The following is a 57478-nucleotide window of genomic DNA, read 5'->3' on the forward strand; positions in this document are numbered from 1 at the left end:
TCCGCGTTGAGCTGTCCGTAGGTGATCCGCCGGTCGCCGTCGATCAGCGCGACGGCCTCCGGTGCGCGTGCGGTCTGCGCCTCGAACCGTTCGACGAGCGATACGTCGTCCACGGCGGCCACTGACCCGGCCCACGGCCCCAGCAGCAGTTCCCGCTCGCCCGCCGACAGCACGTCGAAGTCCGCGAGGCGTACGTCCGGGGCGGTCACCGCCTGGCTCAGTACCTCACCCAGGACGGCCACCATGCGCTGGACGGTGGCGTGGTCGAACAGGTCCTCGGCGAAGACGACCACGCCGTGCAGGCCTCGGCTGTCGTCGGAGCGGAGCAGGAACTCCAGGTCGAACTTGGCCGATCCGTTGGTCAGACCCACCACCTCGGCGTACCGGTCACCGCCCAGGCCGAAGGACGGGGCCTCTCCCGCCTCCAGGGTGAGGCAGATCTGGAAGAGGGGGTGCCGGGAAAGGGTGCGGGTGGGGTTGAGGGTGTCGAGGACGAGGTCGAAGGGGGCGTCCTGGTGGGCGAAGGCGTCGAGGTCGGTGGTGCGGACGTGTTCGAGGAGCTCGCGGAAGGTCGGGTTGCCGTTCGTGCGAGTGCGTAGGACGAGGGTGTTGACGAAGAAGCCGACCAGGTCGCGCAGGGCTTCGTCGGTGCGGCCGGCGACGGGGGTTCCGATGGTGAGGTCCGTACCGGCCCCGAGCCGGGTCATCGTGGCGGCGAGAGCCGTGTGCACGACCATGAAGGGGGTGCATCCCTCGGCCCGGGCCAGTGCGCCGATGCGCTCGAACAGGTCACCGCCCAGAGCGATTTCCACCTGCCCGCCACGGTGCGACGCCTGTGCGGGGCGGGGGCGGTCGAGGTTGAGCACGTGTTCCTCGGGCAGCCCTTCCAGGGCCTCCCGCCAGAACGCGAGCTCCTGCGACAGCACGCTTCCCGCGTCGTCGGCGGAGCCCAACACCCGCTGCTGCCACGCCGCGTAGTCGGCGTACCGGACCCGGAGCGGCTCCAGCACCTGGCTCTCGGTGCCGGCGACACGCGCCTGATAGGCCCGGGACAGGTCGTCGAAGAGCACTCCGGCGGACCGGCCGTCCGTCGCGATGTGGTGCACCAGGAGGTGGAGGACCGCGCGTCCGTCGCCCAGACCGAGGAGGGTGGCCCGCACGGGGATGTCCGTCCTGAGATCGAACCGGTGCCGGACCGCTGCGGCCAGATCGTCGTCCAGCGTCTCCGGCGTGGACGCTCCACGCTCGATGCGTACGCGGGCCTGTGCGGCGGAGAGGACGTGCTGTCGCGGTTCGCCGTCGACCGTGGTGAAGACGGTACGCAGGGGCGCGTGTCTTTCGATCACGTCGTTGAGGGCGGTTTCGAGGGCCTCGGCGTCGAGTGGGCCTTCGAGGTGGATCGCCATGGGGACGTTGTAGGCGGTGCTGTCGCCGTCGAGTTCGGCCAGCAGCCAGAGTCGGCGCTGGGCGAAGGACAGAGGGGTGTCGTTGCCGTCGGTCGACGCGTCGGCGGTCAGCGGCGGGAGTGCCGGGCGGCCCTTGAGGGTGCTGATGTGTGCGGCCAGCCGGGCGGGTGTGGGGTGCTGGAAGACGTCACGGACGGTCAGCCGGACACCGAGCTCGTCGGCGATGTGGTTGGTGAGACGGGCGGCGAGCAAAGAGTGGCCGCCGTGGTGGAAGAAGCTGTCGTCGACCCCGACCGGTCGGGCGGTGTCCAGTACTCGGCTGAAGAGGGTGAGGGCGATCTCTTCGAGCTGGGTCTGCGGCGCGCGCGTCGAGGCCATGAGGGCTGTCGGCTCGGGGAGGGCGCGTTTGTCGATTTTGCCGTTGGGGGTGAGGGGGAGTTTGTCGAGGGTGGTGAGGTGAGCGGGGACGAGGTGTTCGGGAAGCCGTGCGGTGAGGTGCCGGCGGATGTCGTCCGGGGCTGTCGGGATGCTGGTGACGATGTAGGCGGCGAGCTGCTTGTGGTGCGTGGTGACGGTGGCTTGGGTGATGTGGGGGTGGGTGAGGAGGGCGGTTTCGATTTCGGCGGGTTCGATGCGGAAGCCGCGGATCTTGATTTGGTTGTCGGCTCGGCCTTGGTAGTGGAGGTGGCCGTGGTGGTCGAAGTGGGCGAGGTCGCCGGTGCGGTAGAGGCGGGTGCCGGGGGGTCCGTAGGGGTTGGGGATGAAGTGGGTGGCGGTGAGTTCGGGGCGGTTGAGGTAGCCGTGGGCGAGGCCGTCCCCGGCTACGTAGAGTTCGCCGGTCGTGCCGGGGGCGCAGAGGCGCAGGGCGGTGTCGAGGATGTAGAGGGGTTTGTTGGTGAGGGGGGTGCCGATGGGGATGGTGGTGTGGGGCTTGTCGGTGGCCTCGATGGTGTGGGTGGTTGCGTAGATCATGGCTTCGGCGGGGCCGTAGCCGTTGATGACGCGGATGCCGGGGTGTGACTGCTGCAGTGTGTGTACGTGTGCGGGGGAGGCGGCTTCTCCGACGGTGTAGGCGGTGGTGACCGAGGTGAAGGTCTCGGGGTGTTCGTCGGTGAGGTAGTTGAAGAGGCTGGCCGAGAGCAGCAGAGTCGTCACGCGGTGCCGATGCGTGAGTTCCGCGATCAGAGTCGGCTCCGGCTTCTGGCCGGGCTGGATGACGACGCGGGCGCCGTGGAGGAGGGGTCCCCAGAATTCGAGGCTGAAGGCGTCCCAGGAGATGGGTGAGGACTGGAGGAAGACTTCGTCGGGGCTGGTGGGGAGGTAGGTCTGTCCGACGAGGGTGGAGACGAGGTTGCGGTGGGAGGAGAGGATGCCCTTGGGGCGTCCGGTGGAGCCGGAGGTGAACATCACGCAGGCGAGGTCGTCGCCCTGGATGGGCAGGCCGGGGTTCTCCGGGGAGTTGTCGAGGACGTCGTCCGGTCCTTCGACGGTGGTGGTCCATGGGCCGTGGAGGCGGTCGGTGAGTCCGGTGCGGGTGACGAGGTGGGTGATGTCGGCTTCGGCGGCGGCGGTGTGGAGTCGTTCGTCGGGGAAGTCGGGGTCGAGGAGGACGTGGCCGGCGCCGGTCTTGAGGACGGCTATCACCGCTGTGGCGAAGGTGGCGTCGCGCTCCAGGAGGATGCCGGCGAGGTCGCCGCGGCCGAGTCCTCGCGAACGCAGGTGGTGGGCCCAGCGGTTGGCGGATGCGTTCAGTTCTCCGTAGGTGATCTGCCGGTCGCCGTCGATCAGCGCGACGGCCTCCGGTGCGCGGTTGACCTGTGCTTCGAACCGTTCCACGAGCGAGACGTCGTCCCGGTCGGCCACGGGCCCGGCCCACGAGCCGAGCAGCAGCTCCCGCTCGGCCCCCGACAGCACCTCCAGCTCGGCGAGGCGGGTCTCCGGGTTGGCCACCGCCTGGCGCAGCACCTCACCCAGCACGGTCACCATGCGCCGGACGGTGGAGTGGTCGAACAGATCCTCCGCGAAGACGACCATGCCGCACAATCCCCGACCGTCGTCCGAGCGGAGCAGGAACTCCAGGTCGAACTTGGCGGACCCGTTGGCGAAGGTCTGGACGTGCCTCGGCCGGATGCCCGGCAGATCGAGCACGGGGGCGCCGGTTTCCAGGGTGAGGCAGATCTGGAAGAGGGGGTGTCGGGAGAGGGTGCGGGTGGGGTTGAGGGTGTCGAGGACGAGGTCGAAGGGGGCGTCCTGGTGGGCGAAGGCGTCGAGGTCGGTGGTGCGGACGTGTTCGAGGAGCTCGCTGAAGGTGGGGTTGTCGCTGGTACGGGTGCGTAGGACGAGGGTGTTGACGAAGAAGCCGACCAGGTCGCGCAGGGCTTCGTCGGTGCGGCCGGCGACGGGGGTTCCGATGGCGAGGTCCGTACCGGCACCGAGCCGGGTCATCGTGGCGGCGAGGGCCGCGTGCACCACCATGAAGGGGGTGCACCCCTCGGCCCGGGCCAGTGCGCCGATGTGCTCGAACAGGTCCTCCCCCAGGGCCACTTCGACCGCTCCGCCACGGTGCGAGGCCTGCGCGGGGCGGGGACGGTCGAGGTTGAGCGCGTGCTCCTCGGGCAGTCCCTCCAGAGCCTCCCGCCAGAACGCGAGCTCCTGCGACAGCACACTTCCGGCGTCCTCGGCGGATCCCAGCGCGTTCTGCTGCCAGACCGCGTAATCCGTGTAACGCACCGGAAGCGGCTCCAGAACCCGGTCGCTCTCGGCACCTGCGATCCGTGCCGTGTAGGCGTGGGCGAGGTCCGCGAAGTACACGTTGCCGGACTCGCCGTCCGTGGCGATGTGGTGCATCACGATCACCAGCTGGTGCGTCACCTCGTCGAGACGGAAGAGTGTGACGGCGAGCGGGAGTTCGGTGCGGAGGTCGAAGACGTGACGGCCGGCCTCGGCCACGGCCCGGTCCAGTGCGTCCGGGGTCACCTCCTGGTGCCGGACCGTCGTCCGGGCCTGTGCGGCGGGAAGGACGCGCTGTCGCGGCTCGCCGTCGACCGTCTCGAACAGGGTCCGCAGGGGTGCGTGTCTTTCGATCACGTCGTTGAGGGCCGCGTCGAGTGCGTCTGCGTTCAGCGCGCCCTCCAGACGAACCGCCATCGGCACGTTGTACGCGGTGCTGCCGCCCTCCAGGTCCGCCAGCAGCCACAGCCGCCGCTGGGCGAACGACATCGGCGCCGGCCCCTCGTCGGGCCCCCCGGCCGCGGACAGCGGAGGCAGTGCCGGGAGCCCCTTCTTCGCCCCGACCTTCTCCGCGAGCCGCACCACCGTCGGGTTCTCGAAGACGTCCCGGATGGTCAGCCGGACGCCCAGCGCCTGGGCGATCCGGTTGGTGAGGCGGGCCGCGAGGATGGAATGCCCACCGTGCTGGAAGAAGTCGTCGTCGATCGACAGGTCGGTCCGCGCGTCGAGCGTGCTGGTGAAGAGGCCGGTCAGCGTCTCTTCCAGCAGGGTGCGCGGGGTACGACCGCCCGAGGCGACCGCGACCGGTTCGGGGAGGGCGCGTTTGTCGATTTTGCCGTTGGGGGTGAGGGGGAGTTTGTCGAGGGTGGTGAGGTATGCGGGTATCAGATGTTCGGGGAGTCGTGCGGTGAGGTGGCGGCGGATGTCGTTGAGGTCGGTGGTGGTGGTGTTGGTGACGATGTAGGCGGCGAGTTGTTTGTGGTGGGTGGTGACGGTGGCTTGGGTGATGTGGGGGTGGGTGAGGAGGGCGGTTTCGATTTCGGCGGGTTCGATGCGGAAGCCGCGGATCTTGATTTGGTTGTCGGCTCGGCCTTGGTAGTGGAGGTGGCCGTGGTGGTCGAAGTGGGCGAGGTCTCCGGTGCGGTAGAGGCGGGTGCCGGGGGGTCCGTAGGGGTTGGGGATGAAGTGGGTGGCGGTGAGTTCGGGGCGGTTGAGGTAGCCGTGGGCGAGGCCGTCGCCGGCTACGTAGAGTTCGCCGGTCGTGCCGGGGGCGCAGAGGCGCAGGGCGGTGTCGAGGATGTAGAGGGGTTTGTTGGTGAGGGGGGTGCCGATGGGGATGAGAGTGTGGGGTTGGTCGGCGGGTTCGATGGTGTGGGTGGTTGCGTAGATCATGGCTTCGGCGGGGCCGTAGCCGTTGATCACGTGGATGCCGGGGTGTGTCTGCTGGAGCTTGTGTACGTGTGCGGGGGAGGCGGCTTCTCCGACGGTGTAGGCGGTGGTGACGGTGGCGAATGTGTCGGGGTGTTCGTCGGTGAGGTAGTTGAAGAGGCTGGCCGAGAGCAGCAGGGTGCTGACCTTGTGCTGTTGCGCGAGTTGGGCGATGAGGGCGGGTTCGGGTTTCTGGCCGGGTTGGAGGACGGCGGTTCCGCCGTGGAGGAGGGGTCCCCAGAATTCGAGGCTGAAGGCGTCCCAGGAGACGGGGGAGGACTGGAGGAAGATTTCGTCGGGGCTGGTGGGGAGGTAGGTCTGTCCGACGAGGGTGGAGACGAGGTTGCGGTGGGAGGAGAGGATGCCCTTGGGGCGTCCGGTGGAGCCGGAGGTGAACATCACGCAGGCGAGGTCGTCGCCCTGGATGGGCAGGTTCAGGTTCTGCGGTGAGTGGTTTCGGAGGTCCTCGGGGCCTTCGGCGGTGGTGGTCCAGGTGCCTTGGAGTCGGTCGGCGAGGCCGGGGTGGGTGATGAGGTGGGTGATGTCGGCTTCGGTGGCGGCGGTGTGGAGTCGTTCGTCGGGGAAGTCGGGGTCGAGGAGTACGTGGCCGGCGCCGGTCTTGAGGGCGGCGATCAGTGCGGTGGCGAAGGTGGCGCCGCGTTCCAGGAGGATGCCGGCGAGGTCGCCGCGGCCGAGTCCTTGTGAACGCAGTTGGTGGGACCAGCGGTTGGCGGATGCGTTCAGTTCTCCGTAGGTGATGTGCCGGTCGCCGTCGATCAGCGCGACCTTCTCCGGGAACCGGGCCACCTGTTCCTCGAACCGCTCGACGAGGGACACGTCGTCCCGGTCGGTCACGGCCCCGGCCCAGGCACCGAGCAGCAACTCCCGCTCGTCCCCCGACAACACCTCCAGCTCGGCGACCCTGCGATCGGCCGGCTCCCCAGGCTCTCCGGACCCCTCGGCCGGGGCGAGGGCGGTCGTGAGGAAGGTGACGAAGCGGTCCTGGTGGGCGGCGATGGCGTCCGGGGCGACCCCGTCGGCCGGGGTGTCGAAGTCGATCCGCAGGCCGCCCGACGCGCCCAGGTCGTACACCGCGACGCTGAGGTCGTCCACCGGCCCGTTGCTCACGTTGTGGTTGACCGTGGGGTGGCCGCACACCGTCATGTCGGCGTTGAATCCCATGATGTTGAGCACCGGCCCGGTCCCCCTGCGGGTTCCGGTGAGGGCCCGCGCATCTCGCCGGAGGTCCTCGTACCGCGTCAGCTGGTGGCGCAGACCGTGCTTGACCTCGGCGGACACGTTCCGCACCAGCGTCCCGAGGGTCTCGTCGGCGCCCACCCGCAGCCGCAGCGGTACGACGTTCGAGGTCATGCCGGGCGTGCTGCGGGCCGTCTTCGTGGTCCGGCCCGTCACCGGCAGTGCGAGCATCAGCTCGTCCCTCGCCGTGACGCGGTGCAGATACACCGTGAACAGGGCGATCACCAGGACGGGCCAGGAGACCCGCTCGGCACGTGCGACGGTGCGCAGCCGGTCCGCGTCCGCCGCGGGTACCAGGACCGTGCGCCGGGCGAAGGGCAGCGCGCCGCGGGCCGGAACCGCCCGGCCGGTGCCCCGGACCAGGCTGTCCGGGGTCTCCCGCACCCCGGCCAAGTGCTCCCGCCAGGCCGCTCGTTCGGCGGCTGCCTCCTCCGAGCCACGCCAAGCGGTGTCCTCGGCGTGGAGGTCGGCCAGCCGGCCGAACGGCGAATCGTCCCACGGCTCGCCGGCGACCGCCTTCTCGTACAGCTCGACCAGCCGCTTCAGCAGCATCGAGACGCTCACGCCGTCGACCAGCAGGTGGTGGAAACCGTAGAAGTAGAAGTACCGGTCCTCCGCCAGCTTGATCAGTGCGCAGCGGACCGGCGACTCGCGGGTCAGGTCGAAGGTGGTGCCGATCGCCGCGTCCACCAGGCTCCAGGCCGCGCGCTCCGGATCGTCCGCCGCGCTCACGTCGGTGAACGGGAGGGCGCGGGCGCCCGGTTCGGCGTCGATCAGCTGCCACACCGTCTCGCCGTCGTCCTCGAAGCGGCGGGTGCGCATGACGTCCGCTTCCTCCACGAGGCGACGCCAGGCTGCCCCCATCAGCGCCGGGTCGACCGGACCGAGGATGTCCCGGCACTCGCCGACGTTGTACTTCAGGCCGGTGGGGTCCAGTGCGTGCGCCGTCCAGATGTCACGCTGGGCTTCCGAAAGGGGCAGCCGGAGGACGGCCGGAGCGGGTGCGACGGTCGCGTCGGACGGCATGGGATCTCCTGTGTGGGTCGCGGCGGGGAAGGGCGGGTCCTGGGTGTGCGGAGCCGGGAGTGCGGGCGGTGCGCGGTACGACGGGACGTAGGTGCCGGGAGTGCGGGCGGTGCGCGGTACGACGGGACGTAGGTGCCCGGAGGGAGGCGCTGGACCGGCCGCCCTCGGCCTGTCCGTGCCGGCAGAGCCATACAACTGCCGGGGCCGGGTGAGGAGCGGCAGTTGCCCCGGCGGTAGGGCAAGCAGTTCGGAGGGATGCGGCAGTCAGACGGCAGCCGTGGCCCCGGCCGACGCACGGACCACGCCCAGGACGCGGAAGGCCGGTCGCCCGCTGTCCGCACTGGACCGGATCACTCCGCTGATCAGCAGCTCACGGATCAGCCGGCCGCACTCGGGCAGCGTGCGCCCGGTGAGCCCTACGACGTCCTGGAGCACGAACTCCCCGTCGGCCATGCGGCAGAGCTCGCCGACGAGCGCCCGGTACGGGTCCGCCAGCGCGGCGAGGGTGCGCCCCACCCGCTCCTGGAGGTGTGAGCCGTGCGGGTCCCCGGCGAGGTGGTCGAAGAGGGGGGCGGGGTCCGAGTCGACGAGGTCGCGCAGGGTGGGTAGATCACAGACGGCGAGCCAGGAGGCGGCGGCGCCGAGCGCGGCCGGGTGGCCGTCGAGACGGTGGCAGATCCAGGCGACGTCGGCGAGCACCCGCGCGTCCGGCACGATGTCGGGGCGTACCCGGCGGAGCTGGCTGAGGAAGAACCGGACGGCCGCCGCGTCCGTGCACCCGGCGGCGGGCGCGGGCGCCTCCAACGGGGAAAGCAGGAACAGGCGTTCACCGGGTACGTTCCACGGCCGCTCTCCGGTGACCAGCAGCCGCAGGCCGGAGAACTCCCGCAGCAGCCGGCGCAACCGGTCGAAGTCGAGGCCGCCGGTGTCGACGCCGTCGAGGACGAGCACGATGCCCTGTCCGCCGATGGCCTCGACGACGTCCGTCAGTCCGGGCAGCAGATCCCGGGCCTCTCCGTCGCCGCGCAGGAAACGTGCGCACCCGTCGGCCAGTCGGGGGAGCGGGTCGTCGTCGGCCCTGAGGCAGTCGGCAGTGGCCTCGTCACCGGAGTGCCACAGCACCGGCAGGCCGGCATCGTGCAGGCGGGCAGCCGCCTCCAGAGCGAGCCGGGTCTTGCCGACGCCGCTCAGCCCGACCACGGTCACCAGCCGCTCGGTGCCCGACCCCAGTTCCTCCACGACAACGCCTGTCTCCGCGTCCCGGCCCACCTGCGGGTACAGGGGTACGGGCGGCGCCGCCCGTACCACCGACAGGCGCCGGACGTCACCGGCCGCCCGCGAGCCGCCCCTGGCCGCCGCCTCCAGCTCCGCACGGGACCGGGGGCCGAGTCTCAGCGCGTCGGCGATCAGACGCACCGTCTCCGTTCTCGGCCGCTGGGCCTTCGCCTTCTCCAGGTCCCGGATGGCCCGCACGCTGATGGTGGAGAGGTCCGCCAGCTCTCGCTGCGTCAGACCGATACGGAGGCGGTGACCGTGTATCAGAGAACCGAGCGGTGCGGTGGTCACCGGGCTGTCCTGAGGGGGAAGGCTGAGCGTCATGAAAAGGACTCCTGCTCGTCGGGGAGAGCCAACCCCGGAAGCCGCTGCGGGCCGGGGCGCTGTGCGGGACGGCTGTCGTGCCTTGCTTCTGCCGGAATCCTCCACACGGGGCCTATCCGGGGGGCATCGCGGCACCAACGCGGTCCGCGGCCGACCGGGCCCGTTCCGCGATAGCGGCGGGGCGCGCGGGAGAGGCGGCCATGCCCTGCCGGGACCGGTGGGGCGCCGCAGGTGATAGGGGCGGCGGACCGTGATAGCGGGGCGACGGATCGTGATAACGGGGCGATAGGACCACGACCGGTGCGGTGAATCCGGCCGTTCCTAAGTTGGTGTCCAGAAGGAAACGGAACACCGACGAGAGGTCAGTCCGATGTCGAAGAACACCACCGCCCGCAACGCCTTCCGCGCCGCCTTCGCCACCGTCGCGGTCGTCATCGTGACCGGAATCGGTGTCCAGGTGGGCTGGGCCGACGACACGTCGGGGACCGGCACCCGGTCGACCGAGACGTCCACCGCCGCCACTCCCACCCCCACCCCCAGCAGCTCCACGGACAACAACCCGTGGGACTGACGAACCCGGTACCTGCCCTCGGGTTCCGGGCCCGGAGCACGCTCCGTGCCTGCTCCACTCCTCAGCCTCGGCCTCAGCGCCGGCGGACACCGGCCTCCGTGCGGCTCGGGCTCAGCGCCTGATGCCCCCTCGGCATTCCCGCCGCTCCGGCGCGGTGCCGGACGACTGGCCTCCGCGCCCGCCACCCTCGGCCCTCCGCGCCGACGGACCTCGGCCCGTCCCCCCGCGCGGAATCTCAAGCCGTCGTCGAACCTGCCGGGCCCGCGAAGCCTTCCCGCCCGTTCGCCTCAGCCGGCGCCGAGCAACTGCCGCGTCTCCGCCAGTTCTCGCGTCATTCCCCGGCTTCTGAACACCTCCAGCGCAGGAGTCAGCAGCTCCCGGCAACGCCCCGGTTCGTCCTCCAGCAGTCGTGCCAGATCCAGGCGGGCCAGTGCGCCACCGTTGACATCCATGATCTGCTCCCGGGCCGCGACGGCCCGGTCGAAGAAGTACCTGGCCCGGTCGGGCCGCCCCATCAGTACGAAGGCCTGGCCCAGATCGCGCAGCAGATGTCCCTCGCCGATCACATCACCTGAGTCCCGGCACAGCTCCAGGACCTCCGTGAACGTCAGTACCGCGAGATCGAACTCACCCCGCTCCAGCAGCAACTGCCCCACCCTGCGCAGGGTCCGTGCCCTGCCGCCCTGATAGCCGACCCCGTCGTAGATCTCCAGTGCCTCGTCCAACTGGGCCTGCGCGGCGTCCCCGTCACCCCGGCGCATCCGTATGTGGGCGCTTTGCGTGAGCACGATCGCCCGGCCCACCACGTCACCGGCACGGTCGAAGTCGGCGAGGGCCCGCTCGTACAGGTCGAGGGCGGTGTCGTCGTCCCCGTTCGTCCGCGCGATGAGGGCCATGTCGCGGCGGCACAGCGCCTCGCCCTTCGGCTCGTCCAACGCCTGGAAGACGTCGAGCGCCGACCCCAGCGCCTGGCGTGCCATGCCGAACTCGTTGCGGCTCATGTACAACGAGCCGAGCGAGGCGCGTACGGCGGCGGTGCCCCGCAGATTGCCGGCCTTGCGCACGGCGGCCAGTGCCCGCACATGGGTCTGTTCCCACAGGTCGTAATGGCCTCGCACCTCGAACAGCGTGACCAGGGTCGTCGCCAGGTTCCAGCTGACGTCGTGCAGGCCCTCGTCGGCGGCGTGCTCCACCATGTGGCAGAGGGCCGCCTGCTCCGCGTCGAACCAGGCCAACGGGTCGGCGAGCAGGTCCTCGGTGCAGGACGCGGGCGGTACCCAGCGCGGGGCGTCGCCGTGCAGCACCGTGAAGTCACCGCCGTAGACCTTGCGATGGGCCTCCTGGGCGAGATGCATCCAGCCGCCCGCCATCCGGGTGAGTGCGGCGCGCTGGGTCTCCGGGGCTTCGTGCAGGGCCAGTTGCTCGCGTGCGTAGACCCGGATGATCTCGTGGAACTGGTACCGGTAGCCGCCGGTGCGCTCCACGCCGACGACGTCCAGCATCTGCATGTCCACCAGCGGTTCCATCAGATCCGACGGTACGGGGCGGTCGTCGTCCAGCAGGGCGCCCGCCATCCAACTGGGCAGCGTCGGTGTCCGGGACATGCTCAGCATCCGCAGCAGCCCGCGATCCTGTGGTGCCAGACCGTTGTACGTGAGTGAGAGGCTGGCCCGCATCGTCATCTCGCCGTGGGCCAGCTCGTCCAGGCGGTGCCGTTCGTCGGCCAGTCTGAGCACCATCGACGCGAGCGTCCAGTGCGGGCGGGCGGCAAGCCGGGCCGCCGCGATCCGCAGGGCCAGCGGCAGCCGTCCGACCGTACGGACCAGAGCCTTGGCGGACGCCGCCTCGCCCTCGACCCTCTCCCGCCCGATGATGCCGGCCAGCAGCGTCAGCGCCCGGTCCTCGTCCAGGACGTCCAGCTCCACGCGGTGCGCGCCCGGCAGCGCGGTCAGCCTGGCCCGGCTGGTGACGAGGACGGCGCAGTCACGGCTGCCGGGCAGCAGCGGCAGCACCTGGCTCTCGGTGGCGGCGTCGTCCAGGACCACCAGAAGGCGGCGCGAGGCGAGCCGGGTCCGGTACATCTCCGCCCGCTCGTCCAGCGAGTCCGGGATCAGTTGACCGGGGATGCCCAGCGCCCGCAGGAAGCGGCCCAGCACCTCCAGGGCGGTGGCCGGTGTGCCGGTGCCGCGCAGGTCGCAGTAGAGCTGACCGTCGGGGAACCCCGTTTCGGCGAGCCGGTGCGCGACGTTCACGGCGAGTGTGGACTTACCGGTGCCCGGCTTGCCGGTGATGACGGCGAGTCCTACCGCCTTGCGGTCCCGTCCGCTGGTCAACGCCCCTTCCAGAGCGGCGACCTGTCTCTCGTCGGCGACGAAGTCCGACGTGGAGGACGGGAGTTGCTGGGGTCGGGCCTCGTGCGGCTGCGGTTCCGTCCGATCGGGGGAGCCGTCCTGGGCGGCGGAGGAGAGCGGTTCTCGGGGCGGCTCGCCGGTGGGGCTCCGGTCCGTGGTGTGCTCGCCGTCGGCGTGCGGCCCGTGGCCGCCGGACGGTACCTGGCTCGCGCCCTCCGCGGGCCCGGCCGGCGCGGCAGGTGCCGGGTCCGGGCGGGTCCCGTTCCTCTCCTCGCGGGACCGGATCGCCATCACCGGCGGGGGAAGTTCACCTGCGAGGATCGCCGCCTCCAGCCGCCGCAGCTCCCTGCCCGGTGCCAGTCCCAGTTCCTGGTCGAGGATCCTGCGCCCCGTGCGGTACGCCTCCAGGGCCTCCGCCTGGCGCCCCGACCAGTACAGGGCGCACATCAACTGCTCGCGCAGGCGCTCGCGCAACGGGTTTTCGTGGACGAGGAGTTGGAGTTCGCCGACGAGCCGGTCATGCCGTCCCAGCTCCAGTTCGATCTGCAACCGCAGCTCGACGGCGCTCAGCCGCTCCTCGTCGAGCTTGCGCGCCTTGTTGGCGAGCGGTCCGCTCGCCAGCCCGGTCAGCGAATCACCCTGCCCCAGGGCCACCGCCGACTTCAGCAGCGTGACCGCCTTCTCCGGCTCGCCTTCGTCCCGATGCCGTCGTGCCATCGCGACCAGGCCGGTGAACAGCAGCGAGTCGACGTCACCGGTGTCGACGTGGAGGACGTACCCCGGTGGCCGGGTCGAGATGGAGACCGTGCTGTCCGCTCCGGCCAGCAGCTTCCGCAGCCGGGAGACACATATCTGTACCTGCGTGCGCGCGGTCTCCGGCGGGTTGTCCTCCCAGATGAGGTCCACCAGATAGCTCGTGCCGACGACCCGGTTCGCCTCCAGCAACAACGCGGCCAGGATGACCTCCTGCCGCCCCGGTGGCACCCGCAGCGGCCCGTTCTTGCCCCGCACCTGGAGCGGACCCAGCAACTGGAAGGGCGGCCGCGACGCGCCGGGGACATGCTCGACCGTACGCGGCGTGCCCTCGGCCACCGAGCCTCCGACCTTGTGAGCGACTTGAGCTCGGGATCAACTTTCCCAAAGGTTCCACAACCCTCACGATCTGTCCATCCTGCTGCGGGCCGGGCGTGACCACCCAGCGAATAGCGCCGTGATAGGGGGAGGTTGGCGCGTTGCGGGAGAGTGCGGGGAGAAGGAGAAAGGAGGCGTCCCATGCACGCCGACGTCTGGACGAACACAGCCCCCGACACGGTGGTCGACCTGGTCACCGCCGCCGGAACCGACCACGTCCGCCTCGTGTACGACTACCTCGACGCCGGCGACCTCGACGCGTGCGGATCCCTGCTGCACGACCGCGTCGAGCTGGAACTGCCCGGCGTCCCCACCGCCCGAGGGCGGACCGCGGTCCTTCACGCCCACCGCGACCACAACGGATCCCACACCCGCCACGAGATCGACCGCGTCGTGGCCCGGGACCGGAGCATCGTCGCCGCGGGCCGCCGCATCACCTCCGGCAAGGAGGACCTCAGCCTGCGCTTCGTGGACTTCTTCCGTATCGCCGGGGACGGCATGGTCGAGTCCTGCACGCGCTACTACCACGCCGAACCGGGAGGGCCCGGAGGCAGATCGTGGCGCACGGCCGGGTTCCCGCCGCCGTCCTGTTGACGGTGGGGCAGTGGGGCGGTGGGCGCGCGGGATGCGTCAGACCGCGGCGGCGACATCGGCGCCGATGGTTCCGGGCGGCATTTTCCGCGACTTGCGCAGACCTGCGTCCTTCCGATGACGCACCACGTGGAGTGCGTGGCGATGTTGGTCGCGACGTCGTGGAGTCGCCGTCCCCGCGGATCAGATGTCGTGGAAGAGGCCTGTCGACGGACACGACGAAGCAAAGCGGCCGGGCCCCTCGGATGTGAGGGACCCGGCCGGAGAGCCAGGAGCGGGAGGGTACGGATCGCGGCCGGGGGCTGAAAGGCCCTGCGGTCTCCGTCCCTCGGTCGCCTCTCCCGGGCGTCGCGGCCACCGGATGATGGCCGGTGGCCTGTCCTCGCGTCGGCGGATCGCGCCCGACGCGGGGACGGTGCCTCCCGGGCCGGAGGTGGTACGTCCGGCCCGGCAAGTCTTCTGGTGGCGCTCGCCCCACGTCCCTCGCCCCACGTTCAGACCGACGGCTGGAAGTTCCTCCTGTGCCACAGGAGAGGGGATGTGGTCTCCCCCCGGCCGCGCAGTCCGGTGAGTTCACCGATCAGCAGGGTGTGGTCGCCGACCGCTATCCGCTGGGCAGCGGTGCACCGGAACGCGACGCCCACGTCCGCGAGATAGGGCACCTGGGAATCCGGCCAGTCCTCCAGACGCACACCGGCGAACCGGTCCGCACCGCTGGTGGCGAACGTCCGGGCCAGCGTCCGGTGATCGCTCCCCAGGACGTTGACGGTGAATTCCGCGGCTGTGGACAGGGCGGGATAGCAGCTGGAAGTGTGCGCCATGCCCACCAGCACGAGGGGCGGATCCAAGGAGACCGAGGTCACCGAGCTGGCGGTGAAACCCCAGGGCCGGCCGACCGTGTCCCGAGCCGTGACGATCGTCAGCGGAGCCGCGAGCAACGACATGGCCTCGCGGAAGTCGTCACCGGTCAGTGCCCGCGTAGTGCTCGCGGACTGCGCGCTCACCATGCCCACCTCTCCCCGCCGCCTATCGACCGGCCGGGGACTGCCGGGCGGCCTCCCCGGCCTGGGCGGCGAAGTCCTTCCGGCGTTCGGAGACCCACCGCTGCGACCGGCGGCGGCTCTCCAGAGCCCCGGTGAAGTGCGGGGCCACATAGCGGGCGAGGAGTTCGTAGCTGCGCTTGGTCTGCTCGCGGGTCGCCCAGTCCTGGGTGTTGACCAGGAGGGTGCCGAAGCCACCGCTCTCGTCGACCATGCGCTGGATCTCCTCGATCGCGTCGTCGACCGATCCGATGATGGCCGTATGCGTCTCCACCGCCACCTCCGCCTCGCGGCCCTCCGGCAGGTTCGCGGGGGCACCGACCGTGTCCTGGACGTACTCCCGGAACCAGCGGGCCATTCCGTCCCTGACCTGGCTCAGGGCCTCCTCGCGGGTTTCCGCGATGTGCACGCACTTGGCGACGCGCCACTTCGACCGGTCGACGGTCTTCCCGTTCTTGGCCGCCTCGTCCTCCGCCGCCGCCCACAGCCGGGCCAGCGGAGGCTCTTCCATGCCGGGCCGTCCCGCGAAGGTGAGGGAGGCCAGTCCGTACCGGCCCGCCAGACGCATTCCCCGCTCGGATCCCGCACTGGCCACCGCCATGTCGAAACACGGCTTGGTGTACGGCTCCAGGTGCGGCCGGGCGTCGCGCAGCTCGAACCAGTCCGTCTTCATGCTGACCGGCTCCCGCTCGGTCAGCAACTGCACCAGCGCGTCGAGGGACTCGGCCATCATGCGCCGCTGGTCTCCGACCGCTATGCCCATCATGTGGGCGTCCGCGGGAGAGACGCCGGCGCCCATCCCGAACATGGCACGTCCGCCGCTCTGGTGGTCGAGCTGCACGATGCGGTTGGCGGTGGTGAGCGGGTGGTGGTACGGCAGGCTGACAACCCCGGTGCCCAGCTTGATCCGGCGGGTCCGTTCCGCGGCGGCGGCGAGGAACACCTCCGGAGAGCTGACGGTGGACCAGCCGCCGGAGTGGTGTTCGCCCACCCACGCCTCATCGAGCCCGAGCTGGTCCAGCCAGTCGATCAGTTCCAGGTCCCGCCAGAACGCGGTCGTGGGGTCCTCGTCGAGCGAGTGGAACGGCGGGATGAAGGCGCCGAAGCGGAGGGTCATCAGATGTTTCCTTTGTCGTGTCGTGAACGCGTAGGAGATGTTTCGAGCCAGCGGTCCAGTTCGTCCGCGAGAAGCCGCAGGTGCGGCTGCCGCATGACGGTGTAGTGATCGCCCGGCACTTCGACGACGTGGCAGTCGCCCGTGAACAGTTCCTGCCAGGAGGCGGCGACCTCTTCGGTGGCACCGTCCCTGGCACGGAAGAAGCGGACGGGGAAGTCGTAGGTCTCCGGGCGATGGCGGAGCAGTGCACGGAAGTTGCGCGCGAACCGCTCGTAGAGGGCGGTCAGGGTCTCCAGGCCGATGTCGGCCGGCAGCAGGTCCATCCGCAGGGCTTCGGCATGAAGGAGACGCAGAGCTTCGGCGTCCCCGCCCGGCTTCCGGAAGAATTCCGCGCCCGGTGTCCATGCCCTGTCGTTGAGACCCGCGAGGTCGCGGGCGAACCAGGAGAGCAGGAGTGCGTCGTCGACGTTCTCGTCGTCCGTCGGCCCCGGTGCCTCCATGAGGTCGATGACGGCCACCTTCTCCACCCTCGGCCCCGCGGAGCGGTTGAGCAGCCGGGCTGTCTCAAGTGCCACCACGCCGCCCATGGACCAGCCGCCCAAGTGGTAAGGGCCCTCCGGGGCGACCGTGTTGATCGCCTCGGCGTAATGGGCGGCCAGTTCGGCCACCGTGGTCAACTCCGGCTCGTCCGGCACCTGGAGGGCGTAGAACGGCTGGTCCTCCCCGAGGAGCGAGGCGAGTCCGGCGTAGCAGAGAACGTCTCCGCCCACCGGATGCACGAAGAACAGCGGAGGTCTGCTCCCTCCGGTCCTGACCGGAACGAGGGCCGTACGCCGCAGTCCGGTTCCCGCGTCGCGGACCGCCTGCGCGAGCAGCGCGATCGTCGGGCGGGCGAACAGGGCGGAGAGCGGAAGGGAGCACCGCAGCCGGCTGTGGATGCGAGCCGTGAGACGCACGGCGAGCAGCGAGTTACCGCCGAGGGCGAAGAAGTCGGCGTGCACCCCGATGGGCGAGTCGGGAAAGAACTCCGTCCAGATCGAAGCGAGTTCCGATTCGACGTCGTCCCGCGGCGCGACCGCCGCGCCGTTGTCGGTGCGCGTCCCCGGCACGGGCAGCGCCGCCCGGTCGACCTTGCCGTTCGCGGTGAGCGGCAGCCGGTCGAGCACCAGGATGTGCTGGGGCACCATGTAGGCGGGAAGCACCTTGCCCAGCGCCTCGCGCAGGTCGTCGGCCGCGTCACGCTGATCGTGCCCGTCCTCCAGCACCGCGTACGCGACAAGTTGCTTGGCGCCCTGGCGCTCGCCCGTGGCGGACACGGCGGCGGCCCGTACTCCGCCGCATTGCAGCAGCGCCGCCTCGACTTCGCCGAGCTCGATCCGGTAACCCTGGATCTTCACCTGGAAGTCCTCCCGGCCCAGGAACTCGATGGTTCCGTCCGGCGTGTAGCGCCCGAGGTCGCCGGTCCGGTAGAGCCGTTCGCCGGTCGTGGGGTGCCGCAGAAACGCGGTGCGGGTCTTGGCCTGGTCGCCGAGGTAGCCGCGGGCGAGGCCGGCACCGCCGATGTACAGGTGGCCCGGCACCCACACGGGACACGGCTGCATCGCATCGTTGAGTACGTGGAACTGCTGACTGCGCATCGGCTTGCCGTACGGAACGCTCGTCCATGCGGGATCGAGCTCGCCGACGGGATGGAGGATCGACCAGATCGACGCTTCCGTCGCCCCGCCCAGGCTCCACACTTCCGTCTCCGGAGCCAGGGTGCGGATGCGGTCGGGAAGGGTGACGGGAATCCAGTCTCCGCTCATCATCACCGTGCGCAGCGCGAACGTGTCGCCCAAGCCCTCACTCAAGGCGTATTCGGTGAACATGTCCATGAGGGAGGGGACGCTGTTCCACAGGGTGACCCGGTGGTCGGCGACGAGCCGCGCCCAGCGCCCGGGTTCGCGGTGGGCCTCCGGCTCCGGCAGGACCACGGCGCCGCCGGCGGCCAGGATGCCGAACACGTCGTACACCGAGAGGTCGAAGTTGAGCGCGGACAGGGCGAGCACCCTGTCCTCCTCCGTCACGCCGAAGCGGTCGTTGACGTCGAGCACCGTGTTCAGTGCGCCGGTGTGCTCGATCATGACGCCCTTCGGCGTGCCGGTCGAGCCCGACGTGAAGATCACGTACGCCAGATCCTCCGGGCAGGCGCCCGACGGTCCCTGGGGTCGCGCGTCCAGCGCTTCCGCCTCCGGCCCGTCGACGTTCAGCCGCACGGTGTGGTCCGGCCACTCGACCCGCTCGGCCACGCCGCTCTGGGTGAGGACGAGTGTGATGCCCGCCGTCTCCATCAGCAGTCGCAGCCGCTCCGCCGGGACCGCCGCGTCGATCGGCACGTAGGCCGCTCCGGACTTGAGCGCGCCTATCACCGCGGCGACCTGCTCCCAGCCCTTCTCCATCACGATGCCGACGAGCGAGCCCGGGCCCGCTCCCTGTCCGCGCAGCCAGTTGCCCAGCCGCTCGGTGTGCGTATCGAGTTCCCCGTAGGTGAGCGTGCGGTTCACCGCGATCACCGCCGTGCGCTCCGGATGAAGGGCGGCGTGGCGGAGAAACGGCTCGTGCAACAGGCCGGTGGGCAGCGGGGCCCCGGTGGCGTTGACCTCCCGGCGCGTGGCGAGATCGGCGTCGGGGACGAGGACCGGTGCGGGGCCCTGCCACGCCCGCTCGTCGTGGCACAGTCCGTGCAGGACCTCGACGTAGGCGGCGAACATGGCGTCGACCATGCCGTCGGGGAAGAGCTCCTCGATGACGTCCCAGTTCACGATGAGCGCGCCCGCGTCCTCGACGACCTGGTGGTCGAGCCACACCTGGGGCGTGCGGATGGAGCTGGATACCTCCCGGCCACCGCTCCCGAGCGAGACCAGGTGCTGGGCGAGTCCGGTGGCCGCCGCGGAGTCTTCCTTGGCCGCGAAGTTGACGGTGCTCGCGAAGACCACGGGCATGGCTGCCCGGCCGGCGCCTCCGCGTACCCGCTGAAGTTCGCGGAGCACCTCGACTCCACTCACATGGCTGTGTTCGAGGTCGTTCCACAGTTGCCGCTGCACCCGTTCGGCGCGGGTGGAGAAGCCGTCCGTCGCGGCGCTGTCGATCTCCAGCAACGTGGTGGCGCTGAAGTTCCCCACCACGTTGCCCACGTCCGGGTGCAGGGGAAGCCGGTTGAAGAACAGGACGTTGAGGGTGAACCGGCTCGATTTGCTCCACGCCGCGAGTACCTGCGCGTACGCGGTACACAGCGCCGCCGAGGGGGTGACGCCGGCCGCCGAAGCGAACTTCTTGAACCGCGCCCAGCTGTCCGCCGCGATGCGGTCCGAGCGGTGGGCGAACGTCGGCCGGTCGAGGGACGCGGGGTCCTTGACCAGGGGCAGTTCGGGGGCGGGTGGCAGCGATGCGACGCGCTCGCGCCAGTACCGCAGAGACTCCTCGTGCAGCGCGGTGCCCTCGATGGAGCGCGCGGTCACCACGTAGTCCCGGTATGTCAGGGGGACTTCGGGCAGAGCGGTTGCTCCGTCGCGGTAGGCGTCCGCCCACTCGCGGAAGAGGAGCGACGTGCTCCAAGCATCGATGATCAGCGCGTCGAGGCCGATGTGCAGGCGGGTGACGCGTTCGTCGACCAGCGTGGCCCGGACGTCGAAGAGCGGCCAGCGCGCGGTGTCGAACACCTGGTCCCTGACGTCCTCGTGGATCTGTCGCAGCCGATGGTCCCGCTCCTCCTCTCCGCACGGACGGAGGTCGGTGGTGGGCATCAGGTAGTCCGGCACCTCGGGGAGCACCCTCTGGTGCCCGTCCTCCGTCATGACGGCGCGCAGCATGTCGTGGCGGGCGATCATCGTCCGGAACGACTCGGTGAGACGCTCCAGATCCACCCCTTCCACGTCCACCTCGATGAAGAAGTACGTCGAGACGTTGCCGAGCTCGAACGCGCTCGACCGGCCGACCAGGTACGCCTGCTGCAGGTCGGTCAGCGGGAACGGCTCGTAGCGGCTGGACTCGTCCGGGACCAGCGTGGGAAGTCCGCCGTCCTCCGGGGCGGGCGAGACGGCCCCTTCGCCGCCCCCGGTCTCCTCGGCCAGCAGTCCGAGGATTTCGTCACCGAGCGTATGCACGCTGCGGCCGTCGAGGAAGATCACGAGGGGGAGCGAGACCCCCAGCCCGGCGGAGAGGGCCTCCTTCACTTCGAGGGCCATGAGCGAGTCCAGGCCGAGATTCTGCAAGGGTTCGTGAGCGTCCAGACCGGCCTCGTCGGCCCCCAGGGCGCGGGCCACCGTGTGGACCAGGAGCTTCCGTACCGCCTCAGGGCCCGAGGGCCGTGCCTGCGCGATCGCGGGCACGGCGGCGGTCCTCCGGTCGCCGGCACGCTGCTCCGGGGGCGCCGCCCGCTCCAGTTGATCGCGGTCCGCGCGCCGGAGACAGACGCCGTCCGCCTCGGCCAGCACTCGACCCTGGTCGTCGTAGAGCCGGACTTCGGCCAGCAGCATCGCGGAGGGGTCGGACGAGGGCAGCAGCCTGACCCAGCAGTGCGTCACGCCGTCGCCGGGACCGCGGTGCAGCAGGAAACGGTCGATGCCGACCAGCATGTACGTGGCGTCTTCCGGGCTGTCCGGGGGCAGACACGCGAAGAGGGTCTGGAAGAGCGCGTCCGTCAGACCGGGATGCAGCCGGTAGGCGTCTTCTCCCGGGCGCGGGGCTCTCATCCGGGCCACCGCCTCGCCCGGGCCCCGGTGGATGTGCTCCACCCACTGCGCGGAGGGGCCCAGATAGAGCTTGCGCCGCCACATGCGGTGGTAGAAGTCGCCGCCGGTGATCTCCTCGGTGAGCCGGCCACGCAAGGCGCTCAGGTCGGCGTCGGCGGTTCGCGAGCCCTGCCCCGGTGTCATCCTGCCTTGGGCGTGCAGGACCCACCGCGCGTCGTCGCCCTGGCCGTCGGCGGCGAAGTAGCGGTAGGACACGCGCTCCTCCTGGGCGTCGTCCCGCTCCACCACCAGGTTGACGTCGGCCTGGGCACCCGGCTGCAGGATCAGGCTCTGCAGGACCAGGCAGTCCTCGACCAGCACCGGCCCCGAGCCGAACAGTTCCCTGCCCGCCTCGAACGCCGTCTCCAGGTAGACCCCGATGTTGACCACCGGCAGCCCGTCCATCACACAGTCGCCCACACACGGGTGAGCCTCGGTTCCGAGCCGCGAGGAGAACTGTGCTGCCGCCAGAGGGGACGGCACTCGTTCACCGAGCAGCGTCGCGGACGGAGCCGGGGACGGGACCTCTGCGGCGGCGGTTCTGCGCCGGCTCGCGCGGTACCAGTGGCGGTCGCGCTGGAAGGCGTACGTGGGCAGTTCCACCAGGCGGCGGCCGCGCCGCGCGTCGTAGCGCTCCCAGTCGACGACGGCGCCTCTGGTGAAGAGGGCGCCCAGGCTGTCCAGGGCCACACGCCAGTCGTCGTGGCGGGGGCGGACCGACGGCAGGAACATCGCTTCCTCCCGCTGCCCGTCGCCGGTAGCGCTCTTCAGGAAGCGCATGGCCAGACCGGTCAGCGTGGGGGCGGGGCCGATCTCCAGGAAGGTCCGGTAGCCCTGTCGGTGCAGCGAGTTCATCCCGTCGTGGAACCGGACCGCCCCGCGCGCGTGCTCGCGGAGATAGCGGGCGGAGAAGGCGTGCTCTCCTTCCAGGACGTCCCCGGTGACGTTGGAGATGAGCGGGATCCGAGGGGCGCGGAACACCACGCCCTCCGCCGCCCGTTCGAAGGCGTCGAGCGCGGGGTCCATGAGCGGTGAGTGAAAAGCGCGGTTGACCGTCATGCGTTTCGCCCGCACGCCTTGGCCCGCCAGTTCCCCGAGCAAGGTCTCGACCGCCTGGACGCTGCCCGAGACCACCACGCTCTCCGGTCCGTTCACCGCCGCGAGCGCCAGCTCGTCCTCGAAGGGCCGCAGCGCCTGAGCCACCAGCTCTTCCGGGGCGAACACGGTGGCCATGGCTCCCTCGCCGGCCAGCTCGTGCATGAGCCGGCCCCGGTGCGCGGCCAGCCGGAGCGCGTCGTCGAGATCCAGGACGCCCGCGACGCAGGCCGCGACCAGTTCGCCGATGCTGTGGCCGAGGACGGCGGAGGGCTCCACGCCCCAGGAACGCCACATCTCGGCCAGGGCGTACTCGACGGTGAAGAGCGCGGGTTGCGTCCAAGAGGTGTCGTGGATGAGGCCGGCGTCTTCCGGTGCCGGGTAGAGCACGGACAGCAGAGGGCGGTCCAGCAGCGGGTCGAGTACATCAGCACAGTGATCGACCACCCGGCGGAAGACGGGCTCCGTGTCGTAGAGAGTGCTTGCCATGCCCGCGTACTGCGAGCCCTGTCCGGTGAAGAGGAAGGCGACGCGCGGCCGGTCACCCGCGCGGACGAGCCCTTGACGGCTTCCGGCGGGCTGCTCCCCGGCCGCGAACTGGGCCAGCCGCTGCCCCATCTCCTTCGCGGAGGAGGCCGTGACCGCCAGCCGGTGCGGGAAGGCCGACCGGCCGGTGGCGGCGGTGAAGGCGATGTCTCCGAGTTCGGCGTCGGTGGCGTTCGCGAGCCGGTCGCCGTACCGGTCCGCCAGGGCGGTGAGCGCCGCCGGGGACTTCGCGGAGAGGGTGAGCACCTGCGCCGAGCGCTCGGGTACCGCGTCGTCGGCCGGCAGGGCCTCGTCCGCGGGTGCCTCTTCGATGATCAGGTGGGCGTTCGTCCCGCTCGCACCGAAGGAGCTCAGTCCGGCGAGGCGGGGTCTGTTCCCCCGGGGCCAGGGCACGCCATCGGTGGGAATCTCGACGGGAAGTTCCTCGATGCCTATCTCGGGGTTGATCTCGGACAGGTGCAGGTGGGGGGGAATGCGCTCGTGCCGCAGGGATTGCACGACCTTGATGAGCCCCGCGACACCCGCGGCCGGCTCCAGGTGCCCGACGTTGGTCTTGACGGAACCGACCATGAGCGGAGCCGAGTCGCCCCGGTCTCCGAGGACGGCGCCCAAGGCGCGGAGTTCCAAAGGGTCACCGAGGGGGGTCCCTGTGCCGTGCGCCTCGACGTAGTCGATCTGGGCCGGCTCGACGGAGGCGGCCCGCAGGGCCTGGCGGACGACCGCCTGCTGGGCCGAGGCGTTCGGCACGGTGACGCCGCTGCTGCGGCCGTCCTGGTTGACGGCTGAACCGCGGATGACGGCAAGGATCCGGTCGCCCTGGGCGCGGGCGTCGGAGAGCCTTTTCAGCACGACGACCCCGCAGCCCTCGCCGCGGACGTAACCGTCGGCGCCGGCGTCGAACGTCTTGCACCGGCCGTCCGGCGCCAGCATGTGGGCCTTGGAGGCGACGACGAACCACTCGGGCGAGAGCAGCACGTTGACGCCGCCCGCCAGGGCCAGGTCGACTTCGCCGGATCGCAGGCTCTGGCAGGCCAGGTGCACTCCGACCAGGGAGGAGGAACAGGCCGTGTCGACCGAGAGACTCGGGCCGTTCAGACCGAGCCAGTACGACAGCCGGCCGGCCGCGAACGTGGACGCGTTGCCGGTGAGGCTGTACGCCTCCAGGTCCGCGGGGTCGACCTGCTGCATCATCGACTGCGTGTAGTCGTACGTCGTGATCCCGAAGTACACGCCGGTGTCCGAGCCCATGAGCCCTGCCGGAGCCTGCCCGGCGTGTTCCAGGGCCTCCCAGCCGACCTCCAGCAGCAGGCGCTGCTGCGGGTCGAGGGCGGCGGCCTCCCGGGGCGAGATGCCGAAGAACGCCGGGTCGAACCGGTCGATTCCGTCGAGGAACCCGCCGCGTCGCGTGGACATCTTCCCCGCCGCGTCGGGATCGGGGTCGTAGAACTGACCGGCGTCCCACCGGGAAGCCGGAATGTCACCGATGCCGTCTCCGCCGCGGTTCAGGAACTCCCAGAACTCCTCGGGATTCTCGGCCCCGCCCGGCATGCGGCATCCCATGCCGACGATGGCGACGGGCTCCGTCATGGTTGCCTTCGACGCGTCCAGTTCCGCGCGCAGCCTGCGGATCTCCCGCAGGCTCTGGGCAAGGACATTCTGCTTTTCGAGGCCGTTCTCGGTCATCGGGAACCTCCTGCGGTACGGGTCGAGGCGCGGACTTCGTCGGCCAGGAGCGCCAGGAGCTCTTCTTCGGTCAGGTCGTCCATGGAGTTCGGGGCGGCCGGGGCGGACGTCGCGGCTCGGGGGGGCGACGGCAGCACAGGATCGGAGCCCGGTGCGACGGACGTCTGACGCCGGGACGGCTCGACGAGCCCCCACAGGTGCGCGGAGAGCGCCCCTACCGACGGGTGCTCGAACATGACGGGGGCCGGCAGTTTGCGTCCGAATCCGGCTTCGAGCCTGTTGCGCACGCGGGCGGCGAGCAGCGAGTCCATACCCATCTGGAAGAAGCCCGCATCGAGGTCGACGCGGTCCGGGGGCATCGACAGCACATCGCACACGGCATCCCGTACGAAGCGGGTGACCGCTTCGGGGCGCTCGGCCTCCGCCATGGCCGTCAGACGGTCGAGCAGTTCCGCGGTCGGCCCCGTTTCCGGCCGGTCCGGCTGCTGGGGGGCCGGAGCGACCGACTGGGGCGAGGCGGTCGGCGCGGGCCGCTCCCCGGCCTCCCGGAACCAGAACCGTTCGTGTTGCCAGGCGTACCCAGGAAGCGGGACCGGGCGGGAACGCGGCGGCCGTACCCGTTCCTCGGCGGGCACCGGGATGCCCTGTGTGCGCAGCGCGCCGAGTATTTCGAGCATGCCGTGGCTCTCGGGCTCGTCCCTCCGCATGGCGGGCAGCGCCAGCCCCTCGCGCCCGGCGGACTCGAAGCCCTGCTCGACCGCGGACAGGAGAGTGGGGTGCGGACTCATCTCCATGAACACGCCGTGTCCCTCGCCGATGAGGGTCCCCAGGGCGTCCCAGAACAGCACGGGCTCGCGGAGGTTGCGGAGCCAGTAACCGGCGTCGAAGTCCGAACCGTCGGACCACATTCCGGTGACGGTCGAGAGGATGGGGACGCGGGATCGACGCGGCGTCAGCCCCGCCAGGTCGGCGAGGAGCTCGTCCCGCAGAATGTCGACCTGGGGGCTGTGCGAGGCGACGTCCACCTTCACGGGCCGGCAGAACACATTGCGCTCGCGGAGTTCCTCCGCGAGCTCGACCAGGGTCGACGGGTCACCCGACAGCACCGTGGACGTCGGACTGTTGCTGACGGCCACGGACACCTTGTCGTGGAGTCCTTCGACGAGCCGCCCCGCGTCCTCCCGGGGCAGGGCTACCACCAGCATGGCGCCTTGGCAGCTGATGCGGCGCAACAGGGCGCTGCGTCGGCAGATCACGCGGGCGGCGTCCTCCAGGGTGAGCGCTCCGGCCACGTGGGCGGCAGCGACCTCCCCCATGCTGTGACCGACCACCGCGTCAGGTTCCAACCCGAAGGAACGACATCGCGCGGCGAGTCCGACCGCGACAGCGAAGAGGGCGGGCTGGATCATGTCGATGCGGTCGAGCCGGGCATTGCCGTCGAGCCGCAGCACCTCGTCGATGATCGAGCGGCCACCCAGCCACTCGCGCATCACGTGGTCGCATTCGGTCACGGCCTCACGGAAGGCCGGACAGGTACGCAGCAGTTCACGGCCCATGCCGGCGCGCTGGGATCCTTGCCCCGGAAAGACGAAAACGGTCCGGTCCGCGATGGAGTTCGACGCCCGTCCGGTGACGACTCCGGCCGGCTCCTCCCCGTCGAGCCACCGCGTCAGCCGGTCTGCCGCCTCGACGTGCGAGCCGGCCACGACCGCGAGCCGGTGCTCGTGCAGGGACCTGCGCACGGTCGCGGTGTGCACGGTTTCCGCGAAGGAGTGGCGCTGCCCCTCGGCCGACAGCAGATGGTCGCGGTAGGCCCGGGCCATGGGCACGAGTGCGTTGGCGGTGGCCGTGGACACCGGCAGGAGCCAGGGGCCCTCTTCGGCCGCGGAATCGCTGTCCGGGGCTCCGGTGTCCGCCGGGGCGGGGCCGAGAACGACATGCGCGTTGGTGCCGCCCGCCCCGAACGAGCTGATCGCCGCGTGGCGCTGGTCGTCGGGTACGTCCCAGGACCGCAGGGACGTCGGTATGGACAGCCGGGTGCCGTCGAGATCGATGTGTGGGTTGAGGGTGGAGAGGTGCAGGTGCGGTGCGATCGCGCGGTGATGGATGCTCAGGGCCGCCCGGATCAGGCCGGCCATGCCGGCCCCCGCCTCCAGGTGGCCGATGTTCGTCTTCACCGAGCCGAGCGAGCACGGCGCCGCACCGGCGCTCGTGTCCCCGTAGACCGCGCTCAGGGCCTCGACCTCGATCGGGTCGCCCAGCACCGTTCCGGTGCCGTGGGCCTCCAGCAGGGTCACCTGGGAGGGTTCGATCCGCGCGTTGCGCAGCGCCTGTGTGATCACGGCACGCTGGGCTCGCCCGTTGGGGGCGGTCAGACCGTTCGTCAGGCCGTCCTGATTGACCGCGGACCCGCGGATCACCGCCCAGATCCGGTCCCCGTCCGCCTCCGCGTCGGAGAGCCGTTTGAGGACCAGTACGCCGACCCCCTCGCCTCGGGCGTAACCGTTGGCCGTGGCGTCGAAGGTCTTGCACCGGCCGTCCGGTGCGAGGGGCAGTCCCTTGGCGTGCGCCAGGGCCAGACGGGGCGACAGGATGAGGTTGATCCCGCCGACCACGGCGGTGTCGCAGTCCTGGCCGCGCAGGCTCTGGCAGGCGAGATGCACCGCCACGAGCGAGGAGGAGCAGGCGGTGTCGACCGTGAGGCTGGGGCCGCGCAGATCGAAGAGGTAGGAGAGACGGTTGGAGATGATGCAGTTCGTCCCGCCGACCACGGTGTACGTGTCGATCCCGGCGGCGTCCTCCAACTGGAGTTGGAGGTAGTCGGAGGCGTTGGCGCCCACGAAGACGCCGGTCTGACTCTCCCTGAGCGCCTCCCGGGTGAGCCCCGCCGACTCCATCGCCTCCCAGGCCACTTCGAGGAAGTGCCGCTGTTGCGGATCCATCCGGGCCGCCTCGCGCGGCGAGATGCCGAAGAAGTACGGGTCGAATCCGTCGACCTCGTCGATGAAGCCCCCGTACGCCGGCGCCACGTCTTCGGCGCGCTGCGTCCGGCGCAGGTCCCAGCGGTCCCGGGGCACCTCCCCAATGGTGTCGACGCCCTCCGACACCACCTTCCACAGGTCGGCGGGCGATGCCACGCCTCCGGGCAGCCGGCAACTCATGCCGACGATCGCGATGGCTTCCCGCTTCTGGCGCTCCAGCACGTCGATCTTCCCGCGCAGTTGCCGAACGGCCGCGAGGGCCTTGGCGACGGGGGTTTCGGGGGCAGCCGTGGACCCGCTCGGGGTCGCACGAGAGGTGCCGCTCATCAGATGGTCTCCATACGCTCGTTGAGCTCAGCGAGTTCGTTTTCGAGGAGTTCTTCGGGGGTCGCGGCGGAAGGCTGCGCCGGTTCGTCGCCGCCACGTCTCCGTGCGGGCGGGACCGGAGGCGGGGGGCCGGCGACGGCCTCGTCCTGGAGGCCCAGCTTCTCGGCGAGGAACGGAACGATGTCGCGGACCGTCGGGTAGTTCCAGATCAACGTGGCCGACAGAGGGACCCCGAAGGCCCTTTCGAGACGGTTGCGCAGTTCCTGGGACATGAGGGAGTCGATCCCGAGGGCCTTCAGTGGTCGGGCCGGGTCGATCCGGCGCACGGGGAGCTTCACCACGTGGGCGATGTTCTCCCGGACGGAGGATTCGATCGCCGCTCGGCGTTCCGGGCCCGGGGGAAGTGACGCGAGGAGAGTCCGCAGCTCATCGGCCGGGGCCGTCGGGGTGCCCGCCGCCCCTTCGTCCGTGCCGGTGGAGCGCGGTGCGGCCATGACCGGTACGGATGCCAACCGTACGATCCGCAGCCCGGCGACCTCCGCGAGCGGAGTGCCGTCGGGGGCGTACACCCGGACGTCGACTTCTCGTCGGGCGTCACCGTCGCCACGGCTGACGGCGTGCGCCCACACCTCTCCCCGGATCGTGCCGAACACCGTCACCCGGCCGATCCCTTCGCTGAGGAATCCGCCTTCCATGCGCCACTCGGTCCCGAGCAGCGGTGCGACGGCCGCTTGCAGCGCGGAGTCCAGGAGGGTGGGGGACACGAGGTAACCGGCGACGTGTCGCTGGGCCTGGGTGTCGGCCCCGATCCTCGCCAGACTCTCGGTGGCGGAGCGAGCCACGTGGCTGATTCCCCTGTACGCGGGCCCGTAGCCCAGGCCACAGTCGGCCAGGTACCGGTAGTAGGCGGAGCCGTCGGCGGATTCGGGCATCCGCTCGGACAGGCCGCCGATGTCGACGCGTTTCGGAGGTCTGTTCCGCGCCGGGGCCGACACCGACGCCTGACCCACACAGACCGGACCGTTCTCGGTCAGGTGGAAGAAGCGGATGCGCGCCCCCTCCGGCCGTGTGCCTTCCAGCACCACTTGGATCGGACGGGGGGCGTCCTCGGTGAGGATCACCGGCTGCTGGAAGAGGACGTCGGACAGGTCGTGCCCGTGGTCGCCGAACACCTGGCGCACCGCCGCGAGTCCCATCTCGACGAAGGCCGCGCCCGGCACGAGAGCGGCCCCGCCGATCCGGTGGTCCCCCATGCCCGCCGTCCCGACGCCGAGGTTCACCTGCCAGTAGTGGGTGCCCGGCTGGATGGCCGAGTCGATACGGCCGCCGAGCAGCCCCCGGGACGGCCCGGGGGCCGTTCCGCGATTCCGGCTGGATGCCCCGTGCCAGAAGCGCTCCCGCTGCCACGGGTAGTGCGGCAGTTTCCGGCCTCGCCGTGCGGGGGTGAGGGCGCGGTCGACGCGCGTCGCTCCGCCCAGGGTGTGCAGTTGTCCGAGAGACGTGAGCAGGGTGTCCCGCTCGTTCGCGTTGCGACGGAGCGAGGGGAGCACCATCGCTCCCTGGCCGGCTTCGGCGGCGACTTGGTCGACGGCGGGCAGCAGGATGGGATGCGGGCTCATCTCCACGAAGACCTCGATGCCTTCGCGCACCAGACGGGCGATCTGGTCGCCGAAGAGCACGGGCTCGCGGAGGTTGTCGGCCCAGTAGTCCGCGGTCATCTCCGGGCCGGCCGTCACCGTACCGGTGACGGTCGAATAGACCGGTACCGTCCCGGGCCGGGGAGTGAGTCCGTCGAGCACGGCGAGCAGATCGGGCCGCAGCGGGTCCATCTGGGGGCTGTGCGAAGCCACGTCCACCTTGACCCACCGACAGAAGATCTTGTCGGCCTCCAGGCGCACGGCGAGATCGGCCAGAATCTCCTTGTCGCCGGAGAGCACCGTGGACCGGGGGCTGTTGTTGACGGCGACCGAGACCAGGTCCTCCAGGCCGAGGAGGAGTTCGCGCGCCTCGGCCACGGTGAGCTCGACGGCGAGCATCGCGCCTTGCCCGCTGGCGCGGCGCAGGAGGCTGCTGCGCAGACAGATGATCCGGGCCGCGTCCTCGACGCTCAGCACCCCCGCGACGTGGGCTGCCGCGACCTCTCCCATGCTGTGGCCGACCACCGCGTCGGGCTCGACGCCCCAGGAGCGCCACAGGGCCGCGAGCGCGACCTCGACCGTGAACAGCACGGGCTGCACGACGTCGATGCGGTCCACCGTCAGTTCCGTGTCGAGTGAGGCCAGTTCGGACTCGATCGACCAGCCGAGGTGGACGCGGGCCGCCGCGTCGCACGCTCTGACGGCGGCACGGAACACCGGTTCCGTGCGCATGAGTTCTCGCCCCATACCGGCCCATTGGGAACCCTGGCCCGGGAAGACGAAGGCGATTCGGGGCCTGCTCTCCGCGGCACGGTCGGAGACGTACAGATCCGGTGTGTCCTCGCCGCGGGCGTGGGCTCTCAGGGCTTTGGCGAGTTCCGCTTCGGACTTCGCCGGGATCGCGAGCCGGTACGGGTGGTGGGCTCTGCGCAGTGCGGCGTGTGCCAGTGCCGGCAGGCCGCCGGTGCGGGTCTCCGTGTCCGGGCCGGGGGTGGCCAGGCGGTCGGCGACAGCGCCGGCGAGGTCGCCCAGGGCTTCGGGGGACTTGGCGGACAGGGTGAACAGCTCGCTGACGGGCTCGTCCCGGGTGTCCGGCAGTCGCACCTTCACGCCGAGCCGTCCGAGCGCGTCCAGGGTCTCGATCAGCCCGGTACGGTCGTCCGGTCCACGCCGCATGGTGGTCATGACCGTGGCGGTGCGTCCCAGGTCGTCGACGCTCTGCTGGAGGGCCGACGAGAGCACCGGGTTGGTACTTATCTCCAGCAGGACATCGAACTTCTGACCGAGCAGGTACCCGGTCGCGTCGGCCAGTCGCACCTGGTCGCGGAGATTTCTCACGAAGTAGGCCGGGTTCACGTCTCGCCAGTCGAGGGGCGTACCGGTCACCGAGGAGATGACGGGGATACGACCGGGTCCCGCAGTCAGTCCGGCAAGCGCCTGCTCCAAGTCGGCCATGATGGGGTCGATCGCCGGGCCGTGGGCGGGCAGATCGACGCGGATCATGGCGCAGAGCACCTTCTCCGACTTCAGCTGGGCGACGAGTTCGACGAGTTCGGCGCGGTCGCCGGCCAGTCCCGTGGTACGCGGGCCGTTGTGGGTCGCGACGCATATGGAGGAGTTCGTCGCCGCGAGACGTCGCTCCATCGTGGCCGCAGAAAGCTCGACGACAGCCATCCCGCTGTCCGGGTTCGCCACCCGGCGCTGCTGGTCGCTGTAGTGGTGCACGAGTCGCACGGCCGTGGGCAGATCGAGCACACCGGCGATGACGCACGCGGCGATCTCTCCGAGGCTGTGGCCGACGACCGCGTCGGGACGCACACCGGCGGCCTCCAGCCACGCGGCCATGCCTACCTGGATGGCGAAGACGATGGGTTGCATGACACCCACGTCGTCCGTGCGGGCACGGTCCTCGTCCAGGAAGAGTTCCTCGACCAGTGACCACCCCGTGTAGCGGGCGAGTTCCCGGTCGCAGCCCTCCAGGACCGAGCGGAAGACCGGTTCGGTGCGGAAGAGGTTTCGGGCCATGCCCACCCACTGCTGGCCGTACGGCGAGCAGACGAAGGCGATCCGGGGGCGCCCCGGGATGCTTCGTGCGGAGTTGTCGGCGAGCAGGACCGGGGCCGGCTCATGGTGCCCCTCGACCACCACGTGGACGTTGGTACCGCCCCAGCCGAAGGCGCTCACCCCGGCGAAAAGCTCTCCGTCCTCCGGCCAGTCCTCGGCCGCCGTCGGAACCTTGAGCCGCAGTTCGTCGAAGGGGATGTGCGGGTTCGGGTTTTCGAAGTGCAGGTTCTGCGGCACTCGCCGGTGTTTCAGCGTCAAGGCCGTCTTGATGAAACCCGTGATACCCGCAGCCGCCTCCAGGTGCCCGACGTTGGTCTTCACGGAACCGATGCGTAGCGGGCTGCCTTCCGGGCGGCGCACTCCGAGCACCGCGCCGAGAGCCATGGCCTCGATCGGGTCACCCAGCGCCGTACCCGTGCCGTGCGTCTCCACGTAGTGCACCAGCGCCGGGTCCACGCCGGCGCGACGGTAGGCGGACCTCAGCACCTCTTCCTGCGCCGCCGGGTTGGGCGCGGTCAGCCCGTTGCTGAGTCCGTCGTTGTTGGTGGCGGTGCCGCGGATCGTGCACCAGATGTCGTCCCCGTCCGCCAGGGCGCGGGAAAGCGGCTTGAGGACGACGACTCCGCATCCCTCGCCCCGGCCGAAGCCGTCCGCCCGTTCGTCGAACGCCTTGCACCGGCCGTCCGGCGACAGGCCACCGAACTTGCTCAGGGACACCATGGTCTCGGGGCTCAACAGCAGGTTGACGCCCCCGGCGATGGCCATGGACGACTCACCGCTCCAGATGCTCTGACAGGCGAGGTGCAGGGCCAGCAGGGAGGACGAGCAGGCCGAGTCGAGTACGACGCTGGGGCCGCGCAGCCCGAGGGTGTACGAAAGCCGATTGGCGACCATATTCAGGGCCTGCCCCGTGGCGGAGTGGGAGGACAGGTCTCGGGGGCCACCGGAAGCGAGGTCGCGGTAGTCGTGCCAGATCGCCCCGGCGAACACGCCGGTGTCGCTTCCGGCGAGGATGCTCTCCGTGACGGATGCGTCCTCAAGCGCCTCCCAGGCTACTTCCAGAAAAACTCTTTGTTGCGGGTCCATTTCTTGGGCTTCTCTGGGAGAGATCCCGAAGAACAGTGGATCGAATTCATCTATGCGACCGTCCAGGAATCCGGCTTCGGTGGTCGTCATTTCCTCCAGGAGCTCGGGAATCGCGCCGTCAGGAGACCCGATCTCCCATCTCCCTTCAGGGACCGGGCGGACCGCGTCGATACCCGTTTCCAGCAGGCGCCAGAATTCGTCGAGGTTGCGTGCGCCGGGCAAACGGCAGGCCATGCCGACGACCGCGACGGGCTCGTCCCGGCGGCCCGCGCCCGCGGTCGTGGGCGACTTCGTCTCCGTCGCCGGTTCGGCGCCCTCGCCCGACACCACCCGGTCGGCCAGCGCTTCGATGGTGGGGTGCGCCCACAGAAGAGCAGGCGACCAGTGCTTTCCGGTCAGGCGGGACAGGGTTGCCATGAGGCTAGTGGCCCGCATCGAGTCCATCCCCGCCCGGGCGAAGAGTTCGTCGTCGCGAACCTCGCCGACCGGCCTGCCCACCAGGGCGGCGACCTCGGTGCGGAGCCAGGCGGAGACACCTCCACGCGTATCCAGGTCCGTGCCGGCCGCTGCCCTCTCGGTATCGCCAAATGCCACCGTTCCCCCGTCCTCGACGACGCGGGCACCCAAAAGGTCGGCAGGGAATTGATGTCCACCGAATCTGAGGAGATTTCGGATGGATCCACCCCGCCACCTGCGGATGCCCTGCCTCACCTGCATGGTCTACGCGAGAGACATTACGTAGGCAGATCTTCATAAGTCAAGGTGCTTTACTCGCGGTCAGCGCATGCGCATTTGGACTATTCGATTCCGCCGGATTTGCCGCCATTCGCCAAGGCGTTCGGTTTCGGTGCGGACGACCTGGACTACGCACGGTTATCTGGACTCTTGAATTCCATGTGTCAATCATGGCCAAGTCGGTGACGCGAAGGTGCCCGCCGCGATATACGCAGGCGGGCACCTTCGTGGGAGGTCGGAGATCGGAGTCGCGCAGCCCTCAGGCGCGTGCGGCAGGGGCCTCCTCGGTCGACGCGGCGGGCTTGGCGGCCGGCGGCATGGGAGGCTTCGGAGCCGTCTTCGGCAGCCACCTCAGGGCCACGGCGGCGGACAGGAGGGCGGCAGCGGCGGCCAGGAACATGGTGACCTCCATGCCCGACAGATAGGTGTCCACGGCCTTGTCGATCAGTGCGGGAGCCTGATCCCCGAGCTTCGCGGCGTTCACCGCGCGCAGAGTGCCACCGATCGAACCGGACGCCTCCTCGCGCAGCGGCGCGGGGAGGACCTTCACGGAGTCCTCCATGCCCGAGCGGTAGACGCCACCGAGCACGCTGCCGATGACGGCGACTCCCAGTGCTCCGGCGACCTGACGCATCGTCTGCGAGACGGCCTGGCCCGCACCGGCCTTGACCGGGGGCACGACGGACATCAGCGAAGCGGTGGCGGGCGCCATGATGGAGCCCCAGCCCAGGCCGAAGACGAACTGCGCCACGATCAGCAGCCAGGTCGGCGTGTCCTCGGTGAACTGGCTCGTGATCAGGAAGGAGATCGCCATGACGACCGACCCCGCGGCCACGACGGCGCGCGGACCGAACCGCATCACGAGCTTGGGACAGCGGGCCGACATGAAGACGGAACCGATGCCCATCGGAAGCATGAGGAAGCCGGCCTCCATCGGCGAGAAGCCGAGTACCGCCTGGTAGTAGAACTGCGTGATGAAGATGGCACCGATCAGCGCGAAGAAGCAGAGCGCGATGGCGCCCGAGCCCGCGGAGAAGCGGGAGTTGCGCAGGAGGCTCACGTCCAGCGACGGCGCCGACATCCGCTTCTCGATCACCACGAGCAGTGCGATCAGCGCCAGGCCGCCGATGATGGAACCGAGCGTCTCGACGCCGAGCCAGTCGTTGTCCTCGCCGCCCGTGACGATGCCGTAGACGAGGAGGCCGACGGCGACCACGGAGAGCAGCACGCCGAGCGGATCGAACTTGGCGGGGGCGGGGTTCTTGGACTCGGGCACGAGCCAGACGATGAGAGCCAGGCCCACGGCGATCAGCGGCACGTTGATGAGGAAGATCGACCCCCACCAGAAGTGCTCCAGCAGCGCCCCGCCGAGCACCGGCCCCACGGCGAAGGCGACACCGGCCGCCCCGGCCCAGGCCGCGATGGCCTTCGGGCGCTCCATCGGCGGGAAGACGTGCATGAGGATCGCCAGCGTGACCGTCGGCACTACGGCCGCACCCACGCCCATGACGCTGCGCCACACGATGAGCTCACCGACCCCGTCCGCGTACGCGCCCAGGGCCGAGCTGACCCCGAACACCACGAGCCCGAAGATCAGGGTCCTTTTCCGGCCGAACCGGTCCGCGCACACCCCACCGGTGAAGAGGAAGGCCGCGAAGGTGATGAGGTAGGAGTCGAGGGACCACTGGAGCTCCGCGTTGGACGCGTCAAGGCTCTGCTGGATCGGGTTGAGCGCCACGTTGATGATCGTGAGGTCCATCACCACGATCAGTACGGTGACGGCGAGCAGTGCCAGGATCGCCCGGCGGCGCCCGCTGCTGATTTCGGGATTCATGACTGTCCTTGATGAAGTCGTGATTGGTTTACAGCGTGTGCCTCGGGCGCCCGTGCCCGTGGAGGGGGAACGACCGGAAAAGGCGACAGCCCGACCGGACCAACGGGGGGTGGCCTGGTCGGGCTGTCGGGGGCGGGAACCTACTGCGCCCAGGGGAGGGGGATCTTGTTGTCGCTGCCCGGCATCATGGCGCTGCCGCCGACCACCATGGCGACCAGCGCCTCCGCGCGGCCGCCGACCGCGGTGAGCTGTCGCACGGTGCCGGCGGAGAGGATGAGCGCCTGTCCGGCCTTGACCTGTTCGGTCTTGCCGTCGACCTCGACGGTGAACTCACCCGACAGCGGCATCCAGACCTGCTCGCGGTCGATGATGTGCACCGGGCTGGACGCGCCCTCGTCGAGAGCTACTCGCCAGGTGCTGACCTCGGCGCTCCCCTGGCTGGGGCCTGCCAGGGCGAACATCGACCCTGCGGGAGTGATGGTCGACCGCTGCTCGGTTTCACTGACGACGTACATGGAACCTCCGGTGTAAAGCTTCTTTACTTGCGACGAGTAAAGCTACTTTATAGGCGTGTGTCAAGATGAAGCGATGGAGACCAACGACCCCCTTGAGCGCACTCAGCTCACCTTCCTGCTCGGGATGGCATTCCAGCTGGTCCTCTCGGAGTTCGTGAGCCGCCTAGACGCCGCCGGTTACGCCGAGCTCCGCCCCGTGCACGGCCTGGTCTTCCAGGTGCTGCACGGTCCGGGCCTCACGAGCAGTGAGCTGGCCGAGCGGCTGGGGGTGACCAAGCAGGCAGCCGGCCAGATCATCGACGACCTGGAGAAGCGGGGCTACCTGGAACGCAGGCCCCACCCTGCGGGCGGCCGGCGCAAACTCGTCGTGCTCACGGGCAAGGCGATGGAACACCTGGCCGTGGCCGCCAGAATCCTGAACGAGCTGGAAGGGCAGCTCGCACGGCAGCTGCACGAAGCCGATCTCCAGGTCCCCCGCGCCGAACTCGCGGCCGTCATCCGTACGCTGGCCGGCGACTCGATCCCTCCGCTGCGCCCGGTCTGGTGACCCTGGACGAGCCCCGCGGACCTGGCCGTACGTGGGTGGCCGCGGCGAGGGCGGATGTTCGGCACCGGTGGCGGGACAGCCCTCAGTGCGTGGTGGCCGGGCCGTGTCCGACCATTCGCGTCGGCTCAGTCGGCGGCGACCAGGTGGGCGGTGCCGATCCGGGAGAGCCTCCGGATCGGTACGGCCAGAGCAGCCACCACCAGGGCGGTCGCCGCGAGCGTGGCCAGCAGCGCGGCGCCGGCGACCGTGGACAGGTGTCCGTGCAGCACGCCCCGGCCGAGGGTCAGCACCCCGGCCAGGCCGGCCACCGCACCTGACAGGCCGCCCAGGAGAGCCAGTCCGATGCCCTCGTAGAGGGTCAGCTTGGCCAGCTCCCGGCTGGACCAGCCGGTCGCCCGCAGCACCGCGAGATCCGCCGCGCGTTCGCGCTGCGAGAGGACCAGGACGTCGATGGCGCCGGCGGCGCCCAGCAGCAGGGAGAGGGCGACGCTGAGATAGTCGGCCCCGCGCGCCTGCGCCACCACGGCACTGCCGAGCAACGACCCGGCGACCTCGCCCCGGAAGGCCAGCGTCAGGGCGAGCAGCACCGTGAAGGCGGCCACTCCCAGCGCCAGCCCCGCCGCACCCAGCAGCGTGCGGCCCCGCACCCGCAGCAGGTTGAGCACGGCCAGTCCGGCCACCGAACGTACCGGGCGCGCACGGCGGACCGCCGTCACCGGGGGCCGGACGGCTTCCATCGGGCCCAGCCGGGTGGCGAGCCAGGCGGGGATCAGGCCCGCCGTCGTGGCCAGGAGAAGCGCCACCGGGAGTACGAGGAGCGACTTGGCGCCGGCTTCGGGCTGTCCCAGCGCCTGACCCAGCACGTACGCGAGCACCGCGCCCGCGGCTCCGGCGGCCAGCCCGATCACCGCCAGTTCGCCCAGGATCAGGCGGAGCACCTCGCCGCCGCTCCAGCCGAGGCAGCGCAACGTGCCGATCTCGGTGCGGCGCGAGCGCACCGAGGCCAGCGCCGCCTGGCCGAGGAAGAGCGCGCACACGACGAGGACCAGCACGAAGAGCACCGCGCTCTTGGTGTCCACCGCTCTGAGAATGCGCAGTGCCACACCCTTGGCGACCCAACGTTCCGTCACCCGCGCCGAGGTGCTCAGCGCCACCGCCTGCGGTGCGGGCGAGCTGCCGACGGTGACGTCCACCTGGAGCTGGGGGTAGGCGGCCCGGATCTTCCCGGCCACCGCGTTCACCCGTGCCCGGGACGCGGTGTCGACGCCGGTCACTCCGGCCACCCGGATTCTGATCGCGCTGACCGGCGCCTTGTCCTGGAGGCTCGGGACCCGACGGCTCCCGGTGAGCGCGGTGATGGAGTCCATGGTCGTCAGCATGGTGGGCGGCGGGCTGACGTAGCCGCCCAGGTTGCGGTCGGGCAGCAGTGGCTTGCCGTGGAGCTTCGCCCGGGTCGCGCCGTCCGCGCCGGTGACCTGCGGTGTCTGGTAGGTCTCCAACGGGGTGTCGGACAGGGGCGAGAAGCCGGGCAGCTTACCGGTGTCGTAGCGGCCGACCAGGCGGACGAAGGGATTGGGCAGACGCCCCGAGTCCTGTTGGTCACAGGTACCGAGTCCGATGCAGTCCGTGGAGGCGTGGCTGGTCACCTTCCGGTACTGGGTGCCCTGGTGGTTCTCCTCGGGGACGTTGGGGAACGGCTGCTGGTTCGAGTTGGTGATCCAGAGGCCGGGGTCCTGCGGCGGCTGCGGCTGCGCGGCGAGGTCGCCGCCGGAGGTCCGGCGGTAGACGACCGGGCCGACCGTCCAGTAGGAATCGGTGTTGAACGAGTCCTCGTTCAGCGCCTTTTCGTAGCCCTTGCCCAGGTCGACCCGGGTCGTGCCCACCGTGGTGCCGCGCAGGCTCCGGACGAAGCTGTTCGCCGTCGGGTTGCCCAGCTTCGAGGGCAGCTCGGCCGGGTCGCCCACGTCGAGCCGCTCCACGGTCGCGTCGAACGTGCCGGTGGTCAGCGGGTTGTCGCTGAGCAGCGCCGGGATGTAGATGTCGCGCTGTCCGTGGACGCTCTCGGCGCCCGACACCCTCCACGGCTTGTCCCGCTCGGTGAGCATCCGGCCCGAGACGACGGTGCCGCCCAGGCCCACCAGCCGGTCCTCGGCCACCGGGTCGACGGCGGACAGCAGCACGGGATAACTGACCGGAATGTCGATGGTGGCCTTGTCCCGGCCGGACTGGCAGTTCATCCGCGAACTCAGGTCCGGGTCGAACGGTGACCTGTCACTGAGGTCCTCGGCGATGATGTTCGGCTTCAGCGGCAGGTCCAGGCCGAACTTCTTCTTTTCGGTCTTGTCCCAGTTGAGGTAGAAGCAGACGTCGTACTTCCCCTTGATCTGGTAGCGCTCGGTGCTCCTGTCGACCGCACCCGTCTCCAGGGTGTCGGACTCGAAGAGGTCGTCCGACTCCGATCCCGACGTCAGGGGGGAGCGGGTGAGGTAGACGTACTCGTCCGAGGTGCGGTAACTGCCCAGTCCGGAGGTGAGCGTGGGGCTGATGCGCAGGATCTGACGGGATGCCTCGCCGTCGAGGAAGCGGGACACGTCCACCGTGACGGTGCTCGCCACCATGAGGTAGCCGATGTTGGCGACCGGCGCGCTCACCTCGACCCCGGCCATACCGCGGATGCGCTGGTACTGGGCCATGGTGATGCCCCCGAACGTGCCGGACAGGAAGTTCGGGGCGACACGTCCGCTCTGCCGCTCCACGTCCGTCTGCGAGTCGGGCGGGCGGACCAGGACGTCGTACGCGGACCGCGCGTTCTCCCGTACGGTGCCCACGGTGGTCGCCTGGCTCGTGCTCACCGTCGAGGTCAGCAGGGTGAAGCTGGTCGCGGCCACCAGGATTCCGGCGGCCAGGGCCAGGGCGCGCCCGCGTCGCCGCCGGAGCTGATCGAGGATCACCGTGATCACGGGCGCAGGCCCCCCAGCCGGTGCAGCACGTCGGCGGACGGCGTGACCCGCTGGTCGGAGACGATCCTGCCGTCCTGCAGCCGCACCACCCGGTCGCCGTTGGCGGCGACCTCCGCGTCGTGCGTGGCGATCAGCATCGTCATCCCGTACCGCTCGCGCAGCGACATCAGCAGGTCGATGATCTCCCGCCCGGTGACGCTGTCCAGGTTGCCCGTGGGCTCGTCGGCCAGGAGCAGTCCCGGCCGGTTGATCAAGGCGCGTGCGACGGCGACGCGTTGCTGCTGTCCGCCCGACAACTGCGAAGGCAGGGCGTCGGCGCGCTGGTTCAGGCCGACGGCTTCGAGCAGTTCCATGCCGCGTGCACGCCGGTCGAAGTCCACTCTGCGCGGCAGGACGGGGGCGAGTACGTTGTCCAGCGCGGTCAGCGCGGGCAGCAGGTGGAAGCGCTGGAAGACGAAGCCGATACGCCGCCGGTGACGGTCCAGGCCCCGGGACACCAGTTCCGCGCCGTCGATCTCGATGCGCCCCTCGTCGGGCTGGTCCATGCCACCCGCCACATGCAGGACGGTGGATTTGCCGGCGCCGGACGGCCCGGTCAGCATCACCACCTCGCCGGCCGCGACCTCCAGGTCCACCCCGTCCAGAGCGGTCAGCCCGGGATACCGACGACTCACCCCGTGTAACGCCACGCTCGTAGCCATTGATGCAGCCTCGCCCTCGTACCTCGCGGCGCGTGCGTCGCCGCACCTGGGTCGCCGCCCCTGCATTGCGCCAATTCAGGGGTATGTTGTCACAATGTAGAAGGGACGTATATGCCGCTCCACCACGCCGTGCTCGCGCTGCTGACCCGGCGACCGAATCACGGGTACGAACTCAAGGCCCGTTTCGAGGAGGCCATCGGCCCGCAGTGGGGTGGCCTGAACATCGGTCACCTCTACCAGATCCTCGAACGACTGGTCCGTGACGGCTATGTCTCACGCTCCCAGGTCACGCAGACCGACCGGCCCGACAAGAACCTCTACACGCTCACCGAGGCGGGCGAGGCCGAGTTGCGTTCGTGGGCGACCACCGCCTGGGTACGCGTCGGCGGCTTCCGCGACGAACTGTTCCTGAAGCTCCTCGGCGCCTCCGCCCTGGGCCCGCAGGCCCTGACCACGCTGATCGAGTCGCAGCGGCAGACGTACCTGTCCGAGCTCGCCGGCCTGGCGCAGCAGCGCCGCGCCCATGCCGACGAGCCGCTGGTCGCCGTTCTGATCGACGCCGCCATCGCCCACACCAAGGCCGACCTCGGCCTGTTGGACAGCGCCGCACAGCATCTGGGCCCGCTCGCAACGGCGCGGAGCGCGCAGGCGTTGGAGGGCTCACCCCCACAGGTGCGTGGCCACACCGACGAGACCGGGGGGCAGGGTGGTGGCGGAGGGGACCGTGCCGAGTCCGCTTAGACGTTTCTTATGGCTTGATCGCTCGTTGAGCTGTGCATGGCGATTCTGGTTGAGCGGCTGGTGCCGGAGGAGTTGTGGGTGCTGTTCCGGCGGGTGGTGCCGCTCACGGAGGTGAAGCGTCCGCAGGGCGGAGGTCGCCGTCGGGCCGGCGACCGTGAGGTTCTGGCCGCGGTCATCTTCGTGGCCACCTCGGGCTGTACTTGGAGGCAGCTCCCGCCAGTGTTCGGCCCGGCCTGGCAGACGGTCTACCGGCGGTTCGCCCAGTGGAGCGCGGATCGGGTCTGGGGCCGTCTCCACCGCGTGGTCCTGGACGAACTCGGGGCGCGGGGTGAGCTGGACTGGTCTCGGTGCGCGACGGACTCCGTCAGCGTCCTGGCGGCACAAGGGGGCTTCTGACGGGGCCGAATCCGACCGACCGAGGCAAGTTGGGATCGAAAATCCATCTGGTCACCGACCGAAGCGGACTGCCGCTCTCACTGGGCATCTCCGGCGCCAACATGCACGACAGCCAGGGACTGGAACCACTCATCCGCGGAATCCCTCCCATCCGTTCCCGTCGCGGCCCACGCCGCAGGCGGCCGGCGAGGCTACATGCGGACAAGGGCTACGACTGCGACCACCTGCGGCGATGGCTTCGTTCACGCGGCATGGGCCACCGCATCGCCCGCAGGGGAGTCGAGCCCTCCACCCGGCTCGGCCGCCACCGCTGGGTCGTGGAACGAACCATGTCCTGGCCGGCCGGCTGCCGACGCCTGCACCGCCGCTACGAACGCAAGCCCGAGCACTTCCTCGCCTTCGTCGGTATCGCCGCCCTGCGCATCTGCTTCCGTCGGCTGATTTTCTGAGCCTGGGAATTTGGGCAGGGTGGTGATCCTGACTCGTCAAAGACCCGACGGGCTGCCGGAAAGCCAGTGGGCATGCCGGTCGCGGGTCCGATCCCGTTCCTCAGGCGTAGCAAGGAAGACGTCGGCGCCCCCGTCGTAGGGGTAGTGAATGCGCCGCATCTGAGTGTCGGTGACGAAGACTCCCGCCATCTTGTCGTCGGCGATGTCACGGAGCAGCTCGTCGAGGCAGCCATGTCGCCAAGGTCGGCGTACGGCGAAAAGATGGCAGTAGGTACGGAACTCCGGGTCAGGGTCGTCCTCCACCAGCAGGCTCTGCCAGTAGCCGGCGTCCTGCTGGAACGGTGGCACCTCGGCTTCGGTCGTCCAGACCGGTGTGATCACGTAGACATCCCCACCGGCAAACAACTCATCCAGGATCGTGTTGTACCGCCCCAGGACGACGGCGTACTCGCTCTCGTCCTCTGCGTATCGCTTCGACTCCGGCAGGCTATGGAAGCGCACCCAGACATCCCGGTACGGGTCGCGGAGCCTGTACCCAATCGGCGGGCAGTCGGGCCAACGCCGCTGCCACAGGTCCGTCAAGACCGTCCCTGCGCCTCCAATCACCTGCACCACTCGTCCTCTTGGGCATGAGCTCCTGTCGACAACCATGATGCCCGGCACCCACTCACCAAGAGAAACGACTTCCTAGGGCGTGTGCCGACTTCACCGGTCCGCCGGGTGAGAGGATCGCGGGCGAAGGATTGGGTAGCCATCAGGGCCCCGGCCCCGGGACACCCCCAGGATCCCCGGCGTTACCAGCCCTCTGCGCGCCGATCCGCCCGCACAGCACCGCGAGGAGACTCCATGGCCGTGTCCGACCGCTACCGCACCGCCTGGGAAGGCTTCTGGGAGGAGAGTTCCGGCGAGCAGGGCGAACCCTTCTGGGACGCGGATCCGGCCCTGACGGCACGGCGCGACCTCGAACACCTCACCCCGTACGCCGACCACTCCCTGCCGGTCGCCGACCTCGGGTGCGGCAACGGCACCCAGACCCGCTTCCTCGCCACCCGCTTCACCCCCGCCGTCGGCGTCGACCTCTCCGCCGCTGCCGTCGCTCACGCCCGCCGGACCGACGCGAACGGAGCCGCGACGTACGAGCAGCTCAACCTCGCCGACCCGGAGCAGGCCGCCGTGCTGTACGAGCGCCTCGGCGACGCCAACGTCTACATGCGGGCCGTCCTGCACCAGAGCGACCCCGAGGACCGCCCGGCGGTGGCCGCCTCCGTCGCCCGGCTGGTCGGCGCGCACGGCAGGGCCCTGGTCCTGGAGCCGACCGGTCAGGCCAAGGAGGTCATTGCCGCCGTTGCCGCGCAGCCCGGCGGCCCCTCCTTCAAACTGCGCCGGGTCAAGGAACACGACCTGCGCCCCGGTGAGGTCGCCGAGGGTGAGGTCGCCGCTCTGCTGCGGGCGGCGGGGCTCACCGTCCTCGGCGAAGGCGCCACCGCCCTCGCCATGAGCGAGACCCGCCCCGACGGCTCCCGGGTGGAACTCCCCGCCCGCTGGTTCGTCGCCGGCCGCACCTGACCCGGAGTCCGTACGGTGGATCACCTGCCGCGCACACGGGCCCGCCCGCCGGTTCCGCGCGTCCATCCGGAGCTCTCGGGCGGTTGCCGGTGGCGGCCCTGTCCGGAGAGCCGGCGGCGGGCGGACCTCCGGTCCAGAGGGAGGGGCTCGCGCCTCCGGAGGTGCGTGCGGTCGCGGTCAGTGCAAGAGGGCCTTGACGTCGAGAACGGCGCGGGGCGGTCCGGCGGGGCGACTGACGGGTGTCAGGATGATGCGGCTTTTGTCATCGGTGTTGTCCAGTCGCGCCTTGTAGGAGGCGGGGGAGTGGCTTCCGTCGTCGTCGCGTTTCCCGCTCTGGTTGGCCAGGTCCACGGCGCGGGACTTGAGGTGCTTGACCCATACCTGAGGTTCCCTGAGTGAACCGGATGGCACGAGATACTTCGTGCCGGGGTTGTCGAACTGTGCGGCGAGGGCCTCGAGGGCGTCGCCGGCGCTGCTGTACCCACTCGTCGGCAGTCGCTCGACGAAGATGCCGACGGTCAGAACCCAGGCCGTGGCGAAGTCCTGGAAGTGCTCCAACTCCTGGGCCCGGAAGGTCGGGTAGAGGTCTTTGGTGATCTCCACGCACAGTGGATGCGGCCCGAGGTCGGGGCCGGGTTCGATCTCCCAGGTGACCGGCGGGGAACCGTCGAGCAGGTACGCGCCGTCCGAGCCCCAGATGCCTTTCGCGCGGGTGACCATGCTCACCGGGAAGACGCCGTCCTCGGCGATCTGAATGACTATGTTGTCCAGGTCGAGCTGATAGTCCCGAGCGATGAGCCCCCCGTCGATGAATTCGAGCGCGAAGGGGTTCGGGAACGTGTAGCCGGTGACGCCGAAGACGAGCCGCCGCCCGTGGACGCCCAGCCGCGCGAGTGGAACCCTCCGGAGCGTTGGTTTGTTGACGGTGTACTTCCCCATCAGGGCGGCCAACGAGCTCGGTTGTTCCGTCATGCCATGTCTCCCTCTTGACCAGGAATCCCACGCGAGTGGCGCACCGCCGGTCTGCCCCGCTCCGTGGAGGCCGGTCGGCCGTGCTCCATCATCGACCGCACACCCCTTCTCCATCAGCTCTTCACTGCAAGCGGATGGTCCTGGTTCCGCTTCGGGCCGTGACCGGACAGGTGCGCCGGGTTGCCCGGTCGAGCCGCGGGCAGGGCTGTCGTCGAGTCGCGAGCGGCTGACGAGGAGGCCGCGCGCGAGGACGGGTGGGCGTGCTCGTACTGGTCGTGCCAGGCGGCGACCGTGAAGGTCAGCGCGACCGCTGCCACGAGCAACTGGACTGCCCCTGCGAACGGATGGGCCGCGTACAGGAAGATCGCGGCGATGATGAACACGACTGCCGTGAACCCGCCGAGCCGGAGGATCGGAGCCCAGTCCATCGCGGGGGCCACGGGTTGTCCGTCCTCGCTGCCCCAACCACGGATCACCGACGTCAGCACCAGCAGACAGCCGATCGGGATTTCGGCGAGCAGCACGATCAGGCTCATGCAGCCACCCGCGAAACCGTCGCCCCGAGCGTCCGAAGTCCGCCCGGGGCGTTGATGGTTCGCCGGTGAAGACAGGCTGCGTGAATCCGGTTCGAAGGGCATGGTCACAGGTTCGTGTCTCACGCCGCGCCCCGCAGGGCGGTTCACCAGGCCGAGACCGAGTTGTGGCCGGTCAACCGCTCCTGTCGGCAGACCTTTTCGGCCGGCGGGGTGTCAGGTGTCCGTGGTCACGTCACCGGTCCTGGGAGAGCGCGAGGAGTTCGGCGAAGGTGCCGCCCGCGTGGACGAGGTCGTCGTAGCGGCCCTGTTCGGTGATGCGGCCCTCCTCCATGACGATGATGTGGTCGGCGATCTTCGTGTTCTCCAGGCGGTGGGTGACCACGATGGTGATGCGGTCGGCGGCGATGGCCTTGATCCGCTCGAAGATCTGGTGTTCGCCGCGCGGGTCCATCTGGGAAGTGGGCTCGTCCAGGATCAGCAGTCCGGGTTGGCGGTACAGGGCTCTGGCGCAGGCCACGCGCTGCCACTGGCCCCCGGAGAGTTCGGAGCCGCCGAAGACCTCGCGGGAGAGCAGGGTGTCCAGTCCGGCGGGGAGGCCGTCGACCGCCTCGCGCAGGCCGGCCGCGTCGATGGCGGACCAGACGGGGGCGTCGTCGGCGGTACGGGGCTGGCCGAGGGTGACGTTCTCGCGGACCGGCATCGGCCACTGGGCGAAGATCTGCGGCACCAGACCGGTCTGCGCCCATACCGAGCCGGGGTCCACCTCGGCCAGGTCGGTGCCGTTCCAGGTGACCCGGCCCTTGTCCGGCAGGTAGATGCCCGTGAGGAGGCGGGTGAGCGTGGACTTTCCGGAGCCGTTCGTTCCGACGATGGCGAGGATCTGGCCGCGTTCCAGGGTGAGGGAGACTCCGTCGACGGCGGGCCGGTCCTTGCCCGGGTACTGGTAGACGACCTCGTCCAGTTCGATGCGCTCGGTCCGCTCGACGTGCTTGCCTTGGCCGCGCTCGGGCGTACGGGCCGCCGCGTCGTCGAGGAAGGTCTGCATGTCGCCCAGGTAGAGGCTGGTGTGGAAGACGGCGGCGCCGTTGGTGACGACCTGGGAGAGCGCGGCGAGCGCGGTCTGTACGGCGATGACGGCGGTGGCCGCGACCGCGAGTTCGATCCGTCCCGAGACGGCCAGCCACGCGAGGACGCCCCAGGCGGCGAGGAGGAAGGTGCCGCCGACGGTGGCGGAGGCCAGGGCGATGCGCAGGGTCTGCGGGGCGGCGGCCAGGGTGCGGCGGTCGCAGCGGTCGGACAGGGCCCGGAACCAGTGGACGAGGTAGTCGGCCATCGAGTTGGCGCGGACCTCGTCGCCGTACTTCGAGGTGGTCGCCCACCAGCGCATCATGCCGCGCACGTTGCGGTCGGCGATGTTGGCGTAGTGGATCTCGTAGTCGACCCGGGCGGTGAGGACCGCCCCCACACCGGCCGGAAGCACGGCGAGCAGGAGCAGGGGGAGCATCAGCGGATTGAGCGCCGACAGCACGCTGCCGGCCGTGACCATGCGGATCAGCGCGGACAGGAACCGCTGGGCGTCGGTGACCATCACCTGGGTACGCATCACTCCCATCTCGGCCGCCTCGTACCGGTCCGAGAAGCCCTCCTCCGCGTACGCGGACGCTTCGACCCGGCACACCGCCTCGACCAGCGCGGTGTCCGTCTCCGTGGTCAGCCGCGGGGTGATCCTCCGTGCCGCGTACGTGGCCACGGCCGCCGCACCCCGGCCCAGCGCGGCGGCGAGCGCGACCACCACCAGGGCGTGGACGGCCCCGTGCAGCCGGTCGCCCGCCGAGCCGTCGCCCAGGACGGGCCGCATGGCACGGGCGGTGGCCGTCAGCAGCACGGCCGCCGAGATGCCCGTGATCACCTGACAGCCGACCAGCAGTTGTACGGCCAGGCGGTCCGTCCGCCAGGACAGCCGGGCGATCCGGCCCAGGACGGACGGGATCTGCGCGCACATCCGACGGAAGGAGACCTCGGCGAGGGGATTGACGGAGTACTGCCCGCTGTACGTGATCTCCGCCGGTAGTGGCGGAGGAGGAGGAGAGACGGCCTGCTGCTCGTTGGCGGTGGTCGAGGTCAACGTGGTTCCCCTTGACTGTCGTCCGGCACGGTCGTGGGGATCAACGACCTGACAGGGATATCGAACACACGTGTTTCGGTCGCCCCGGAAGCCCGGGATGGAGCGGGCGACGCAGTGTGCGTGATGCATCGACCCGGTGCTCGCAACAGGTGTACGGAAGGCGGGGGTTGGCCGAATCGCCGAGGATCGTGCCGGGCGAGGTGGGAGAGGGGCGTCGGCAGGGTGGGGGGCGTGCGTACGAGGCGCTACGGGGCGCTACGGCACGCGTATGGGCGCTACGGCGTGCCGACGGCGCGCTTCGGGGTGTGGAGTACGGTACCGGTCACGAGAGTCGACACCAGTCGCGACCGTGAACTCGGCGGGTGGCCCTTGAGCATTCCGGTTGGTCCCTTACGAGCCGCCGGATCACCGCCGAGGGGCTCCCGGGTCGGTCGGCCGCCGGACCAGCCATGATCATGTTCCGATTCGACGGTCGGGGGGTGACGTGAAGGACTGGCGGACCGATCCGACGTTCGCGATGTGCCGGAAAGTGACGGACGGGGCGGACCTGGCTTCGTTCTCGGGGGGTCCGTTCGACGTGCGGACGGTGGTGGCCGGCATCCTGCCCGGCTCCCGGCGGGGCTTGGACCTCGATGCCGCCCCGTGGGGCGACTTCCCCCACGGGCACGAGGTCCGGGAGGCGGTTTCCCTCCTGCGCGCCGGCGGCGCACCGGCCGTGGACGCGACGGGTGTGCTGTGGGGCCTGTGCGCCCACGACAGCCGGGCTGCCGTCGCCCTCGCCGTGCCGTTCCTCATCCCCCTCGCCATCGACGCCCAGCACCCACACCGCACCGCCGTTCTCGCCGTCCTGTCCGGCCCCGTCCGTGCCGGGTACCACGGCGTCGCCTCTCGCGAGGAGTTCCTCCTCCACCGCAACGATCCCCGGCGCCACGCCCCCGACGCCCACGACGACTACGGCTACGAGGTGACCGGCTACCCGGCCGGCTGGTCGGTGGCCGCCGCCCGAGCCGCGATCACCACCGCCACCTCCGCGCTCCTGCCCCTTCTCGGAGACTTCGACCCCACCGTCCGCGTCGCCGCCGCCTATGTCCTGGCGACCGCCGCCGACCCCGCCCACACCATCCGGACCGCGTTGGCCAGTGGGTTCGCGACCGAAGGCGACGCCATGGTCCGCGCCGCCCTGCTCCTGGCCACCGCCGAGATCACTCGGGCCGACCCGCACCCGCAGACTGCCAGGTGGCTGGGGGAACGGTGGCGCGACCGGGCGGAGGCTCCCGAAGCCCGTCTGTCGGCGGCGGTCGGCTGGCTCTGCCTCACCGACCGGTCCGCACCGCAGGAGCTCCGCCGGACCGTCGACACCCTCGCCGACAACGAGCGCGCACACGCCATGGAGGCCCTGCCGTGGATGAGCGCTGCCTCGGGCACCGACGAAGCAGGACTCCTGCGCTGCAGACGCTGCATGCTCCACCCTGAAGAACCTGACCCGGAAGAGGTCTTCTGGGACTCCTTGTTCTGAGCAACCGGTCTGTGGTTGTGCACCGGAGTTGTTGAGCGTCCGGGTTGCCGGGGGGCCGGTCGAACCGCGCGGCGCCGCTCCGGGAGCGGCTCACGCGGCGGGGAGGGAGTGGACGCTGACCGCGTAGCCGCAGCCCGGCTCGTAGGGATCGCCGCTCCAGGTGGCGTAGCGCTGCCGCAGCACCAGGCCGGCTCGGGCGCACCAGTCTTCGAACTCCGAAAGGGTCAACGGTGCTTCCGGCAGCGGGAGATGTGCCGCGTCCAGGCCCATGCCGGTGACCAGCAGGCCGCCGGGGCGCAGCGCGGCAGCCAGCTGCCGGACGACGGCCGGCTCGGTGCCGGGGGCCAGCAGGGGGATGACGTTTCCGGCGGCGAGCACCAGGTCGAAGCCCGGCTCCAGGCCGAGGGCGTCCAGTCGGGCCAGATCGCCGAGGAGCCACTCCCGCGTGGGGGCCTCGCGTCGGGCGACGGCGAGCATCGAGGCATCGACGTCCACGCCGGTGCAGTGATGGCCCAGCTCGGCCAGCCGGATCGCGATCCGGCCGGTGCCGCACCCCGCGTCGAGAACGCGGGCACCAGGCTCCAGCAGCGCGGCGCAGAAGGTGGCCTCGCCGTGGACGTCGTGGCCGCTCTCGGCGAGCCGCGCGAAGCGCCGGGCGTACTCCTCGCCGGCTCGTCCGCCGGTCAGTTCTGCCCAGCGGTCGTCCTGCCCAGTCATGTTCGGTGCGCCTTCCGGTCGGCTCGTCCCGCAGGGTGAGGCGGGTGTCCAGTCGGCATCTTCGCAGGTCGGGCGTGGGTATCAGGCCGTGCGCCCCAGGTGCGGACGGTCCACCGGCGGTTCGCCGGTGGGGCGGTTCGGACCGTTCCCGCAGCTCGCGACGTGCCTGACTGCCGAGGTCTGTTCCGCCCCGCGACGACCGTCCGCCGGCACCCGGACCTGATGGCTGCTCCATGCCGGGGTAGACGGCGTTGACCAGCCCGATCTACAGGACGGAGCGGCCGGAACGTGGCCATCACTACCACTGGTGCGGTGTACGGGTGCCTGGGCTTGGGGGCGCTCCTCGCGGCGGTGCTCCCCCGTCTGCTGTCGCGGCGGCCGGTCTCACCGCCCATGGTGTTCCTCGCGTCCGGGCTCCTCGTGTACGCGCTGCCGCTGCCCCTCCCCCTGCCGAGGGTGGACCCGACGGAGCATACGGCGTGGGCGGAGCACCTCACCGAACTCTGCGTGATCGCCTCCCTGATGGGTGCGGGTCTCGCCATAAACCGTCCGTTCGGACGGCGCTCCTGGCGCACCACCTGGCGTCTGCTCGGCGTGGCGATGCCACTCGCCATCGCTGCCACCGCGTTGGTGGCCTGGTGGCTGCTGGACTGGCCGCCGTACGTCGCGCTCCTGCTCGCCGCGGTGCTGGCGCCCACCGATCCGGTGCTCGCCTCCGAGGTGCGGGTGGGGGAGCCGTCGGACCACGAGTACGACGAGGACGAGGTGCGCTTCGCGCTGACGAGCGAGGCCGGCCTCAACGACGGGCTGGCCTTCCCGTTCGTCCTGGGCGCCCTCGCGCTTGCCGCGGCGGGCGGCGGCCTGTCGACCGGCTGGATCGTCCACTGGGCGTGGAGCGACGTACTTCTCAGGCTCGCGGTCGGGGTGGCGGTGGGAGTGGGAACGGGCCTGCTGCTGGGCCGTGTCCTCTTCCACGCCGCTGCCAGACCGCTGAGGCTCGCGGAGCACGGCGAGGGCTTCGTCGCGCTGGCGGTGACCCTCACCTCCTACGGCATCGCCGAATCACTGCACGGTTACGGGTTCCTGGCCGTTTTCGCGGCGGCCTGCACGCTGCGCAGCCGGGAACGGGGCCATGAGTACCACCGGGTGCTGCACGAGTTCATCGAGCAGATGGAGCGGCTGCTGATGGCGGTGCTCCTCTTCGCGACGGGCGCTTTCATCGCGACGGGCGCCCTGGCCCATCTCACCTGGCAGGGTGCGGCGACGGGTTTGCTGCTGCACCTGCTGATACGGCCGCTGACCTCCTGGGCCGCCCTGCTGCGTGGCCCGGGTTCGCGGAAGGAACGGCTGGTCACCTCGTTCCTCGGCATCCGCGGCATCGGCTCGTTCTTCTATCTCGCCTACGCCTGCGGCCGGGGGGACTTCGGCGCCTGGGAGGACGAGTTGTGGGCGGTCGTGGTCTTCACCGTGCTCGTCTCGGTCGTACTCCACGGCGCTGCGGCCACTCCGATCACCGCGCACCTCGACCGGAAGAACGGCGAGGAAGGCGGCGGCGAGGCAGGCGCCGAGGGGACGGGCGAGGACGGGCGAGGGGACCGGTGCCCCGACCACCGTCCCCGAGGCGCGCCCACGATTGTTCGTGGTGGGGAGCGTTGAGCGGTGATGGTGTCCCGTGAAGTGGTGTAGCCGATCGTGGCGGGGGCGTTGCTGCTCAGGTGCGGTTTTCTTCGGCGAGCCGCACCAGGACATCCAGGTCCGGGATGTCGAGCGCTGGTATCCGCAGCCAGGCGAACGGAAGTCCGTACGCGCCGCCGTCGACCTCGTACTCCATGCGGAGCATCGCGCCCAGTTCCTCCTCGTCCTCGGAGAAGATGACGACGCTGTAGTGGCATGAGGTGATGGTGTGCCAGGGGATCTTCTTGCCGTCATGGTGCAGCCCGTCCGCCGTGGCGGTCAGGGGGCCGAAATCCACCTGGCCGCCGGCCGCGAGTGCCGCCTTCGCCCTGGCGAGATGCAGTTCGGTCACCGGAGCGCTGACGCGCTGCATCAGCGGCGCGATGCTGGAGGGCGGCGAGGACGACAACCGGCCGGCGCGGAAGGCGGGCTCCGGCGTGACGACGGGCGGGTCGGCCAGCAGTGAGCCCACGACCGTGCCGTCGGTGAACTCCAACAGCAGTTCATGCAGCCACTTCGTGATCATCGAACCGTCGGCCGCTTCGCCGTCCATGTCGTTGGCGTGCCACACGTGGGCGACCTCCGCCCACCGGTAGGCGCGGCGCCCATCGCCGTCGGTCAGCACCACGGCGTCATCGTGCACGGCGAGCGTCACCGCCCGCCGCCCGCCTGGTCCGTCGATATGCCCAGGCAGCGTCCCGCGCGCCGACCCGGCCGAGAACTCCGGCTCGCCCGTCACCGGCACGTCCTTCTCCGGCGGGGGCTTCTTCCGCCACCAACCAGCCATGAGCTCTCCCCCCGGGTCGGCGTTCAACACCGTTGGCGTTCAACGGGGTTAGCCAACTTCGCCCCGGCGATCACAGTATCCGGCGGACAGGATTCGGGGCCAGAGCGTCACAACAAGGGCGTCAGCCCGAGTGGACCAGGAAGACCTGGCCTCTCCTGCACGTCGCCGTGTGGGGCTGGTTCCGGTCCCGGCTGCGGGCCGGTGCTCAGCGAGGTCCAAGTCCTGTTCGTCCGTCGAGCAGTTCGCGGGCGATGTCCAGATGCCCGGCGTGACGCGCGGTCTCTTCGACGACATGGTCGCGGGGGCGTAGCCGACCGCCGGTGTACGGGCCGGGTGGACGCAGGCACCCCGCGCCGGGCGGGTGGCGCCGGTGCGGGGGAGCGCGGGTCAGTTCTGGGCGGCGTACGAGGTGAAGTCACGCCAAGCGGTGGGGGAGAGGGTGAGTTCGGGGCTCAGTGCGTCCTTGGAGTCCCGGACGTGGATCGCCTGCGTGCTCTGGGCCACCTCGACGCAGTCGTCACCCTGCGAGCCGCTGTAACTGCTCTTGAACCAGGTCAGTTCGGACGTGCTCATAGCGTTCCTCGCAATCGCTTCAACAGGCGCAGGGAGTCCGCAGGGGGCAGAGCCTGTGACCGCAGTTTCGCATATCGCTGCTGGAGCAGGCTGATCTCTTTCGGGCTGGCGATCAGCCTTCCGTTCTGCTGCCCTTCGGAGTAGGCGAACCACCGGTTGTCCGGAGTCTCGGCCAGTCGCATCGGCCCGTCCAGTCCCGCGTGTGACGGCTGCCGAAGCGGCATCAGCTGAAACTCCACGTTCCAGTTCCGCTCGATCAACTCAAGCAAGCAGTCGAACTGTTCGCGCGTTACGGCCTCCCCGCCGGTCCACCGCTCCAGCACGGCCTGTTCCACGATGAAGCTGAATGCCGTGGGCGGCTTCCGGGTCACTGTCAACAGTTCCTGTCGGGCGATCCGTGCCGCGATCCGCTCCTCCAACTCGTTCACATCGGGAAGCGGCGGCACGTCCATCGACACCGCGCGCGCGTACGCCTCCGTCTGCAACAAGCCCGGCAGCACCCGGCACTCGTAGGTGTACAGGCTGATCGCCGTCATCTCCACGCGCGCCCACTGCCGGAACCAGCTCGCCAGCCCTGCCTGTCGCGACAGGTGCGGCGCGGCTTTGCGCAGTGCCCCGGTCCCTCCGAGAACCGGCTCCGCGCGTTCCACGAAGTCGCGGTCCGGCATCCGGCGGCCCTGTTCGATCGACGCGACCGTGTGCTTGGAGAAGCCCACCTTGTCGGCGAACTCCTCGCGGGTCAGGCCGGCATGCTCGCGCAGGGCCTGGAGAAATGCGCCGAACGTGCGAAGGCTGTCCGACAACCCTGGCTCGGCGCCCGTTCCCGATCCTCCGCCCGGACTGCCTGTTCCTCGCGCGTCCGATCCTCCCGACGCCGCTTCCGCAGCGCCGCCGTCCATGCTGTCGTAGCCCACCGCCGGCCACCTTTCGCGCGTACCCGCCCCGCCGTGCCGCACCCACGCGCCGCGTCGCCACCGAGCGTGCGCGTGTGACCTCACAGCGTACGGGTGGTGAGGGTGATGCGTGGTGGCGTTCGTGGGAAGCGGGCGTGGGGGAGTGTGCGGCCCGCCGTGTTCCGGGCTCGAAGCTTGGGTCTTGGGTCTCGGGGTTCTGGCTTCGGGTTTCGAGATTCGGGATTCGAGCGTCGATGCCGGGCCTCTCACTCGTACGAGGGATCGGCAGAGGTGCTCGGCCCGACGCTTGAGTCTCGGGATTCGGGGGCCGGGATGCGAGATCCGGGATTCGAGCGGTGTTGTTCATCCGGGAGGTAGGTAGGGGGGTTTGAGGAAACCTCCCTTCCCTCCCACCCCCGTCACGGCCAGCAAGTATGACTAATGGTGAGCGAGTTGCGGCGGAGAGTCACGCATGCTTACGGTGCCCTCAACGAATCGACCCCGACGCGGTGTTACAGCACCAGGCCGGGGTCTCACCAAAGATCGAACCGCAAAGGAAAGACGATCTCGTGGCTACCAAGCACTTTAGCCCTGCCCTACCCGCGCCCGCAGCTTCGCGCCCGTACCGCCGGGCCAACACCGGCTACGGCAAGCAGTCCGTGCAGCCCGTCCCCGGCCAAGCCGAGCCCGGAGCCCGGGACTTCGCGTTCCTGCCGGAGCGTGAGCGGTATGTCGCCGCCTATGTCGACCACTTGCCCGAGGGTGCGGCGATGGACATCAAGTCGCTGGCCAAGGACCTGCCCCTGTACGGGCAGATGGCCATCGGTACCGCCCTGCGCGCGCTCGGCGTGGCCGGGCACCTGCGGCGCGTACGCAGGAGGGTGGGGGGAGACGGGCCGTGCCGGTGGGTGACGCTCACCTTCTGGTCCCGCACCGCGCGGGACAACGAGTGGTGGATCGCCAGGCTCGAAGCGGAGGCCGCCGCACCGGAGGAGCCATCCGCGCACCCTGCCGAGCAGCCCCTCGCGCCCCCTGCCGAACCGCGTCCCGTGCCAGTGGTTCCCCAGCAGCGCACTGCGGAGGGAGCCCCGGAACGGCCCGCGCTCCCGGACCGACCGCAGCCGGCCGATGCGCCTTCGGAAGCTGACACCCCGGCCGAATCCGCTTCTCCGACCGCCGATGCTCCTCCGGTTGCTGTCGCTCCACCGGGTGTCGCGGGCCCTTCTCCCGCCTATGTCGCCTTGGCCGAACTCGGCCGCCGCGATCCCCGCTTGACGCTCTCCGCTGCGGATTGCGAGGTGCTGGAGCCGCTCGCCGCCGCCTGGTTCGCGCGGGGTGTCAGCGCCGGGTATCTGACGTCGGCGCTCACCGCCGGGCTTCCCGAGCAGGTCGGCTCACCCGTGGGGCTGCTGCGCCGCCGCCTCACCGACAAGATGCCTCCCCGACTGTCCCCGACCCCCACCCCGCCACCGGTCCCGGCATCGGGTACCCCCGCCGCTCCGGTACGCGGGCTCCTGGTCGAGTGCACCGACTGCGGGCGCCCCGCCCGCGCCGGAGCACTCCCGGACGGCCTCTGCGCCCCCTGCCGCACCGCACACCAGACGCCGGAACCGGCCGACCCGGACGCGGCCCCGGTGTCGGCCCCGGCCCAAGTCGAACGCGACGTCCCGGCCCTCGTCGCCGGTCTCCGCAACCTGATGCGCACCCCCTGAACCCGGTCTGCCGACCGCAGTTGGCCGACGCGGTACCCCACGGTGACTCAGCGGTCGACTCAGTAGTCGGCGAAGTTCCAGAACATGCCCACCTCGGTGTCCGTGACGACGACGAGGCCGTAGTCCTCCGTGTAGGCGGTCAGAGGGTCGTACCCCCAGTTCGGCGTCGTGAAGTCCAGACGTCCCGGCACGGGGCCGGGTCGGGAGACGTTGGTGTGGTACGAGGCGCGGTCCCCGTACCGTGCGAGGACCGTCCCCACCACTGCCCGCAGCTCCTCCTCGCTCTCCGCGAAACGGTGCAGGCCGGACAGGCGGCAGCCGTCGTCGGTGAGGGCGAGGAGGAGGTTCTCGGCGCTGATCCGGTCGATCTCGTAGAGGCGCACCGCGACGTACTCCCGGGGGTGGGCGACGAACGGGTACGTCGGGGACGCCTGACGCTCCGGGTTCTGGGCCTCGTCGTCGAGACCGGCCCAGCCGCGAGGGTCCGGTACCCGTGCCATCAGGGCGAGGACGTCGAGGACCCAGTCCGCGTGTCGGCGCGGTCCCGTGGCGTCGTACGGATACGCGTCCTCGAACAGGTGGCGTACCGCCGTTTCCCAGGATTTCCGGTCGACGGACGTGGGGTCTACGGGCATACGATTTCCGGCCTTTCCGGTGCGGCGGCATCGCGTCGGTGCCGCCGCACTCATGAGTGGCGTACCGATGAGTGGCGTACCGATGAGTGGCGTACCGATCAGTCGCGTACCGATCGTCCGGGAGAGCGTACGCAGATCCGGCGTACGAGCGTCGCCGCTGGTGAGAGGGGTGACGCGCCGCCATCGTGGGCGCATGACACCTTCGTCCGCCTCCCCTTCCGCGACCGGTCGAGCGCTTCCCCCCGTGGACGGGTTCGTCCAGCGCTTCAGCTCCACCCCGCGCGGCGCCCGCCTCGCGCGCAGGCTGGTGCTGCACCAACTCGCCGCCTGGGGCGTGCCGTACGGCAGCGAGGACTCCGACACCGCCGCCCAGATCGTCGCCGAACTCGCCGCCAACGCCGTCACCCACGGCCGGGTCCCCGGCCGGGACTTCGAGGTCAGCGCCGAGATTCTCGACGGGACCCTGCGCCTCACGGTCTCCGACGCCCGGGGAGAGCTCCGGCCACCCGCACCGGGTGCGCCGCGCCCCGCGACGACGCCGCTGGCGGAGAGCGGCCGGGGGATGCTCCTGGTGGAGACGCTCGCCGACCGGTGGGACGTCCTCGACCGCCCGCACGTCGGCAAGACCGTCGTGGCCGAACTGGACTTGCGGCCCCGGCGGCCCGAACTTCCCCGGCGGCAGCGACGGCCCGAGCGGTCCTGAGCCGCTCCTTACCCGACTTTTCCGCTCGCGGGCGGTTGGCCCCTGCCGGGGCGTGCGACTGAGCTCCGTTCCGCACCTGTCGCGTGGTGGTCGCGCGCCACCGATGCCGCCCTGCGCGTCCTCGCACGGCCAAGGGTGTCGCGCGCTTCGTGGTGTTCACGCCGAGAGTGAGCGCCCCGTTGCCGTGGGCGGGATCAGCCCCGTGAACCCATGTCCGGTCGGAGTGGCCCCGGCCGGCTCGTCCTGGGCCGGTGCGGCGAAGGACTCCCGGCAGTGCCTGAGCAGTTCACGCAGTGCCGGGCTCTTGGTGGGCGCGGAGACCAGGGCGAGCACGGCGGCGGTGTCCGCGTCGGTGAGGGGTACGGTCACCAGCCCCGGCCACCGGGCCGGCATGGACGCGGAGAGCACTGCCACCCCGAGCCCGCGCTCCGCGAGTTGCATCACCGCGGCCGGAGCGGCGGCCTGCAGGGTCACGGCGGGTGTGAGCCCCCGGGCGGCCGAGGCCTGGTCCAGCACGGCCCGGATGCCGGTGCCCGGGGGCAGACAGATGAGGGGATGGGCGCTCAGCTCGGCGAGGGTGACCCCGTCGGCAGCTCGCGCGGCGAGAGGATGCCCGGGAGGTACGGCGGCGACGATGGCCTCGCTGATCACCTGATGCCCGTCCAGGTCCGCCGGGGCCCGGCCCGCCGCGCCGATCAGCGCCAGGTCGACGGCACCCTCGCGGACGCGCTCGATCAGCCGGGCCGAATCGTCCTCGACGAGGCTGATCTCCACGCCCGGATAGGCCAGATGGAAGCTCGACAGCGCCTCGAAGAGCGGGGCCACGGTGCACGCCGTCACCATGCCGACCACCAGGCGGCCCCGGACCAGCCCGTTCATCTCGTCCACCGCCTGCCGGAGCGCCTCCACCGCGTCGAGCACCGCGCGCGCGTGGTCGAAGACCACTTCCCCCACCGCCGTCAGCCCGGCGCCGCGGCCGGTGCGGTCGATCAGGGTCGCACCGAGACCGTGTTCCAGCTGGCGGATCTGGGCGCTGATGCCGGGCTGGCTGATGTGCACGCGCTCGGCCGCCCGGGTGAAGTTGGATTCCTCGGCGACCGCGAGGAAGTACTTCAGCTGCCTGAGTTCCATAACCTCTGATTATAAAGGTAGTTGGCGCGAATGATTGGACTTCTCATTCGTCCGCCAAGGACCATGGGCAGGTCATCGCATCCCGCAGAGAAAGGAACACTGTGTCCGAGAAGGAGAAGGCCCTGAAGCCGGAGGACCTCACCCGACTGTTCGTGGAGCGCGCCAACGCGGGTGACGCCGCGGGCCTCGCGGCGCTGTACGAGGAGGACGCGGTGATGGCCTATCCGCCCGGCGGCACCACGGTCGGCCGGGAGGCCATCCGGCAGCTGTGGGAGCAAGTACTGACCCACGCACCGAAGTTCGAACAGGAAGAGCCACTCCCCACGCTCGTCGTCGGCGACATCGCGTTGACCTCGACGCCCCCGAAGGACGGTTCCGGTGCCCGCGCTCAGGTCGTCCGGCGCCAGGCGGACGGGAGTTGGCTGCGGATCATCGACCAGCCGGAGTTCCGTCCGCCCACCGGCTGAGGGCAGCCCGGACGCCCGGGAATCCGGGGCAACCGCCCTCATCCGGTGCTCGGTTCGACTCCGGAGCCCGGGGCCGGCCGTGGACCGGCTCTGCTCACAGTCACGCCAATTGTGCCCACACTCCGGCGCTATGCACGACACACGGAGACCGGCGATGG

General features: G+C 70.4%; 33 protein-coding genes and 1 pseudogene. 11 read left to right on the forward strand and 23 right to left on the reverse strand.

Going from position 1 to position 57478, the window contains the following annotated elements; all coding sequences use genetic code 11:
• Positions 1–7847, reverse strand: a 7847-nt coding sequence (locus ACWD3D_RS02795) for an amino acid adenylation domain-containing protein (RefSeq protein WP_451459117.1), incomplete at its 3' end; no start/stop codon positions are given.
• A gap of 264 nt (positions 7848–8111) precedes the next feature.
• Positions 8112–9446: a helix-turn-helix domain-containing protein gene (locus ACWD3D_RS02800; RefSeq protein ID WP_451459118.1), complete on the reverse strand. Its 1335-nt coding sequence runs from the start codon at positions 9444–9446 to the stop codon at positions 8112–8114.
• 370 nt (positions 9447–9816) lie between these two features.
• Between ACWD3D_RS02800 and ACWD3D_RS02805 the strand changes: the two genes are divergently transcribed.
• Positions 9817–10017, forward strand: coding sequence for a hypothetical protein (locus ACWD3D_RS02805; protein ID WP_451459119.1), 201 nt, complete (start codon positions 9817–9819; stop codon positions 10015–10017).
• Positions 10018–10304: 287 nt separating this feature from the next.
• Here ACWD3D_RS02805 and ACWD3D_RS02810 read toward each other — a convergent pair whose 3' ends face one another.
• Positions 10305–13397, reverse strand: a complete 3093-nt coding sequence (locus ACWD3D_RS02810; RefSeq protein ID WP_451459148.1) for an AfsR/SARP family transcriptional regulator — start codon at positions 13395–13397, stop codon at positions 10305–10307.
• Between the two features lie 243 nt (positions 13398–13640).
• Here ACWD3D_RS02810 and ACWD3D_RS02815 point away from each other — a divergent pair, with 243 nt between their 5' ends.
• Positions 13641–14093 (forward strand): nuclear transport factor 2 family protein, encoded by a 453-nt coding sequence (locus tag ACWD3D_RS02815; RefSeq protein ID WP_451459120.1) that lies wholly within the window; start codon positions 13641–13643, stop codon positions 14091–14093.
• Between the two features lie 491 nt (positions 14094–14584).
• Here the strand turns inward: ACWD3D_RS02815 and ACWD3D_RS02820 are convergent, their stop codons facing one another.
• From ACWD3D_RS02820 to ACWD3D_RS02850, 7 genes are all read right to left on the reverse strand, one after another.
• Positions 14585–15097: a flavin reductase family protein gene (locus tag ACWD3D_RS02820; protein WP_451459121.1), complete on the reverse strand. Its 513-nt coding sequence runs from the start codon at positions 15095–15097 to the stop codon at positions 14585–14587.
• 19 nt (positions 15098–15116) lie between these two features.
• A complete protein-coding gene (locus tag ACWD3D_RS02825) occupies positions 15117–16247 on the reverse strand; it encodes an LLM class flavin-dependent oxidoreductase (protein WP_451459122.1) in 1131 nt (376 codons plus the stop codon).
• Positions 16247–24340: a hybrid non-ribosomal peptide synthetase/type I polyketide synthase gene (locus ACWD3D_RS02830; protein ID WP_451459123.1), complete on the reverse strand. Its 8094-nt coding sequence runs from the start codon at positions 24338–24340 to the stop codon at positions 16247–16249. Before ACWD3D_RS02830 ends, ACWD3D_RS02825 begins: the two co-directional genes overlap by 1 nt.
• Positions 24337–27648 carry a type I polyketide synthase gene (locus tag ACWD3D_RS02835; protein WP_451459124.1) on the reverse strand — a complete coding sequence of 1104 codons (3312 nt, stop codon included), beginning with the start codon at positions 27646–27648 and terminating at the stop codon, positions 24337–24339. The genes ACWD3D_RS02830 and ACWD3D_RS02835 overlap by 4 nt, the downstream gene beginning before the upstream one ends.
• Complete coding sequence (locus tag ACWD3D_RS02840; protein WP_451459125.1) at positions 27648–33029, reverse strand: acyltransferase domain-containing protein; 5382 nt, start codon at positions 33027–33029, stop codon at positions 27648–27650. Before ACWD3D_RS02840 ends, ACWD3D_RS02835 begins: the two co-directional genes overlap by 1 nt.
• Positions 33030–33429: 400 nt before the next feature.
• Entirely contained in the window at positions 33430–35004 is a 1575-nt protein-coding gene (locus ACWD3D_RS02845; RefSeq protein ID WP_451459126.1) for an MFS transporter, read from the reverse strand.
• A gap of 140 nt (positions 35005–35144) precedes the next feature.
• Complete coding sequence (locus ACWD3D_RS02850) at positions 35145–35519, reverse strand: cupin domain-containing protein (RefSeq protein ID WP_451459127.1); 375 nt, start codon at positions 35517–35519, stop codon at positions 35145–35147.
• A gap of 73 nt (positions 35520–35592) precedes the next feature.
• On the opposite strand from ACWD3D_RS02850, the gene ACWD3D_RS02855 reads away from it, so the two are divergent.
• Entirely contained in the window at positions 35593–36066 is a 474-nt protein-coding gene (locus tag ACWD3D_RS02855; protein ID WP_451459128.1) for a MarR family winged helix-turn-helix transcriptional regulator, read from the forward strand.
• Between the two features lie 125 nt (positions 36067–36191).
• On the opposite strand, the gene ACWD3D_RS02860 is transcribed toward ACWD3D_RS02855, so the two are convergent.
• Together ACWD3D_RS02860 and ACWD3D_RS02865 are read right to left on the reverse strand one after the other, a co-directional pair.
• Positions 36192–39026, reverse strand: coding sequence for an FtsX-like permease family protein (locus ACWD3D_RS02860; RefSeq protein WP_451459129.1), 2835 nt, complete (start codon positions 39024–39026; stop codon positions 36192–36194).
• On the reverse strand, positions 39023–39700 hold the full coding sequence (locus ACWD3D_RS02865) for an ABC transporter ATP-binding protein (protein ID WP_451459130.1): 678 nt from the start codon (positions 39698–39700) through the stop codon (positions 39023–39025). Before ACWD3D_RS02865 ends, ACWD3D_RS02860 begins: the two co-directional genes overlap by 4 nt.
• Before the next feature lie 138 nt (positions 39701–39838).
• On the opposite strand from ACWD3D_RS02865, the gene ACWD3D_RS02870 reads away from it, so the two are divergent.
• The gene (locus ACWD3D_RS02870) at positions 39839–40468 is read left to right on the forward strand and encodes a helix-turn-helix transcriptional regulator (protein WP_451459131.1); all 630 of its coding nucleotides are present in this window, start codon (positions 39839–39841) and stop codon (positions 40466–40468) included.
• A 36-nt stretch (positions 40469–40504) separates the two neighbouring features.
• Positions 40505–41313, forward strand: a protein-coding gene (locus ACWD3D_RS02875) for an IS5 family transposase (protein ID WP_451459132.1) whose coding sequence is annotated in 2 segments (ribosomal slippage) — positions 40505–40846 and positions 40849–41313 — 807 coding nt in all. Because the reading frame shifts where the segments join, the coding sequence is not laid out codon by codon here.
• 36 nt (positions 41314–41349) lie between these two features.
• On the opposite strand, the gene ACWD3D_RS02880 is transcribed toward ACWD3D_RS02875, so the two are convergent.
• Complete coding sequence (locus tag ACWD3D_RS02880) at positions 41350–41895, reverse strand: DUF3885 domain-containing protein (RefSeq protein WP_451459133.1); 546 nt, start codon at positions 41893–41895, stop codon at positions 41350–41352.
• Between the two features lie 264 nt (positions 41896–42159).
• Between ACWD3D_RS02880 and ACWD3D_RS02885 the strand changes: the two genes are divergently transcribed.
• Positions 42160–42879 (forward strand): class I SAM-dependent methyltransferase, encoded by a 720-nt coding sequence (locus ACWD3D_RS02885; RefSeq protein WP_451459134.1) that lies wholly within the window; start codon positions 42160–42162, stop codon positions 42877–42879.
• Between the two features lie 177 nt (positions 42880–43056).
• Here ACWD3D_RS02885 and ACWD3D_RS02890 read toward each other — a convergent pair whose 3' ends face one another.
• The 3 genes from ACWD3D_RS02890 to ACWD3D_RS02900 form a co-directional block, all read right to left on the reverse strand.
• Positions 43057–43851: a hypothetical protein gene (locus tag ACWD3D_RS02890; RefSeq protein WP_451459135.1), complete on the reverse strand. Its 795-nt coding sequence runs from the start codon at positions 43849–43851 to the stop codon at positions 43057–43059.
• Positions 43852–43964: 113 nt separating this feature from the next.
• A complete protein-coding gene (locus ACWD3D_RS02895; RefSeq protein WP_451459136.1) occupies positions 43965–44387 on the reverse strand; it encodes a DUF6234 family protein in 423 nt (140 codons plus the stop codon).
• 232 nt (positions 44388–44619) lie between these two features.
• Complete coding sequence (locus ACWD3D_RS02900; RefSeq protein ID WP_451459137.1) at positions 44620–46512, reverse strand: ABC transporter ATP-binding protein; 1893 nt, start codon at positions 46510–46512, stop codon at positions 44620–44622.
• A 529-nt stretch (positions 46513–47041) separates the two neighbouring features.
• On the opposite strand from ACWD3D_RS02900, the gene ACWD3D_RS02905 reads away from it, so the two are divergent.
• On the forward strand, positions 47042–48028 hold the full coding sequence (locus ACWD3D_RS02905; protein WP_451459138.1) for a hypothetical protein: 987 nt from the start codon (positions 47042–47044) through the stop codon (positions 48026–48028).
• A gap of 90 nt (positions 48029–48118) precedes the next feature.
• On the opposite strand, the gene ACWD3D_RS02910 is transcribed toward ACWD3D_RS02905, so the two are convergent.
• Positions 48119–48745 (reverse strand): class I SAM-dependent methyltransferase, encoded by a 627-nt coding sequence (locus tag ACWD3D_RS02910; protein ID WP_451459139.1) that lies wholly within the window; start codon positions 48743–48745, stop codon positions 48119–48121.
• Positions 48746–49033: 288 nt separating this feature from the next.
• Here ACWD3D_RS02910 and ACWD3D_RS02915 point away from each other — a divergent pair, with 288 nt between their 5' ends.
• Positions 49034–50401, forward strand: a complete 1368-nt coding sequence (locus ACWD3D_RS02915; RefSeq protein WP_451459140.1) for a cation:proton antiporter — start codon at positions 49034–49036, stop codon at positions 50399–50401.
• Positions 50402–50456: 55 nt separating this feature from the next.
• Here the strand turns inward: ACWD3D_RS02915 and ACWD3D_RS02920 are convergent, their stop codons facing one another.
• The 4 genes and pseudogenes from ACWD3D_RS02920 to ACWD3D_RS02935 all read right to left on the reverse strand — a co-directional run bounded on the left by ACWD3D_RS02920 (position 50457) and on the right by ACWD3D_RS02935 (position 52678).
• Entirely contained in the window at positions 50457–51206 is a 750-nt protein-coding gene (locus ACWD3D_RS02920; RefSeq protein ID WP_451459141.1) for a hypothetical protein, read from the reverse strand.
• A 205-nt stretch (positions 51207–51411) separates the two neighbouring features.
• Positions 51412–51501, reverse strand: a pseudogene (locus ACWD3D_RS02925) (mycothiol transferase); the annotation flags it as partial.
• A gap of 92 nt (positions 51502–51593) precedes the next feature.
• Positions 51594–51779: a DUF397 domain-containing protein gene (locus tag ACWD3D_RS02930; RefSeq protein ID WP_451459142.1), complete on the reverse strand. Its 186-nt coding sequence runs from the start codon at positions 51777–51779 to the stop codon at positions 51594–51596.
• Positions 51776–52678, reverse strand: coding sequence for a helix-turn-helix domain-containing protein (locus ACWD3D_RS02935; RefSeq protein WP_451459149.1), 903 nt, complete (start codon positions 52676–52678; stop codon positions 51776–51778). The genes ACWD3D_RS02930 and ACWD3D_RS02935 overlap by 4 nt, the downstream gene beginning before the upstream one ends.
• Before the next feature lie 563 nt (positions 52679–53241).
• Between ACWD3D_RS02935 and ACWD3D_RS02940 the strand changes: the two genes are divergently transcribed.
• Positions 53242–54384, forward strand: a complete 1143-nt coding sequence (locus ACWD3D_RS02940) for a MarR family transcriptional regulator (RefSeq protein ID WP_451459143.1) — start codon at positions 53242–53244, stop codon at positions 54382–54384.
• Positions 54385–54443: 59 nt separating this feature from the next.
• Here ACWD3D_RS02940 and ACWD3D_RS02945 read toward each other — a convergent pair whose 3' ends face one another.
• A complete protein-coding gene (locus tag ACWD3D_RS02945) occupies positions 54444–55019 on the reverse strand; it encodes a hypothetical protein (RefSeq protein WP_451459144.1) in 576 nt (191 codons plus the stop codon).
• 193 nt (positions 55020–55212) lie between these two features.
• Between ACWD3D_RS02945 and ACWD3D_RS02950 the strand changes: the two genes are divergently transcribed.
• Positions 55213–55722, forward strand: coding sequence for an ATP-binding protein (locus ACWD3D_RS02950; RefSeq protein WP_451459145.1), 510 nt, complete (start codon positions 55213–55215; stop codon positions 55720–55722).
• Positions 55723–55878: 156 nt separating this feature from the next.
• Here ACWD3D_RS02950 and ACWD3D_RS02955 read toward each other — a convergent pair whose 3' ends face one another.
• Positions 55879–56853: a LysR family transcriptional regulator gene (locus tag ACWD3D_RS02955; protein WP_451459146.1), complete on the reverse strand. Its 975-nt coding sequence runs from the start codon at positions 56851–56853 to the stop codon at positions 55879–55881.
• A 101-nt stretch (positions 56854–56954) separates the two neighbouring features.
• Here ACWD3D_RS02955 and ACWD3D_RS02960 point away from each other — a divergent pair, with 101 nt between their 5' ends.
• Complete coding sequence (locus tag ACWD3D_RS02960) at positions 56955–57320, forward strand: YybH family protein (protein WP_451459147.1); 366 nt, start codon at positions 56955–56957, stop codon at positions 57318–57320.
• Positions 57321–57478: the final 158 nt, after the last annotated feature.

It is taken from the genome of Streptomyces sp. NPDC002690 (assembly GCF_053592415.1).

Bases quoted from the DNA above. Each gene is read 5' to 3' on its own strand.
- ACWD3D_RS02800 (WP_451459118.1), bottom strand. From the start codon at position 9,446: ATGACGCTCAGCCTTCCCCCTCAGGACAGCCCGGTGACCACCGCACCG.
- ACWD3D_RS02805 (WP_451459119.1), top strand. From the start codon at position 9,817: ATGTCGAAGAACACCACCGCCCGCAACGCCTTCCGCGCCGCCTTCGCC.
- ACWD3D_RS02815 (WP_451459120.1), top strand. From the start codon at position 13,641: ATGCACGCCGACGTCTGGACGAACACAGCCCCCGACACGGTGGTCGAC.
- ACWD3D_RS02820 (WP_451459121.1), bottom strand. From the start codon at position 15,097: ATGGTGAGCGCGCAGTCCGCGAGCACTACGCGGGCACTGACCGGTGAC.
- ACWD3D_RS02825 (WP_451459122.1), bottom strand. From the start codon at position 16,247: ATGACCCTCCGCTTCGGCGCCTTCATCCCGCCGTTCCACTCGCTCGAC.
- ACWD3D_RS02830 (WP_451459123.1), bottom strand. From the start codon at position 24,340: ATGACCGAGAACGGCCTCGAAAAGCAGAATGTCCTTGCCCAGAGCCTG.
- ACWD3D_RS02835 (WP_451459124.1), bottom strand. From the start codon at position 27,648: ATGAGCGGCACCTCTCGTGCGACCCCGAGCGGGTCCACGGCTGCCCCC.
- ACWD3D_RS02845 (WP_451459126.1), bottom strand. From the start codon at position 35,004: ATGAATCCCGAAATCAGCAGCGGGCGCCGCCGGGCGATCCTGGCACTG.
- ACWD3D_RS02850 (WP_451459127.1), bottom strand. From the start codon at position 35,519: ATGTACGTCGTCAGTGAAACCGAGCAGCGGTCGACCATCACTCCCGCA.
- ACWD3D_RS02855 (WP_451459128.1), top strand. From the start codon at position 35,593: ATGGAGACCAACGACCCCCTTGAGCGCACTCAGCTCACCTTCCTGCTC.
- ACWD3D_RS02870 (WP_451459131.1), top strand. From the start codon at position 39,839: ATGCCGCTCCACCACGCCGTGCTCGCGCTGCTGACCCGGCGACCGAAT.
- ACWD3D_RS02885 (WP_451459134.1), top strand. From the start codon at position 42,160: ATGGCCGTGTCCGACCGCTACCGCACCGCCTGGGAAGGCTTCTGGGAG.
- ACWD3D_RS02890 (WP_451459135.1), bottom strand. From the start codon at position 43,851: ATGACGGAACAACCGAGCTCGTTGGCCGCCCTGATGGGGAAGTACACC.
- ACWD3D_RS02895 (WP_451459136.1), bottom strand. From the start codon at position 44,387: ATGAGCCTGATCGTGCTGCTCGCCGAAATCCCGATCGGCTGTCTGCTG.
- ACWD3D_RS02910 (WP_451459139.1), bottom strand. From the start codon at position 48,745: ATGACTGGGCAGGACGACCGCTGGGCAGAACTGACCGGCGGACGAGCC.
- ACWD3D_RS02920 (WP_451459141.1), bottom strand. From the start codon at position 51,206: ATGGCTGGTTGGTGGCGGAAGAAGCCCCCGCCGGAGAAGGACGTGCCG.
- ACWD3D_RS02930 (WP_451459142.1), bottom strand. From the start codon at position 51,779: ATGAGCACGTCCGAACTGACCTGGTTCAAGAGCAGTTACAGCGGCTCG.
- ACWD3D_RS02935 (WP_451459149.1), bottom strand. From the start codon at position 52,678: ATGGACGGCGGCGCTGCGGAAGCGGCGTCGGGAGGATCGGACGCGCGA.
- ACWD3D_RS02945 (WP_451459144.1), bottom strand. From the start codon at position 55,019: ATGCCCGTAGACCCCACGTCCGTCGACCGGAAATCCTGGGAAACGGCG.
- ACWD3D_RS02950 (WP_451459145.1), top strand. From the start codon at position 55,213: ATGACACCTTCGTCCGCCTCCCCTTCCGCGACCGGTCGAGCGCTTCCC.
- ACWD3D_RS02955 (WP_451459146.1), bottom strand. From the start codon at position 56,853: ATGGAACTCAGGCAGCTGAAGTACTTCCTCGCGGTCGCCGAGGAATCC.